Origin of the sequence: Streptomyces sp. NPDC001922, from assembly GCF_042891165.1 — a bacterium.
GTDB lineage: Bacteria > Actinomycetota > Actinomycetes > Streptomycetales > Streptomycetaceae > Streptomyces.
Genome location: NZ_JBIASV010000015.1, coordinates 55792 through 113462, shown reverse-complemented (window position 1 = coordinate 113462; position 57671 = coordinate 55792). Strand labels below are relative to the sequence as shown.

Annotated in this window: 38 protein-coding genes and 3 pseudogenes (2 of these 41 only partly in view); 22 read left to right on the top strand and 19 right to left on the bottom strand. The window is 73.8% G+C overall.

Features of this window, described 5'->3' with window-relative positions; genetic code table 11:
- Positions 1-203: the 3' portion of a peptidase inhibitor family I36 protein gene (locus tag ACFYYR_RS26440; RefSeq protein WP_388858444.1), read on the top strand. Its footprint begins 190 nt before the window's first position; the window shows 203 of its 393 coding nt (coding positions 191-393); its start codon lies beyond the left edge, outside the window; its stop codon occupies positions 201-203.
- A 212-nt stretch (positions 204-415) separates the two neighbouring features.
- Here the strand turns inward: ACFYYR_RS26440 and ACFYYR_RS26435 are convergent, their stop codons facing one another.
- Positions 416-787, bottom strand: a complete 372-nt coding sequence (locus ACFYYR_RS26435; RefSeq protein ID WP_388858441.1) for a winged helix-turn-helix transcriptional regulator — start codon at positions 785-787, stop codon at positions 416-418.
- Positions 788-883: 96 nt separating this feature from the next.
- Between ACFYYR_RS26435 and ACFYYR_RS26430 the strand changes: the two genes are divergently transcribed.
- Together ACFYYR_RS26430 and ACFYYR_RS26425 are read left to right on the top strand one after the other, a co-directional pair.
- On the top strand, positions 884-1765 hold the full coding sequence (locus tag ACFYYR_RS26430; protein WP_388858438.1) for an NAD(P)-dependent oxidoreductase: 882 nt from the start codon (positions 884-886) through the stop codon (positions 1763-1765).
- A gap of 359 nt (positions 1766-2124) precedes the next feature.
- Positions 2125-2994: a putative RNA methyltransferase gene (locus ACFYYR_RS26425; protein ID WP_388858738.1), complete on the top strand. Its 870-nt coding sequence runs from the start codon at positions 2125-2127 to the stop codon at positions 2992-2994.
- A gap of 60 nt (positions 2995-3054) precedes the next feature.
- Here the strand turns inward: ACFYYR_RS26425 and ACFYYR_RS26420 are convergent, their stop codons facing one another.
- Both ACFYYR_RS26420 and ACFYYR_RS26415 read right to left on the bottom strand, forming a co-directional pair.
- Positions 3055-3660, bottom strand: a complete 606-nt coding sequence (locus tag ACFYYR_RS26420; protein WP_388858435.1) for a hypothetical protein — start codon at positions 3658-3660, stop codon at positions 3055-3057.
- Positions 3661-3739: 79 nt separating this feature from the next.
- Complete coding sequence (locus ACFYYR_RS26415; protein WP_388858432.1) at positions 3740-4462, bottom strand: response regulator; 723 nt, start codon at positions 4460-4462, stop codon at positions 3740-3742.
- A 323-nt stretch (positions 4463-4785) separates the two neighbouring features.
- On the opposite strand from ACFYYR_RS26415, the gene ACFYYR_RS26410 reads away from it, so the two are divergent.
- From ACFYYR_RS26410 to ACFYYR_RS26375, 8 genes are all read left to right on the top strand, one after another.
- Positions 4786-5757, top strand: coding sequence for a universal stress protein (locus ACFYYR_RS26410; protein ID WP_388858429.1), 972 nt, complete (start codon positions 4786-4788; stop codon positions 5755-5757).
- A gap of 607 nt (positions 5758-6364) precedes the next feature.
- Entirely contained in the window at positions 6365-8296 is a 1932-nt protein-coding gene (locus ACFYYR_RS26405; protein WP_388858426.1) for a RiPP maturation radical SAM C-methyltransferase, read from the top strand.
- On the top strand, positions 8293-9225 hold the full coding sequence (locus ACFYYR_RS26400; protein ID WP_388858423.1) for a TauD/TfdA family dioxygenase: 933 nt from the start codon (positions 8293-8295) through the stop codon (positions 9223-9225). Before ACFYYR_RS26405 ends, ACFYYR_RS26400 begins: the two co-directional genes overlap by 4 nt.
- 22 nt (positions 9226-9247) lie before the next feature.
- Positions 9248-10546, top strand: a complete 1299-nt coding sequence (locus ACFYYR_RS26395) for an MFS transporter (protein WP_388858420.1) — start codon at positions 9248-9250, stop codon at positions 10544-10546.
- Complete coding sequence (locus tag ACFYYR_RS26390; RefSeq protein ID WP_388858417.1) at positions 10524-10736, top strand: MbtH family protein; 213 nt, start codon at positions 10524-10526, stop codon at positions 10734-10736. The genes ACFYYR_RS26395 and ACFYYR_RS26390 overlap by 23 nt, the downstream gene beginning before the upstream one ends.
- A 63-nt stretch (positions 10737-10799) precedes the next feature.
- Positions 10800-14261: an amino acid adenylation domain-containing protein gene (locus ACFYYR_RS26385; RefSeq protein ID WP_388858414.1), complete on the top strand. Its 3462-nt coding sequence runs from the start codon at positions 10800-10802 to the stop codon at positions 14259-14261.
- Positions 14258-21445 (top strand): amino acid adenylation domain-containing protein, encoded by a 7188-nt coding sequence (locus ACFYYR_RS26380; protein ID WP_388858411.1) that lies wholly within the window; start codon positions 14258-14260, stop codon positions 21443-21445. Before ACFYYR_RS26385 ends, ACFYYR_RS26380 begins: the two co-directional genes overlap by 4 nt.
- A complete protein-coding gene (locus ACFYYR_RS26375) occupies positions 21442-25392 on the top strand; it encodes an amino acid adenylation domain-containing protein (RefSeq protein WP_388858408.1) in 3951 nt (1316 codons plus the stop codon). The genes ACFYYR_RS26380 and ACFYYR_RS26375 overlap by 4 nt, the downstream gene beginning before the upstream one ends.
- 187 nt (positions 25393-25579) lie before the next feature.
- Here ACFYYR_RS26375 and ACFYYR_RS26370 read toward each other — a convergent pair whose 3' ends face one another.
- A complete protein-coding gene (locus ACFYYR_RS26370; RefSeq protein WP_388858405.1) occupies positions 25580-26860 on the bottom strand; it encodes an ATP-binding protein in 1281 nt (426 codons plus the stop codon).
- Between the two features lie 532 nt (positions 26861-27392).
- Between ACFYYR_RS26370 and ACFYYR_RS26365 the strand changes: the two genes are divergently transcribed.
- Positions 27393-28592 (top strand): AAA family ATPase, encoded by a 1200-nt coding sequence (locus ACFYYR_RS26365; RefSeq protein WP_388858402.1) that lies wholly within the window; start codon positions 27393-27395, stop codon positions 28590-28592.
- A gap of 79 nt (positions 28593-28671) precedes the next feature.
- On the opposite strand, the gene ACFYYR_RS26360 is transcribed toward ACFYYR_RS26365, so the two are convergent.
- Positions 28672-32118 (bottom strand): hypothetical protein, encoded by a 3447-nt coding sequence (locus tag ACFYYR_RS26360; RefSeq protein ID WP_388858399.1) that lies wholly within the window; start codon positions 32116-32118, stop codon positions 28672-28674.
- 193 nt (positions 32119-32311) lie between these two features.
- Between ACFYYR_RS26360 and ACFYYR_RS26355 the strand changes: the two genes are divergently transcribed.
- Both ACFYYR_RS26355 and ACFYYR_RS26350 read left to right on the top strand, forming a co-directional pair.
- On the top strand, positions 32312-32494 hold the full coding sequence (locus ACFYYR_RS26355) for a hypothetical protein (protein WP_388858396.1): 183 nt from the start codon (positions 32312-32314) through the stop codon (positions 32492-32494).
- Between the two features lie 116 nt (positions 32495-32610).
- Positions 32611-33324: a bleomycin resistance protein gene (locus tag ACFYYR_RS26350; protein ID WP_388858393.1), complete on the top strand. Its 714-nt coding sequence runs from the start codon at positions 32611-32613 to the stop codon at positions 33322-33324.
- Positions 33325-33542: 218 nt separating this feature from the next.
- Here ACFYYR_RS26350 and ACFYYR_RS26345 read toward each other — a convergent pair whose 3' ends face one another.
- Positions 33543-34058, bottom strand: coding sequence for an ATP-binding protein (locus ACFYYR_RS26345; RefSeq protein WP_388858391.1), 516 nt, complete (start codon positions 34056-34058; stop codon positions 33543-33545).
- A gap of 404 nt (positions 34059-34462) precedes the next feature.
- Here ACFYYR_RS26345 and ACFYYR_RS26340 point away from each other — a divergent pair, with 404 nt between their 5' ends.
- The gene (locus ACFYYR_RS26340) at positions 34463-36418 is read left to right on the top strand and encodes a LuxR C-terminal-related transcriptional regulator (RefSeq protein ID WP_388858388.1); all 1956 of its coding nucleotides are present in this window, start codon (positions 34463-34465) and stop codon (positions 36416-36418) included.
- 49 nt (positions 36419-36467) lie between these two features.
- Here ACFYYR_RS26340 and ACFYYR_RS26335 read toward each other — a convergent pair whose 3' ends face one another.
- On the bottom strand, positions 36468-37472 hold the full coding sequence (locus tag ACFYYR_RS26335; RefSeq protein ID WP_388858385.1) for a helix-turn-helix transcriptional regulator: 1005 nt from the start codon (positions 37470-37472) through the stop codon (positions 36468-36470).
- 93 nt (positions 37473-37565) lie between these two features.
- On the opposite strand from ACFYYR_RS26335, the gene ACFYYR_RS26330 reads away from it, so the two are divergent.
- Complete coding sequence (locus ACFYYR_RS26330) at positions 37566-37964, top strand: VOC family protein (RefSeq protein ID WP_388858382.1); 399 nt, start codon at positions 37566-37568, stop codon at positions 37962-37964.
- Between the two features lie 181 nt (positions 37965-38145).
- On the opposite strand, the gene ACFYYR_RS26325 is transcribed toward ACFYYR_RS26330, so the two are convergent.
- Entirely contained in the window at positions 38146-38577 is a 432-nt protein-coding gene (locus ACFYYR_RS26325) for a hypothetical protein (RefSeq protein WP_388858379.1), read from the bottom strand.
- A gap of 13 nt (positions 38578-38590) precedes the next feature.
- On the bottom strand, positions 38591-39277 hold the full coding sequence (locus tag ACFYYR_RS26320) for an alpha/beta fold hydrolase (protein ID WP_388858377.1): 687 nt from the start codon (positions 39275-39277) through the stop codon (positions 38591-38593).
- Positions 39278-39529: 252 nt separating this feature from the next.
- Here ACFYYR_RS26320 and ACFYYR_RS26315 point away from each other — a divergent pair, with 252 nt between their 5' ends.
- Positions 39530-41854, top strand: a complete 2325-nt coding sequence (locus tag ACFYYR_RS26315; protein WP_388858374.1) for an ATP-binding protein — start codon at positions 39530-39532, stop codon at positions 41852-41854.
- A 194-nt stretch (positions 41855-42048) separates the two neighbouring features.
- A complete protein-coding gene (locus ACFYYR_RS26310; protein WP_388858371.1) occupies positions 42049-43116 on the top strand; it encodes a TAXI family TRAP transporter solute-binding subunit in 1068 nt (355 codons plus the stop codon).
- 34 nt (positions 43117-43150) lie between these two features.
- Here the strand turns inward: ACFYYR_RS26310 and ACFYYR_RS26305 are convergent, their stop codons facing one another.
- The 3 genes from ACFYYR_RS26305 to ACFYYR_RS26295 all read right to left on the bottom strand — a co-directional run bounded on the left by ACFYYR_RS26305 (position 43151) and on the right by ACFYYR_RS26295 (position 46680).
- Positions 43151-44533: an ATP-binding protein gene (locus tag ACFYYR_RS26305; RefSeq protein WP_388858368.1), complete on the bottom strand. Its 1383-nt coding sequence runs from the start codon at positions 44531-44533 to the stop codon at positions 43151-43153.
- Entirely contained in the window at positions 44530-45219 is a 690-nt protein-coding gene (locus tag ACFYYR_RS26300; protein WP_388858365.1) for a response regulator transcription factor, read from the bottom strand. The genes ACFYYR_RS26305 and ACFYYR_RS26300 overlap by 4 nt, the downstream gene beginning before the upstream one ends.
- 138 nt (positions 45220-45357) lie before the next feature.
- Positions 45358-46680: an MFS transporter gene (locus tag ACFYYR_RS26295; protein ID WP_388858735.1), complete on the bottom strand. Its 1323-nt coding sequence runs from the start codon at positions 46678-46680 to the stop codon at positions 45358-45360.
- A gap of 439 nt (positions 46681-47119) precedes the next feature.
- On the opposite strand from ACFYYR_RS26295, the gene ACFYYR_RS26290 reads away from it, so the two are divergent.
- The gene (locus ACFYYR_RS26290; RefSeq protein WP_388858362.1) at positions 47120-47482 is read left to right on the top strand and encodes a hypothetical protein; all 363 of its coding nucleotides are present in this window, start codon (positions 47120-47122) and stop codon (positions 47480-47482) included.
- Positions 47483-47624: 142 nt separating this feature from the next.
- Here the strand turns inward: ACFYYR_RS26290 and ACFYYR_RS26285 are convergent, their stop codons facing one another.
- The 4 genes from ACFYYR_RS26285 to ACFYYR_RS26270 are packed head-to-tail and all read right to left on the bottom strand — an operon-like array spanning position 47625 to position 52697.
- Positions 47625-49760 (bottom strand): ATP-binding protein, encoded by a 2136-nt coding sequence (locus ACFYYR_RS26285; RefSeq protein ID WP_388858359.1) that lies wholly within the window; start codon positions 49758-49760, stop codon positions 47625-47627.
- Complete coding sequence (locus ACFYYR_RS26280) at positions 49757-51226, bottom strand: glycosyltransferase family 2 protein (RefSeq protein WP_388858356.1); 1470 nt, start codon at positions 51224-51226, stop codon at positions 49757-49759. The genes ACFYYR_RS26285 and ACFYYR_RS26280 overlap by 4 nt, the downstream gene beginning before the upstream one ends.
- Entirely contained in the window at positions 51223-52326 is a 1104-nt protein-coding gene (locus tag ACFYYR_RS26275; protein WP_388858354.1) for a HEAT repeat domain-containing protein, read from the bottom strand. Before ACFYYR_RS26275 ends, ACFYYR_RS26280 begins: the two co-directional genes overlap by 4 nt.
- A complete protein-coding gene (locus tag ACFYYR_RS26270; RefSeq protein ID WP_388858351.1) occupies positions 52323-52697 on the bottom strand; it encodes a response regulator transcription factor in 375 nt (124 codons plus the stop codon). The genes ACFYYR_RS26275 and ACFYYR_RS26270 overlap by 4 nt, the downstream gene beginning before the upstream one ends.
- 276 nt (positions 52698-52973) lie before the next feature.
- Between ACFYYR_RS26270 and ACFYYR_RS26265 the strand changes: the two are divergent.
- Both ACFYYR_RS26265 and ACFYYR_RS26260 read left to right on the top strand, forming a co-directional pair.
- A pseudogene (locus tag ACFYYR_RS26265) lies at positions 52974-53768 on the top strand (SDR family NAD(P)-dependent oxidoreductase); the annotation flags it as partial.
- 209 nt (positions 53769-53977) lie between these two features.
- Positions 53978-54454, top strand: coding sequence for a hypothetical protein (locus ACFYYR_RS26260; RefSeq protein WP_388858348.1), 477 nt, complete (start codon positions 53978-53980; stop codon positions 54452-54454).
- A gap of 299 nt (positions 54455-54753) precedes the next feature.
- Here the strand turns inward: ACFYYR_RS26260 and ACFYYR_RS26255 are convergent.
- Positions 54754-55275, bottom strand: a pseudogene (locus tag ACFYYR_RS26255) (cation:proton antiporter); the annotation flags it as partial.
- Between ACFYYR_RS26255 and ACFYYR_RS26250 the strand changes: the two are divergent.
- Positions 55240-55407, top strand: a pseudogene (locus ACFYYR_RS26250) (response regulator transcription factor); the annotation flags it as partial. The pseudogenes ACFYYR_RS26255 and ACFYYR_RS26250 overlap by 36 nt on opposite strands.
- Positions 55408-55528: 121 nt before the next feature.
- Here the strand turns inward: ACFYYR_RS26250 and ACFYYR_RS26245 are convergent.
- Both ACFYYR_RS26245 and ACFYYR_RS26240 read right to left on the bottom strand, forming a co-directional pair.
- On the bottom strand, positions 55529-56671 hold the full coding sequence (locus ACFYYR_RS26245; protein ID WP_388858345.1) for a Rieske 2Fe-2S domain-containing protein: 1143 nt from the start codon (positions 56669-56671) through the stop codon (positions 55529-55531).
- 398 nt (positions 56672-57069) lie between these two features.
- Positions 57070-57671 carry the 3' portion of an MFS transporter gene (locus tag ACFYYR_RS26240; protein ID WP_388858342.1) on the bottom strand. 829 nt of this gene lie beyond the right edge of the window, so only the last 602 of its 1431 coding nucleotides appear in the window; its start codon lies beyond the right edge, outside the window; its stop codon occupies positions 57070-57072.

Below are 57671 nucleotides of genomic sequence, written 5' to 3'. Positions count from 1 at the left end.
CACGCTTCCACGACAAGCCCATCAACGACCACACCTACTCCGTCATCAACAACTCCGGCCGCACTGCCCGGATCTACCGGAACAGCCTGTACGGCGGCTCCCACACCTGCATCCGCCCCGGCGGCCGGATCGCCGATCTGCAGGGCTACTCCGTCGGCCGCTGGGGCTCGTCCATGCGCATCAACGACAACAACTGCGGCTAGATCCCGTCGCCCAGGGGCGGATCTCGGTCGTGGGCTTCGAACCGGACCGACTGCCGTGCGTGCCACGCGGCCGAGTGCGGGACGGGTCGCCCGAGACGCGACAGGCGGTGGCCACGAGATGCGACAAGCCCGCTGTCCGTCAGAGATGACCGTGTCCGCCACGAGGTGACCGTGCCGGTCGCCGTCCTCCATGAGTGACGGTGACCGGCGCTTCACATGGTCCCGCCCGCCCTCCTTCCCGCCCGTTGCGGAGTCGGCCGCTCGCGCCCCCAGGCGGCCAACGGCTGGAGAGCGTCGTTGAGGCGCGTGCCGTCCTCGGTCAGCGAGTACTCGACGCGGGGCGGCACCTCGTCGTAGGAGACACGGTGCACGACGCCGTCCGCTTCCATCTCGCGCAGGTGGGAGGCGAGTACCTTCTCGGTGATTCCCGGGAGCAATCGGCGCAGCTCGCCGAAGCGGCGGCCGGGGTGCTCGTGGAGCGCCCAGAGGATCAGTACCTTCCACTTGCCACCGATCACCTCCATCGCGGTGTCGATCCCGCAGGCGTGTCCGTCCGGTGCGCCCGGCCGGTTCAGTGTCGTCATGCCTCCCCCTTCTGAGCTGCTCGCTCACCCCGGGGTAACCACCCACTCCGAAGTGCGTACTTGATCACCGCCGGGCCTGTGGCCAGCCTAATCGGCATGACACGGAACACTGCTGACAAGACCTCCATCACCCTGCTGGGCCTCGGCGCGATGGGCACCGCGCTCGCCCGCACCTGGCTTGCCGCCGGCCACCCGCTCACCGTCTGGAACCGCACCCCGGCCCGCGCCGCGGCCCTCGCGGCCGAGGGCGCGAGAGCCGCGGACAGCGCCGCCGAGGCAGTCGCGGCCAACACCCTGGTCGTGGTCTGTCTGCTGGACGACGCCTCGGTCGACGAGACGCTGGCCGGCGTTGATCCGGCCGGCCGGGATCTGGTCAACCTGACCACCAGCACCCCTGCCCAAGCCCGCGCCCGCGCTGAGTGGGCCCGTGAACGCGGCGCCCGCTACCTGGACGGCGGGATCATGGCGGTCCCGCCGATGATCGGTGTCCCGGAGGCCGGCGGCTACGTCTTCTACAGCGGCTCGCGGGAGCTGTTCGAGCAGCACCAGGAGACGCTGGGCACCCCGGCCGGCACCACCTACGTCGGCCGGGACGCGGGCTTCGCGGCCCTGTACGACGTGGCCCTGCTGAGCGCCATGTACGGAATGTTCGCCGGAGCCGCGCACGCCTACGCCCTGGTCCGCAGGGAGGACATCGATCCGACGTCGCTCGCCCCGCTGCTCGCCGACTGGCTCGTCGCGATGGCCCCGTCGGTTCACCAGACCGCCGACCGGCTGCGGAGCGGCGACTACACCAAGGGGGTCGCCTCCCCTCTCGCCATGCAGGTGGCCGGAGCGCAGACCCTCCTGAGCACCGCTGAGCAGCAGGGTGTCGGTCCGGAACTGCTCAGCCCCTACTTCGAGCTGATGCGCCGCCGCCTGGCCGAGGGCAGCGGCGAGGAGGACCTGACGGGCGTGATCGACCTGCTGGTGCACTGACCGGCCGCTCGCCCCCACAGACGGCGTGCCGGTCGCAACCGTCGATGAGCGGCCGCGACCGGGGCTTCCCCAACACGCCCCGGATCCAAGCCTCTTGACTGCTGTGCGACGTGCGTCCCTCGGCCACACCTCGTAGAGTCGGGGCATGGCATTCACGAGCGTTCCGCACTACTGCTTCCTGTGATCGGGAGGCCCTGAGGGCGATGCCGGTCGGCATCGCCCTCCTCGGTGTGCCTGCCACGTGAACCCCGTCCCCGGTCCCGCCCCTGGTGGACCGGACGCCCCGTCCCCTCCCCGGACGCGGCCTTCCGGGCGCGTGTGCCGGCACGGTCCTTCCTTCACCGTTGCCAGGAGTGCTGATCTCCGTGTTGCTTCCCCCTGCCGTCGAACCCTTCCTCGCCCTGCTGCGCTGTCCTCCGTGCGGCGCCCGCCTCCGCCATGGCTCCGGCGCGCTGCGCTGCCCGGCGGGTCACACCTTCGACATCGCCCGCCACGGCTATGTGAGCCTGCTGACGGGCACCCGTGCCACCAGCGGCGACGACGCGGCCATGGCCCGAGCCCGGGACCGGTTCCTGGCCACCGGCAGGTACGGGCCCATCCGCCGGGTCGTGGCTCGGCTGGCCGCCGACGCCGTGCCCGGGCAGGGCACCGTCGTGGACGTCGGGTGCGGCACGGGCTACTACCTGGCCGACGTGCTCGACCGGCTGCCCGGTGCCCGCGGTCTGGGGCTGGACACCTCGGTGCGCGCCCTCCGCACGGCGGCCCGGGCCCACACCCGGGCGGCCGCGGCGACCTGGGACGTCTTCCGCCCCTTCCCGCTGGCCGACGGGGTGGCCGATGTCGTGCTGGACGTGTTCGCCCCGCGCAACCCGTCCGAGTTCCACCGGGTGCTGCGCCCCGGCGGCCGGCTGGTCGTGGTGCGTCCCACCGGGCGGCACCTGACCGAACTGTGCGGATGCCTCCCGGGAATGGTCGCGATCGACCCGGCCAAGGAGCAGCGCCTGCACCACGCGCTGGCCCCGTTCTTCGAGGCCGCCGGTACCGAACACGTCGAGTACGTCACGTCCTTGACGGCGCCGGAGGCCCTCGACCTGGTGGGAATGACGCCGAGCGCGCGCCACCTGAACCGTGCGGACCCGGTCGGAGACGGTCCCCTTCCCGACCGGGTGACCGTCTCCGTACTGGCCACCGCCTACCGGCCCCGGGGGCCGGTCGCACGCGCCGGCTGACCGACGAGTGGTGGGCACGCCGGGCGCCCCGCTGCCCGGTGCAGCGCATCCGGGGCCGGCTCAGGGGTGGTAGCGCCGGGACCACTGCGGTTCGAACGCCTCCCACTCGTGCTCCCACCGGGCGTACCGTCTGCGGTCGAGGAGCCGGCGCATCACGGCCCGGGCGCCGAACCCCCAGGCGGTCACCAGCCCCGCCGTGAGGAAGCCCGCCGCCCAACCGGTGGCCACCGCCGCCTTTTCGGGCATGGGCGCCGTGGTGACCGTTCCGGTGCGGTCGACCCAGATCCGCACGGTGGAGCCCTTGGCCGTGCCGGGCGCGACCGCGGCCGTCCCGGACCGCTGCGCCCCGTTCCCCTCGGCCCAGCGCACCGGGGCCCGGCTGGTTCCGTCGGTGTCGGTCTGCGCCATGACCTCCGCGTCCGCGGTCAGCCGGGCCTGCACCCGGTGCCGCTCCGCCGCCTGCGCCCGCACGGTGTGCATCTCGGACTCGTAGGCGACCCGGCCGACCCCCAGGGAGGCGGTCGGCACCCCCGCGAAGAGCAGGGCGACGAGTGCGGCGGAGCACCACGCTTCGATCCGGTCGGCCCTGCGCACCAGGGGATTCCTGCCGTTCGCGGGCTCGGAGCGGTGGGGGTCGCTCCCGCCGTCCGGGTCTCGCACCGCCATGGCCGGCCCTCCCTGCCGTGCGGCCGAGTCCGTGCGGTCCCGGCCTCGCTTCCAGGATCCGACGGCGGTCCGCACCCGGTCATGGGGCCGAAGGTCCCGGTCCGCCGACGGGCGGCCCCCGGTGGTCCGGCTGTCCGGCCGCGCCGGCCTGCGTGGCGATGACGGCGGCCTGGACCCGTCGCTCCACCCCGAGCTTCGCCAGCAGGCGGGAGATGCGGTTCTTGACCGTCTTCTCCGCCAGGCAGAGCCGCTCCCCGATCTGCCGGTTGGTGAGCCCCTCGCCGATGAGGGCGAGAATGTCGCGCTCGCGACGCGTCAGGCCGGTCAGCACCTCCGGCTCCCGGGGTGCCGGTTCCCGCAGGCGCGCCAGGAGTCGGGCCGCTGTGCCGGGATCGAGCGTCGACCGGCCCGAGGCGACGGTCCGGACCGCGGAGACCAGGCCGGATCCCTCGATCCGCTTCAGCACATACCCGGCCGCGCCAGCCATGACCGAGTCGAGCAGGGCCTCCTCGTCGTCGAAGGAGGTGAGCATCAGACAGGCCAGGTCCGGCAGGCGCGAGCGCAGTTCCCGGCAGACGCTCACGCCGTCCCCGTCCGGGAGCCGGACGTCCAGCACGGCGACGGACGGGCGCAGCGCCGGTACGCGCACCAGGGCCCGCTCGGCGGTCGGAGCCTCGCCCACGACCCGGATGTCCGGTTCGTCGTCGAGCAGGTCCTGAAGCCCGCGCCGTACGACCTCGTGATCGTCGAGCAGGAACACCGTGATCGGGGTGTCCGGGCCGGTACGCGGGGTCCGTGTCATCCGCCGCTCCTTGTCGTCTGCGGTATTCCGAGCTCCGGAATTCCGGGACGCGATATTCCGGGGTGGGCGCCCTCCAGGGCGCGCGAACGAGCGCGTCAGCCGCTCGCACACCCCCGGAGGCGCCGCGCCCCCTCAGGGTGCCATCGCACGGGCCCGTTCACCGGTCGGCGGTGCCCGTGCAGGCCGGGAGGCATCTCCTGTTTCCGGTCGTTCAGGCCTCACCGCCGGGCCCGGTGGCCGCTGACAGCTCTCGCATGGCGGAGCGCGGACAGCGGTGGTGTCCTGGAACTACCGGCCCGGCACGCCGGGAGAAGGAACGGGCGGTGACCGGCTCCCACCCCCGGATGCCGGGGCGGGCCACCGGAGCGGTGGCCGGTGCGTGCGGTGGCCCGGGGACGGCCGAGAGAGAGGCGAGCGCGGTGGTACACCCGGTGGTCGTGGGGGTCGACGGCTCCGACCCCGGTTGGCGGGCTGCGGACTGGGCCGCGGACGAAGCCGCCCGGCACGGACTCCCGCTGAGGGTCGTTCACGCCTCCTGGTGGGAGCGGTACGACACCTTCATCCCGTCCACCAGCGTCGACCGGGCGGAGGCCCGGATCGCCGCGGCCGATCTCGTGGCAGCGGCCGAGCAGCGACTGACGCTCCGGCAGCCGGGCCTCACGGTGTCCGGCGCGGTCCTGGCCATGGACCCGGTCAAGGCCCTGGTCGAGGAGGGGCGGTCCGCCCACGCGGTGGTCGTCGGCAGCCGCGGACTCGGCACCCTGGCCGAGATGCTGCTGGGGTCGGTGGGCCTCGGGCTGGCCGGCCAGGCGACCTGTCCCGTACTGGTGGTACGCGGGCGGGAGGAGAACGAGACCGGCCGGTTCCGCCGCGTCGTCCTGGGCGTGAGCCGGGGCAACGTGGACTCCCACGCCACCGCGTTCGCCTTCCAGGAGGCGGCGGCGCGGGACGCGGAGCTGGTGGCGGTGCACGCCTGGCGGCGGTCCGAGGAGCGCTCGGGCGCCGGAGGCACGGGCGAGTCGGGCGCGGAAACGCTGCTCGACTCGGCGCTGCACCGTGCAGCGCCCGCGCAGGAACAGGTGCCGGTGGTGCGGGAGTCCGTGGAGGGCTCGCCCCGGCACGTCCTGCTGAAGGCAGCCGAATCCGCCGACCTGCTCGTGGTGGGCGCGCGCAGGCGCCGCGGTCTGTTCGGGCTGGAACTCGGCCTGGTCAACCATGCCGTGCTGCACCACGCGACGTGTCCCGTCGCGCTCGTGCCCCGGAACGACGAACCCCACGACCGGCCGACGGAGTAGCCCGCACCGGGGCCCGGCTCACGGCCGAGGGGCGCCCGGGACCGCCCCGGAGCTCCGGGGCACTGCGACGGAGCTCCGGGGCGATGCGACGGACCGACTTCGGTCCCCGGGGCACCGATCCGGGAACCGCGCGGTGCGGAGCCGGGGAATCCGTCACCCCGGCTCCGGGGCACGGCACCCCGGGAACCCGTGGAACACCAGAATCCGGAGCCCTGAATTCCGTCATGAAACGTGGAGCCCGGTGACTCCAAGCGGTGAACCGGAATCCGGAGTCATGGCATCCGAATTCCCCGGGACGCTCCGCGGAGGGCCTGAATCGGATGTCTCCGGGGAGCCGGAGTCGCTCGCTGGTCATCCGCAAGACCGCCTCGGGGTAACGGCTTGTTCGTATCCGCCTGTTCGAGGGGGACGCGATGGCGTGCGCCCGGTGCGGAGGCAGCGGCGGAAGGTGGATGACCTGCTTCGTCGTCATTCGGAGTGAACAACTCTGGAGCGTTGAAGTCCCTCGGGATTCCTCCTGTTCGATCGGCTGAAACGCGTATTGCTGCGGTCACTGCGGGTGGCGCAGGCTGGAGTTGTCGATCACTTCGCAACGGGGGAGAGCCGCGTGCTGGATATCGCGTTGGTGAATATGCCGTTCGCCGACTGGAATCGGCCCTCATTCGCCCTGAGCCAGCTGTCCACGCTGGTGAGGAACAGATTCCACGCCCGCGCCGAGGCCCGGGTGCTGTATCTCAACCAGGACATGGCGGAATTCTTCGGCGCGCCCCTGTACGAAGCGCTGTCCGTGAGCCATGACCATGTCGACACCGGGGTCGGCGACTGGCTGTTCCGGCAGATCGCCTTCCCCGAAGCGCCGGACACCACGGCCGAGTACTTCCAGCGCTACTACCGGGGCGCACGCTGGAATGCCTTCCGGGAGCAGATCATCGAGCGGCGCGATGAACTGCCCGTGTTCTGTGCGGAATTGATCGACCGGCACCAGCTGGACCAGGCCGATGTCGTCGGCTTCAGCTCCATGTTCGCGCAGCATGTGCCGAGTCTCGCCCTGGCGCGGCTGATCAAGGAACGCGGCACCGGAACCGTCACCGTACTCGGCGGCGCGAACTGTGAGGCCCCCATGGGCGCGGTGATCGCCGAGCAGGTGCCCGCCGTGGACTATGTGTTCTCCGGGCCCGCGCTGGACACCTTCCCGGCCTTCGTGGAGACCTTGATCGACGGCGCTCCGGAGGCCGCGGACGGCATCCCGGGCATCGTCTCGCGGCGCAATTGCCACGATCCGCGGTTCCGGAAGGCCCTCGGCACCGACCACGACATCGACGACGTCATTCTGCCGGACTACGACAGCTTTCTGCGCTCCCTCCAGGAGCATCCGGAGCTGCGCCGGACCGGCACGAGCGAGCCCATGTTGTTCTTCGAGACATCGCGGGGCTGCTGGTGGGGCCAGCGTTCGCACTGTACTTTCTGCGGGCTCAACGGGGAGAGCATGGCGTACCGGTCCATGGCCCCGGACCTGGCCGTCCGGCAGTTCCAGTGGCTGTTCGGCTTCGCACCCGAGTACACCCGGCTGTTCTGCACCGACAACGTGATGCCCCGCAACTACGCCCGGGACGTCTTCCCCCGGCTCGACCCGCCTCCGGGCACCTCCGTCTTCTACGAGGTGAAGCTGCCGCTGAGCCGCCAGGACCTGGGCCGGATGACGGCCGCGGGCGTGACCGTGGTGCAGCCCGGCATCGAAGCCCTCGCCTCCTCGACGCTGAAGCTCATGGGCAAGGGCACCACCGCCTTCCAGAACCTCCAGTTCCTCAAGAACTGCGACGAGTTCGGCATCACCCCCGAGTGGAACCTCCTCATCGGCTTTCCCGGCGAGGACCCCGAGGTCTACCGCAAGTACGTCCGTGAGCTGCGGAGCCTGACCCATCTGGTGCCGCCGCACGGGGTCTACATGGTGCGCTTCGACCGGTTCAGCCCGTACTTCAAGCGCCGGGAGGACTACGGCCTCGACCTCGCGCCGGTCGACTACTACGAGCTCACCTACCCGTTCGACGACACCGCGCTGGCCGACCTCGCGTACTTCTTCGCCGACCGGAACCTGGCGCCGTACATGCTCAACGCGGTGGAGTGGCACGACGAGCTGAGCCGGCTCGTCGCCGACTGGCGCGAGGCCTGGTACGGCAGCGGCGGGATGCGGCGGGAGCTGCGCCTGGTCACCACCGAGGACGGCGGGTCCGCCGTCCGTGACTCGCGGTCCGACGCGCCCGCCGTCCACCCGGTGGACCCGACGACGGCGCTGCTGCTTCGCCGGCTCTCCTCTCCGTGCAGGCCGGAGCAGCTGGCGGGGGACTGGGCCGACGGTCCGGACGACTTCCACCGGCGCATCGCCTGGCTCACCGAGCGGCAGTTCCTCTTCGAGGAGAACGGGCGGGTGCTCAGCCTGGTGCTGACCGACGGTGAGGACGGACCGGACCCGTCCGGCACCGAGCACTCCACGGCGGGCACCCGACCGCTGCTCCCGCTGCTGGAGGCGACCGGACGGTGACCACGACACCCCTGTTCCCCCAGCTCGTCGAGGGCGACGGAGCCCCCGCTGCGGAATATGCCCGGGTCGGCCGGGCGGACCTGCGGACGGCCCTGCGCCGACGCGGTGCGCTGCTGCTCCGCGGCTTCGACGTCGGCGGTCCCGACGGATTCGCGGACGTGGTCCGGGCGCTGTCCGACGAACCACTCGCCTACACCGAGCGCTCCTCACCGCGCAGCGTGATCAAGGGCCGGGTCTACACCTCGACCGACTACCCGCCGCAGGAGGAGATCTTCCTGCACAACGAGAACGCGTACCAGGCGGCCTGGCCCCTGACGCTGTTCTTCCACTGCGTCCGGCCGCCGCTGACCGAGGGCGCCACACCGCTGGCCGACACCCGCCGGGTACTGGCCGCCCTCGACGACTCGGTCCGGGAGGAGTTCGTCCGGCGCGGCTGGTCCGTCGTCCGCAACTACCGCGCGGATCTCGGCCTGACCTGGGCCGAGGCGTTCGGCACCGACAGCCGCACCGAGGTCGACCGGTACTGCGCGCGCAACGGCATCGAGACCCGCTGGTTCGACGGCGGCCGGCTGCGCACCCGCGCGGTGCGGCAGGCCGTGCACCGGCACCCGGTGACCGGTGAGTCCGTGTGGTTCAACCACGCCACCGTCTTCCATGTCACCACCCTTCCGGAGAGCGCCCGGCTGGGACTGCTGGAGATGGTGGGGGAGGAGAATCTGCCGAGCCAGACCTACTACGGCGACGGCGGCGCCATTCCCCAGGACGTGACGGACCATCTCCGGGCGTGCTTCCGCGAGGCCTCGACACGCTTCGACTACCGTGCGGACGATGTGCTCGTCGTCGACAACATGCTCGTCGCACACGGGCGTGAACCGTTCACCGGGCCCCGCCGGATAGCGGTGGCCATGGCCGAGCCGTACCCAGGCTGAGAGAACGAGAGAGCTCCCGCACATGGCTGCACGCTCGCTCCGGTCCGACCGCAACTTCACCGTCTTCTGGGCCGTCCAGGGCCTCTCCGAACTGGGCAACGCCTTCTCCCTGGTGGCCGTGCCGCTGCTGGTACTGCACGCCACCGGCTCCGCGGCGCGGATGGGGCTGCTCACCGCCATCGCCGGCGTCGGCCTGATCCTCACCGGGCTGGTGGGCGGTGCCCTGGTCGACCGGTTCGACCGGCGGCGGATGCTGATGCTCTGTGACGCGGCCCGCTTCCTCCTCTACGGCACGATCCCCGTCGTCTGGGCCGTCGACCCGCAGATCTGGCTGCTGTACGTGGTGATGGGGTTCGCCTCCGTCTTCGAGATGCTCTTCAAGATCACTTATGTCACGGCGGTCGCCAACCTCGTCGACCGGGACCTGATCGTGGAGGCCAACGGCCGGCTGGAAGCCACCAACGCGGTCGCGAACATCGCCGGCCCCGCTCTGGCCGGGGCCGTGGCGGGCCTGTTCGGCCCCACCGCCGCCATCGCCATCAACGCCGGAAGCTTCGGCATCTCGCTGCTCGGTCTGGCCTTCATCCGGCTCCGTCCGGGAGCCGGGGACCCCGGGCGGCCCGCCGAAGGAGAAGCCCCCCGCCGCGCCGCCCTGCACGATCTGCGCACCGGCTTCCGCACCGGCGTGGTGTTCCTGTGGCGCACCCCGGTCCTGCGGGCCCTGACCGTACTGCTGACGGTCACGACCTTCCTCGTCCTCGGCATGACCGACGTCTTCATCTACCACCTGCGCCACGGCCTGGGGCAGGACGACGAGGTCGTCGGCTACGTCCTGGCCCTGGCCGGACTCGGCACCCTGCTGGCCGCCGCGGCCACCGGCTACCTCCGCCGCACCCTGGGCTTCGGCCCCTGCTGGACGGGGGCCTTCGCGCTGGCCGCCTGCGCCGTCCTGGTGCTCGGGCTTGTCGACAACGTGGCCGTGGCGGCCGTGATGGTCTTCCTCTACTCCGCCGGCATCACCCTCGCCGGGGTGTGCTCCATGTCGCTGCGACAGCAGATCACCCCGGACCGGCTGCTCGGCCGCGTCACCTCCGCCTTCTGGACCGTCCACAGCAGCCTCGCCCCCCTCGGCGCGGCTCTACTGACCGCCCTGGTCGGCCGGTACGGAGCGCGCGGGCCGCTGATCGGAGTGGCGGCGACGTTCCTGACCGTCGTCCTGATCGCGCTGTTCACCCCCATCCGCCTGCGCCACCCCGAGCGGACATCCGCCCCGCCCGTCCCCAGAGAGGAGTGCCGCGATGCACCCGAGGTCCGACAGTGACGAGGAGCTGTACAAGGTCGTGGTCAACCACGAGGAGCAGTACACGATCTGGCCCGTCGGCCGGGAGAACCCGCTCGGCTGGACCGACACCGGACACTCCGGCCCCAAGGACGACTGCCTGGAGCACATCGGCAGCGTCTGGACGGACATGCGGCCGCTCAGCCTGCGCCGCCGGATGACACAGCAGTAACCCGAACCCGACCCGAACTCGACTCCGCCACCGCTCCACCCGGCACCATCAGGGAAGGAAATCGTGCACGACGATCCGGAACCCCTGTCCTTCGGCCAGGAACGGCTGTGGTACCTGGAGCAGATCGCCCCGGGCAACCGTGTCCACCACCTCTCCTCCGCCACCCGCATCGACGGACCGCTGGACACCGGCCGTCTCGAAGCAGCCCTCCACCGGTGCGCCGGCCGGCACCGGCTGCTCCGCACCGGCTTCGCCGCCCACGACGGCGGGCCCCGGGCAGCGGCGCACCCCGCGCGCCGGGCCCGCCTCCCCCTCACCGTCGCCGACCTGCGGGAAGCCGGGCCCGGCACGGCACGTCGAACGGCGCCGGACGAACGCGTCCGGCGAGCCGTCGACGAGGAGGCCGCGCGCCCCTTCCTCCTCGACCGGCCGCCGCTGCTCCGGGCCGCCCTGTGGCGCACCGGTGGGAGTCAGCACGTACTGCAGCTCACCGCGCACCGCATCATCGCCGACCGTGCCACCCTCACCCTGCTGGAACACGAACTCGCCCGCACCTGCCGGCTGCCGGACGCAGCCCTGCCGGAGCCCGTGCCGTACGCCCGCCGGGCCGCCGCGGAACGCCGCTCGCCGGCCGATGCCCTCGCCGCGTGGGAGCGCCGGCTGACGGGTCTGCAGCCGCTCGACCTCCCCACCGACCGGGCCCGGCCACAGAGCCGCAGCCACCGGGGCGCCAGTCACCGGATACGGATCGAGCCCCGGCTCGCCGAGCGCCTCCGGGACCTCGGCCGCGAGACGGACACCGGCCTGGGCACCGTTCTCACCGCGGCGTTCACCGTGCTGCTCGGCCGCTGGGCCGGTCAGGACGACGTGACCGTGGGCACCACCGTCGACCGGCGTGCCTCCCGCACCGCACGGGACGCCCTCGGCCCCTATGACGACCTGCTCGTGCTGCGGACCGACGTGTCCGGGCGGCCCGCCTTCCGGGAGGCCGTCCGCCGGACCGCACGGGCCCGGGCCGAGGCGGAACGGCTCGGGGACGTCCCGTTCGGCCGGCTGGCCGGACGGCAGGCCGCCGAACGGGACCTGAGCCGGCACCCCCTCTGCCAGGCCGTGCTCGACCTCTCCGGCACGCACGGCACGGCAGGGACGGGGTTCACCGCGGACGGCCTCACCACCTGCCCGTTCCCGGTGGCCGACAACACCGCGCCCTACGACCTGCTCTGCACCGTCAGCGGCGAGCACACCGTCAGCGGAGCCTCCGCCGGCGGCGAGCGCACCGGCGGCGCGAACGGCGTCACCGGCGAGGAGACCGTCACCGGCCGGGAAGCCGTCATGCGCCCGGTCACCGTGACCGGCCCGGACGCGGAACCGCACACCGAAGCGCACACCGAACCGGTCACCGTCACCGGCGAAGGCACGCACGGCGGGCCCACCGGCGCCGGTGCCCGGGAGCCCGGCCTGACCGCGGAGTTCCGGTACGCCACGGACCTGTGGCAGCCGGAGTCGGTCGCGCGGATGGCCGAGGCATGGCACACCCTGCTCACCGCCATGGCCGCCGAGCCGGATCGCCGCACCGGGGACGTCCCGCTCCTGTCGCCCGGGGACCGTGCCCGTATCGAGGGCTGGAACGCGACCGAACGCGACCTGCCCGCACCGGCGACCGTCGACGGCCTCTTCCGCCTCCGGGCCGCCCGGGCCCCGGACAGTCCGGCGCTGATCGACCGCACCGGGCGGTGGACGTACGCCGAGCTGGACCGGAGGTCCACCCGGATCGCCCGGGCGCTGATCGCCGCCGGTGTCCGGCCGGACACCCCGGTCGGGCTGTTTCTGGAGCGCTCCGCCGACCTGGTGGCGGGCATGCTGGGGGTGCTCAAGGCGGGCGGCGCCCACCACGTCCTCGACCCGGGACACCCCGAGGAACGGCTGCGGTTCCTGACACAGGACGTACGCAGCGGCGCCGTGCTGACCCGCGGCGACCCGCCCGGGTGGCTGCGCGCGAGTGGCGTGCCCGTCGTCCGGCTCGCCGACACCGAGACGTACGGCACCGAGCCCCTGGAGCCGCGGAGCGACCCCGACTCGCTCGTGTGCGTCGTCCACACCTCCGGCTCGACCGGACCGCCCAAGGGCGTGGGGGTACCGCACCGGGCCGTCGTCCGGCTCGTCACCCGGACCGACTACGTCTCGATCCGGCCCGACGACACCGTGCTGCACCTCGGCGACCCCGCATTCGACATCACCGCCTTCGAGGTGTGGGGCGCGCTGTGCAACGGCGCCCGAGTCGCCGTCCTACCCGGCGACGAACCGCTCGGCCCCGAGGAAGTCGTCGCCGCGCTGCGGGACTTCGAGCCGAGTGTCATGTCGTTGACCGGCACCCTGTTCAACCGGGTGGTGGACATCGACCCCACGGTCTTCGCCGGCCTGCGGGACCTCTTCGTGGTCGGGGAGGTGATGGACCCGCACCGCACCCGCCGGGTGCTGCGGAGCGGCGGACCACCCGACCGTCTGCACAACGGCTACGGCCCCAGTGAGAACACCACCTTCTCCACCACCCACCGGGCGGACCTGCTCCCGGACGACGCACCGGCCGTGCCCATCGGCTCGGCGATCACCAATACGACCCTGCATGTGCTGGATCCGGAGCTGCGGCCGGTGCCGCCGGGAGTGACCGGCGAGCTGTACGTCGGTGGCGCCGGACTCGCCCGGGGCTATCTGGGCCGGCCCGGCGCGACGGCGGAACGTTTCCTGCCGGACCCGTTCGCCGCCCGGCCCGGCAGCCGGATGTACCGCACGGGAGACCTGGTCCGGCGACGGCCCGACGGGACGCTGGACTTCCTCGGCCGCGCCGACCAGCAGATGAAGATCCGCGGCTACCGGATCGAGCCGGGCGAGATCGAGGCAGCCCTGCTGGACGACCCGGACGTCCGAGAATGCACGGTGCGGCCCGTGGAGGTCGGTGACGACCGGCGGCTCGCCGCGTACCTCGTACCGGCGCCCGGCCGTACCCCGTCCACCGCCCGGCTGCTGGGACGACTGCGCCGCAGCCTGCCGCCCCAGTCGTTGCCCAACCATGTGGTGCTGCTCGACGCACTGCCCACCACCTCCAGCGGCAAGCTCGACGTCCGGGCGCTGCCGCCGGTCGGGGCCGGGGCGGAGCCGCTGGGCGAGGCCGGGCCCGTGCCGCCCGGCAGCGCGCTGGAGCGGGAGCTGTGGACCCTCTGGGCCGAGGTGCTGGACGTGCGCGGCTTCGGCGTGCACGACAGTTTCTTCCTCATCGGCGGGCACTCGCTGCTCGCCTCCGGGCTGATGACCGCCGTCCGCGAGAGATTCGGTGTCGCACTGCCGCTGCGGACACTGTTCGACACCCCCACGATCGCCGGACTCGCGGCCGAGATCGAACGGAGCCGATGGACCGGGCGCGGGACGCCCACCGAGGAACAGAACGAACTGGATGATCTGGTGGCCGAGTTGGAGCGCCGCTCCGATGCCCGGAGCACCGGCGGACGAGCGGGGGGAACCGCGCGATGAACGCGATGCACAGCACCGGAACCGATCACCCGGCCGCCGGTCGGGACATGGCCGACGACCCGACCCTGCGCCGGATCGACGCCCTGCCGGCCGACCGGCGCGCTCTGGTGCGGCAGCGGCTGTGGGAGCGGGGCCGGCCCACCGGCCTTCCGGCACTCGACGACACCGGCGAGGCACCGGCCTCCTTCACTCAGCGCCGCATGGCCTTCCTGCACGAACTCGACCCGGACGGCCCCGCCTACAACAGCCCCGCCGCCTGCCGGCTCACCGGGGACCTGGACCACCGGGCGCTCGAGGACGCCCTGAACGACCTCCTGCAGCGGCAGGCCGCGCTGCGCACCGTCCTGCCGAACCGCGAGGGACGGACCGTCCAGCGCGTGCTGCCGCACCTGCACCGCCCGCTCCCCGTCACCGATCTGACCGGGCTGTCGCCGGAAGCGGGCCTCGCCGAGGCCGAGCGGCTCGGGCGGGAGGACGCCGCGGCACCGTTCGACCTCCGGACGGGCCCGCTGCTGCGCTTCCGGCTGCTCCGGCTCGCCGACCGGGACGCGATCCTGCTGCTCACCTTCCACCACGCGGTCGTCGACGGCTGGTCGCTGAGTGTCATCACCCGGGAACTGGGGGCGGCCTACGCCGCCCGGCTCGACGGGCGCCCTGCCGACCTGCCCGAACTCACCGTGGAGTACGCCGAGTACGCCCGCTGGCAGCAGGACTGGGCCGACGGGCCCGAAGCGCGGCACCAACTGGACCACTGGGAGCGGCGCCTGGCAGGCGCCCCCGACCCGATGCCGCTTCCCGCCGACCGCCCACGGCCGGAGGCCCCCGGCCACCGGGCCACGTCCACCACTTTCACCCTGCCGCGCGAGCTGCGCGACGGCCTCGAACGGCTCGCGGGGGAGAACGGCGCGACGCTCTTCATGGTGCTGCTCGCCGCCTTCCAGATCGTCCTCGCCCGCTACGGAGGCCAGGGCGACGTCGTCGTCGGCACCCCCGTGGCGAACCGCCGCTACCGCGGCTTCCACGACCTCGTCGGGTTCTTCGCCAACTCGGTCGCCCTGCGCTCCCACGTCCGGCCCGGCCTGCGGTTCACCGATTTCCTCGCCGAGGTGCGGACCACCTGCCTGGAGGCCTACGAGAACCAGGACGTCCCGCTGGACCTCGTCGCGCAGCGACTGCACCCGGACCGCCGGCCCGGGCGCAACCCGCTGTACCAGGTCAACTTCACGCTCCACAACACCCCGGAACCGGTCACCGGGATGCCCGGGGTCACCGTCACCCCGCTGGACCTCGACCACGACGGCGCCCGGTTCGACCTGGACCTGAACATCTGGGAGACCGCGGACGGTCTGGACTGCCGCCTGATCCACGCCGACGATCTGTTCGACCCGGCCACCGGAGAGCGGATCGCCCGTTCGCTGCGCCTCCTCGCCGCGGCGGCCTGCGCCGACCCCACCGCCGACGTGACCGCCCTGCCGCTGCTCACCGAGGACGAGGCGGACCGGCTGCTGCACCACGGGAATCCGGCCGGCACCTCCCGCCCGGACCTCCCGCGGGTGGAGGCGCTCGTCGCCGAACGGGCGGCCGCGACGCCCGCCGCGGTCGCCGTGTCCGCGCCCGGCCGCCCCGATCTGACCTACCGTGACCTCGACCGCCGGGCCAACGCCCTGGCCCACCGGCTCACCGCGCTCGGCGCGGGCCCGGGGTCGGTGGTCGGCGTACTGCTGCCGCGGACCCCGGACGCGGTGATCACGCTGCTGGGAGTGCTGAAGAGCGGCGCCGCCTATGTGGTGCTCGACCCGGCGCACCCGGCCGCCCGGCTGGAGTATCTGCTGCGGGACAGCGGAGCGGCACTGCTGGTCAGCGATCCGGCGCTGTCCGGGCCGGCGGAACGGGCGGGCATCCCGGCCATCAGGCCCGACGGCGCACCGTGCACCGGGACCGCCGCGCCGGTCGCGGATGCCGAAGCGGCCGCCCCGCCGGCCACCGACGCCGGTCCCGACGACCTCATGTACCTGATGTACACCTCGGGATCGACCGGCGGGCCCAAGGGCGCCATGCTCTCCCACCGCCAGGTCGCCAACTACCTCCTGTGGGCGGCGGAGACCTTCGGCGCGGGTGGTGACGGCGGCGTGCCCGTGCACTCCTCGCTCGCCTTCGACCTGACGGTGACCAGCCTGTTCGCCCCGCTGATCAGCGGTGGCCGGCTGGTCTTCCTCGACGAGGACGGCGCCCCGGGCGAGGCCCTCACCGCCTGCGCCGGGTCCGCCGAGGGCCTCGACTTCGTGAAGCTCACCCCGTCGCATCTGCGCTTGCTGGCGGACTCCGGCGCCCCAGGCCGGTCACCGGCCTGGGCCCGCACCCTCGTCGTCGGCGGCGAGGAACTGCGCGAGGAACTCCTCGCACCCTGGCGCCGGGGACCGTCGCCGGTGCGGATCATCAACGAGTACGGGCCCACGGAGACGGCCGTCGCCTGCGCCGCCCACGAGAGCACCGTCCCGTCCGGAGGGTTCGGGCGGGTCCCCATCGGCGCTCCGGTGCGCAACGTCCGGCTCCATGTCCTGGACGAGGGAATGCGGCCGGTCCCCGTCGGCGCCCCGGGCGAGCTGTACGTCGGCGGGGCCGGGGTCTGCCACGGCTACTGGAACCGCCCCGGGCGGACGGCGGAATGCTTCGTCCCCGATCCCTTCGGCAACGAGCCGGGCGCCCGCCTGTACCGGACCGGGGACCGGGTCCGCCGGCTGGCCGACGGCAGCCTGGAATACCTGGGCCGGTTCGACGACCAGCTGAAGATCAGGGGGCACCGGGTGGAGCCCGGCGAGGTCGCCGCCGCCCTGACCGACGACCCCGAAGTCCGGGAGGCCGCCGTCGCCGTCGACGCCCGCACGCCCGGCGCGGAACGGCTGGTCGCCTTCGTCAGCCCGCACGTCACCGGGGCCGGCGCGGACCCGGAGGCCGAGCAGGACCGGATCGACCGCTGGCGGACCCTCTACGACACCACCTACGGCGCCCCGGACCGGACGACCGACCCGTCCTTCGCACTGGTCGGCTGGGACAGCAGCTACACCGGCCGGCCCATCGACCCGGCCGGTATGCGGGAGTGGCTGGACGGCACGACCGGACGGATCCTCCGCCTGCGGCCCCGCCGCGTCCTGGAGATCGGCTGCGGCACGGGCCTGATCCTCTCCCGGGTCGCCCCGCACTGCGACCACTACCTCGGCGCCGATCTGTCCTCGGAGGTCGTCGACCATCTGCGGGAGACCGCCGACGGCGAACTCCGGGACAGGGTGCGGCTGCTGGCTGCGCCCGCGCACCGGTCGGTGCCCGAGGGCGAGACGTTCGACACCGTCGTCCTCAACTCCGTCGTCCAGTACTTCCCCTCACTGGACTACCTCTTCACCGTTCTCGGACAGGCACTGGACGCCGTCACACCCGGCGGGCACGTGTTCATCGGCGATGTGCGCAACCTGGCTCTGCTGGAGGCGTTCCACACCTCGGTGCGGGCCCACCGCTCCGCTCCGGGGACACCCGACGCCGTCCTGCGGGCGGAGATCCGGCGGCACCTCGAGACCGAGAACGAACTCTGCCTGGACCCGCGGCTCTTTCGCGATCTGCCGGCCCGCTGGGACCGCGTCACCGGCGTCCGGGTGCTCCCCAAGCGCGGACGGTCCGACAACGAACTGACCCGCTACCGCTACGACGTCGTCATCGAGGTCGAGGGGGAGCGGGTCCCGGACGAGCCGCGGTGGCGCGAGTGGCCCGCGGAGGCCCGGGACCTCACCGCCCTCGAAACCCTGCTGGCCGACGAGCGGCCCGAGCAGGTCGCGCTGCGCGGGGTGCCGCACGCCCGGCTCGCCGCCGATCTGCGGCTGATGCACCGGCTCGCCGGAACCGGAGCACCTGCCGGAGCCCCGGCGTCTGCCGGAACGACAGCCACCGATGGCTCCGGACCGGACCTGCGGACCGGGAGCGGAATCCCGACCCCGGCCGGAGCCGATGCCACCCCCGGCAGCGGCCCCGCCACCGGCCCCGCGCCCGGCAGCGGCCCGTACACCGACGACCGGGAGACCGACGGCGCGGCGGCCGTGCCCGATCCCGAGGCCTTCTGGGAGCTCGGCGACCGCCACCCCTACGAGGTGGAGCTGAGCTGGGCGGAGGGCCGCCCCGACGGCTCCTTCGACGTCGTCCTGCACCGGAAGGGAGCCGTGGCGCCCGGCACCCCGGAGGGGACCCGCACCACCTCCGGTGCTCCGGCCCGGAGCACCGGCCCCGCCGCTGCCGTGCCCTGGAGCCGGTACGCCAACGAGCCGCTGTGGCATCCGGCAGCCCTCGCCCTGCTGCCGGACATCGAATCGCGGCTGCGCGAGCGGCTGCCGGACCCCATGATGCCGTCCCGCATCCTGCCGCTGCGTCGCATACCGCTCACCACCAACGGCAAGGTCGACCGCGCCGCCCTCGCCGCCCTGCTGGAGATGCCCGAGGACCCGGCCCGGGACGAGGGCGGCAGCGGGGACGGCGCGCACGAGGAACTCACCCCAACCGAACGGCGTATGGCCGCCGTGTGGAGCGAACTCCTGGGCCGCGACGGCATCCGGGCCTCCGACGACTTCTTCGACCTCGGCGGCCACTCCCTCCTCACCTTCCGGCTGGTCTTCCGGCTGCGCGAGGAGTTCGGGGTGGAAGTGCCCGTCCGGGCGCCGTTCGACGCCTCCACACTCGGCGCGCTGGCCGCCCTCGTCGACGCTCTGACGACCGAGAAGGAGACCCCGCAGCTCCCGCCGCTGGTCCCGGTGGAACGGACCGGCCCGGTCCCCGCCTCGTTCGCCCAGGAACGCCTCTGGTTCCTGCACCAGCTCGACCCCGGCACCTCCCAGTACAACTTCCCGGTCTTCCTGCGGCTGACCGGTGAACTCGACACCGGGCTGCTGCGGCGCGCCCTGGAGGAGATCGTGCGCCGGCACGAGGTGCTCCGCACCGTGATCGTCGCCGAGGACGGACGCGCCTTCCAGTCGGTCCGGCCACCGGGCCCGCTGCCGCTGCCGCTGACCGACCTCACCGGACACCCCGAGGACGACAGGGAGGCGGAGGCGGCACGGCTCGCCCGGGAGCAGTACCGGGAACCCTTCGACCCGGGCGCCGGACCCGTCCTCCGGACATCCCTCCTCCGCCTCGCGGACAGCGACCACGTCCTGCTGCTGACCACACATCACCTCAGCATGGACGGTTGGTCGGCCGGTCTCCTCCTCGACGAACTCGCCGAGCTCTACCGCGCCCTCCGCGAGGACCGCCCCCACCGGCTGCCCGACCTGCCGGTCCAGTACGCCGACTTCGCCGTCTGGCAGCGCGGACTGGCCGAGGCCGGCCACTACGACCGGCTCGCCGACCACTGGCTGCGCCGCCTCGACGGCATCCTGGACCTGCCCGGACTGCCACTGGACCGGCCGCGCCCGGCGGCCCCCGCACACCGGGGCAGGGGCCTGTGGTTCCGGATTCCGGCCGGGACGGCGGACCGGATCCGGACGCTGTGCCGGGAGGAGGACAGCACGCTGTTCATGGCCCTGCTCACCGCCCTCTACGCGACGATGAGCCGTCGGACCGGGGAGACCGACCTGGTCGTCGGCTCCGATGTGGCCAACCGGTCGGACACCCGCTCCGAAGGGCTGATCGGCTTCTTCGTCAATCAGATCGTGCTCCGCGCCGACGTCGGCGGCGACCCGACCTGGCGGGAACTGCTGCGCCGGACCCGAGCGCTCGCCCTGGACGCCTACGCCCATCAGGACCTGCCGTTCGAAGAGGTCGTGAAGGCCGTGAGTCCGCCCCGGACCCGTAACCAGAGCCCCCTCTTCCAGATCAAGTTCGTCCTCAACAACACCCCGGGGGGTGCGTCCGGAATCCCCGGCCTGACCGTCCGTCCCTTCACCGTCGACCTCATCGACACCAGCCGCTTCGACATCACCCTCGTCCTGGAGGACGACGCGGCGGACCCGGGCGGTCTGGCCGGCCATCTCAACTACGACGCCGACCTGTTCGACGCCGGCACCGTGGAGCAGCTGCGCGACCAGTACCTGGCCCTGGTCGCCGCCATGGCGGCCGATCCCGGGACCGGCTTCGGCCGGGTTCCGCTCCCGGCTCCCGCCGCCGGCACCGGCGCCCGCGGCCGCCCGCGGCTCCGGAGCGGGCCCGGCTCCCTCCGCCGGACCGCCCCCACCAAGGTCACCCTGACGCCCGGCGACGCCGTCGTCCGGGAGCCGCTGCGGGACGGGGCCGGCCTGCCGATGGTGGTCCGTCCGGCCCGCGACGACGTGGACCTGACCGGCTGGGCCGCCGCCCACCGGGCGGAGCTCGACGCCGACCTCCACCGCCACGGCGTGCTGCTGTTCCGCGGGTTCGGTGTGACCGGACCGGAGGAACTGGAAGGCTTCGCCTCGGCCCTCACGGACGACCTCTTCGGGGAGAACGGCGAACACCCGCGCGCCGCACTCGGCGGCAACGTGTACACCCCGGTCTTCTTCCCGCCCGAGGAGAAGCTGCTCTGGCACAACGAGAACTCCTTCAACGACGAGGGACCCGCCCGCATCTGGTTCTGCTGCCGTCGCCCCGCCGCCTCGGGCGGTGAGACACCGGTGGTCGACAGCCGCGTCGTCCACCGGCGGATCGATCCGGAGCTGCGCGAGGAGTTCACCCGGAAGCAGGTGATGTACATCCGCACGTACGGCACCGGGCTGGGACTCGACTGGCGGGAGGTGTTCCGCACCGACAGCCGGGCGGAGGTGGAATCCCGCTGCGCCCGGCAGGGCATCGGCTTCACCTGGCAGGGCGACCGGCTGCGGACCACGGCCGTCCGCCCCGCCGTCGTCCGCCACCCGGTGACCGGCGAGTGGTCCTGGTTCAACCAGGCCCAGCACTGGCACACCGCCTGCCTCGGGGCGGACGTACGCGCCTCGCTGCTGTCCACCGTGGCGCCGGACGAGCTGCCCCGCGACTGCCGCTTCGGCGACGGCACCCCGATCCCCGACGACGCCATGGCCCGGATCTGCGATGTCTATCAGGACCTGGAGGTCGCCTTCCCGTGGCAGCGCGGCGATGTGATGCTGCTGGACAACATCCTCACCGCACACGCCCGCAACCCGTTCCGCGGCGACCGTGAACTGCTCGTCGCCATGGGTGACATGGTGAGGTTCCGGTGACCGCCCCGGTGGAGGGGTACCGGCTGTCGTTCCAGCAGCAGTCGCTGTGGCGGCCCGGCGGCCCCGCCGCACCGGGCCTCCGGTCCCAGGTGCTCGTCACGGTCGACGGAGATCTCGACCGGGGCCGGCTGACGGCCGCGCTGGAGACGGTCGTCGCCCGGCACGAGATCCTCCGTTCGACCTACTGGCAGGTGCCCGGGGTCCGCACCGCCCTGCTCGTCGTGCACGACGCGGCGGGCCTGCGCCCCCACGCGACGGAGACGGACCTCCGGGACATGGACGAGGAGACACAGCGGCACCGGATCCGGGCAACGGCCCGGGCGCAGTGGGCCCTGCCGTACGGGGAGTCCGGCGGACCGGTGGTGCGCACGGTGCTCCTCCGCCTCGGCCCCCGGCGGCATGCCCTGCTCCTCACCACGACGGCACTCGCCGCCGACAGCCGCACCCTGCATCTGCTGGCCGATGAACTCGCCGACGCCTACGCGGGGCGGCCGGCCGTCCCGGGCGCCCCCCTCCAGTACACCCAGTACGCCGAGTGGCAGCACCAGGTCGCCGAGGAGAGCGGTACGGCAGCGCCGACCACGGCTGCGACGGACCGCGGCGCGGGACCGCCCGAACTGCCCTTCCCGCTGGGCCGCTCCCGCCGCGGCGCCGCCCGGCCGGAGCGGAACACCGTCACGCTGCCGCTCCCGGACGCCACCGTCGCGGCGGTGCACGCCTGCGCCGCATGGCGCGGCATCCGGCCGGACGCAGTGCTGCTCGCCTGCTGGCAGGCCCTGGCGGCAAGGGTCACGGGGGAGACCGGGTTCACCGTCGGCACCGAACTGACCGGACGCGACCACGAGGAGACGACCGACGGCCTCGGACCCTACGCGCGGTGGACCGGAATCCGCGCCCGACTGGGCGGCGACCCGGCACTGGACACCCTCGCCGCCCGCGCCGAACGCGCCCTGACCGATGCCGAGAAGACTCCGGAGTCCGCCGCCGACGCCGGTACCGACGGACGGGACGGGTGGGACGTCTCCTTCGCCTGCCGGCCGCAGCCGCGGCCCGGGACGGCCGACGGCATCACCTTCACCGTCGCCCGCGCCGACGTCACGGACGACGGCGCCTCGCTGCAACTGGAGTGCCTGCTCGGGCCGTCGGGGGCGCTGGCCCGCTGGCACCACCGGCCGGACCGGTTCGACGAGGCCTATGTGCGCTGCCTCGCCCAGCAGTACACCACCCTGCTCGACGGGCTCCTCACCGACCCGGCTGCCCCGGTGAGCACGGTCGGGCTGCTCGATCCGGGCACCCGGGACCGGCTGCTGCGCCGAGCCGCGGGCCCGGTCACCCCCGCGGACGGTGACGGCCCGGACAGCCGGGTGCTCCACCGGCTCGTCGAACAGCAGGCCGCCCGCACCCCGGACGCCGTCGCCGTCCGGGCCCCGAACGGCACACTCACCTACCGCGAACTGACCGCCCGGGCGGACCGGTGGGCCCGGGTGCTGCGTGCCCGCGGCACCGGCCCCGGAACGCGGGTGGCGGTCGCCGCCGGACACGACGCGCACTTGCTCGTGGGACTGCTCGCGGTGCTCACCACCGGCGCCTGCTACGTCCCCCTCGACCCCGGCCTCCCGCCCCGTCGCGCCCGCGACCTGCTGGACCGGGCCGGCTGCCGGATCCTCCTCACCGCAGGCGAACCCGGGCCGACGCACGGCGCCCTCGGCCCCGGGGTCGAGCACCTCGATCTCGCCGCCCCCGGAACGGAGCCGGCGGCTGACGACGGTCCGCGGCCACACGCCCCGGTGCATCCGGAACATCTCGCCTACATCATGTTCACCTCCGGCTCCACCGGGACGCCCAAGGGCGTGATGGTCCCGCACCGGGCCATCTGTCACTACCTGCGGTGGGCCGCCCGCACCTATTCCGGCGACGGGGGCGACGGCGCGCTGGCGCACTCGTCGATCGCCTTCGACCTGACGGTCACCAGTCTGTTCCTGCCGTTGGTCACCGGGCGGACGGTCCATCTCGACCCGGCCTGGCGCGACACCCTCGCCCTCTCCGCGGAGCTCGGCCGCCGTTCCGGCCTCGACCTTGTGAAACTGACGCCGTCCCATCTCCAGGTCGTCAATCACGCCCTCACACCGGAGGACATGCCCGGCACCGCGCGGAACCTCGTCATCGGGGGAGAGGCCCTCATCGGGGAGGCGGTCCGTCCTTGGCTCACCCATGCGCCCGGCACCCGCGTCGTCAACGAGTACGGACCGACCGAAGCCGCCGTCGGCTGTTGCGCGTACGAGCTGGGTCCGGACGACGTGCATGGCCCCGTCCCCATCGGCCGGCCGGCCGATGGCACCGAGATCCACGTGCTGGACGAGTCGCTCGAACCGGTCGCGACCGGCGTCCCGGGCGAGCTGTGCATCGGCGGGGACGGGCTGGCCCTCGGCTACCTGGACAACCCGGCCGCCACCGCCGAACGCTTCGTACCGCACCCCTTCTCGACGGAGCCCGGCCGTCGCCTCTACCGCACCGGCGACCTCGCCTGCCACGGCCCCGACGGCCTGCTGCACTGGCTCGGACGCGCGGACGACCAGGTCAAGATCCGCGGTGTCCGGGTGGAGCCCGAGGAGATCCGGACGGCCCTGCTCGAACACCCCGCCGTACGGGACGTGGCCGTCGTCAAGGCCACGGACGACGACCGCGGCGACCATCTGGCCGCCCATGTGGTCGTCGGCCCGGGGCCCGACACGTCCCCGGAGCGCCTCCGGGCGTTCCTCGCCGAGCGTCTCCCCGCGCACCTCGTCCCGGATACCTGGAACCGGCTGACGGCCATTCCCCTCACCGCGAACGGCAAGGTCGACCGGTCCGCGCTGCCGGCCGCGGCCTCCGCCGGCCGGCCGGGCGACGCCTCCGGCGCGCCGGGCGAGTCCCCGGACCGGCCGGGGGACCCGGTGGAACGGGCGATCGCCGAGATCTTCACCGATCTCCTCGGCGCCGGACCCGTGCGACCGGCGGACGACTTCTTCGACCTCGGCGGTCACTCCCTGCTCGCGGTCCGCCTGATGGCCCGGGTCAACGCCGCGTTCCGCTCCGGGATTCCGGTGTCCGCGCTGTTCTCCGAACCCCGGCCCGGTCACTCCGGCAGCCCGGCCACCCCCGCCCATCTGGCCCGTCTGGTCAAGGAGGGAACCGTACTGCGCCCCGAGGACAGCCTGGTCCCGCTGCGCTCCCGCGGTGACGGCACCCCGCTGTTCTGCATCCATCCGGCGGGCGGCGACATCGCCGGCTACCGTGATCTGGCCGCTGCCGACGGCGCGTTGCGCCGGCCCCTGTACGCCCTCCAGGCGCCGGTGACGAAGAGCGGGGAACCCGACCGGAGCATCGGCCGGCTGGCCTCCCACTACCTCGCGGCGATCCGTTCGGTGCAACCGGCCGGACCGTACCTGCTGCTCGGCTGGTCCATGGGAGGCGTCGTCGCCTTCGAAATGGCCCGGCTCCTCGCGGACCGGGGCGAGCGGACGGCCATGCTCGTCCTCGTGGAGAGCTACCTCGCCGGCCAGGTACCCGATGAGGACGAGGACGTCGTCCGGGCCCGGTTCGCCGAACAGCTCCTCCACCCGGGAGGCGACCTCACCGCGCTCCAGGACAGCGAACGGACCGAACTCGACCGTCGGCTCCGCGCCAACCGGGCGCACGTGCGGGCGGTCCGCGCGTACCGCCCGGAGGGACGCCACCCGGGACCGGTCACCCTGGTGCAGGCGGCCGAGCAGGACCCGGAACTGCGCCGGGCGGCGGTCGCGGCCTGGCGCGAGGTGTGCGACCCGGTGGGGCCGCACGTGGTGGCGGGCGGACACTTCACCCTGCTGCGGCCGCCGTCGGTGGACACGCTCGGCCGGCTCATCGAGGACGCCGTGACGCGAGGAACGGACGCGCCCTCCCGGGAGCGTGCGGTGCCCGGGTCCTGAGCCGGCCCGGAGGTTCGCTCGGTGCGGCCGAGGGCGCGGGACCGGAGCACCGCCTCCGGAAGCGGCTGTGCCGAGCTCCCGCCCCGTCCCCGCGGTCCGGTCCGAGAACACCGGCACCGGGCTCCGGAACGTGCCCCGCCCTGCCCGTTCCGGAGCCCGGTGCCACCGCGGCCCCGGCCGGCGTCCGTCACATGCGCACGTACTGCTCGATGTCCTCGCCGAACTCGGTCAGCGCCGCCTCGGTGAGGGTGGGCCGGGTCTCCGCGATGGCGGCCAGGAAGTCCTCGGTGCCGGCGGGCGCGCCCGCCCGGCCGAGGAATTCGCGTTCGAACGCCGCGTGAGCGCCCTTGCTCGCGGCGAACTCGATGTCGGCGGGCGTGAACATCTCGCTGGCCTCGACCAGCCGGTGAAGGTCGATGCCGTCCGCCGCGGGCCCCAGATAGCGCTGCCAGATCGCCGCTCGCGCCACAGGGTCCGGGGGACCGACGGGGATGACGTAGTCGAACCGTCCGTGGCGCAGGAACGCGGGATCCAGGGAGCGCACCGAGTTGGTGGCGCAGATCAGCAGCCGGTCGTCGTGCTCCCGGAATCCCGGGATCAGCTTCAGCAGCTCATTGGTGACCCCGTGGCCGGGGTCGACGGCCAGGCCGGACCGGACGCCCGCGATCTCCTCCACCTCGTCGATGAAGAGCAGGACGGTCTCCAGTTCGGCGAGGTCGGCGAACGCGTCGCGGAGCGAGGCGGCGAGCCCTCCCGCGGTGCCCGAGGCGAGCCGGGAGGGAAAGAGCTCCACGAACGGCCACGCCAGCCGGGAGGCGACGGCCTTCGCGAAACTGGTCTTCCCGGTGCCCGGCGGACCGAAGAGGATGACCGCCTTCGGGGGCCGCACCCCGTACCGGTCGGCCAGCGCGGGTTCCGCCAGCGGCAGCACGATCCGCCGCTCGATGGCCTCCTTCTCCCGCTCCATGCCGGCGAGCGCGTCCCACAGTCCGGGGAGCAGCACCCGCCCGCCGAGCTCCGCGAGGAGCCCCGCGTCGCTGGCGCCGAGATGCTCGACCTTCTCGTAGAGCACGAGTCCGGGCCGGGGCCGGTAACCGGAGTTCTCCAGGGCCGAGGTCCCGGTGACCCCCGGCTCCAGCAGCGCGCCGATCCGGCGCACGCCCTGGGCCCGCAGCCGCCGCTCGAGTTCGGCGATCAGGGAACTGCCGATCCCGCGGTTGCGCCACATACCGGCCAGCGCCACCAGCGTGATCCAGGCCCGCTCGCCGTGGGCCTGGGCCACGGCCATGCCCACCACGTCGTCGCCCACCACGGCGACCACGGCGGGCGCCCCCGACCGGGCGGCGATCATGACCTCGGAGACCGGGAAGACGGGAGCAGCGCCGTCCGCCGGCCGGTCCTGGTCCCAGATCTGGATGGCACGGTCCAGATCGTCGTCGCGGAAGTCCCGCAGTCGCCACGTCGGCATGATCACCCCTGGCCGAGGCCGCTGCCGCCCCGGCCGCCGCACGCCGCCCCTCGGGCACCGCATGCCGCGCCCGCCGAGGCGCACCTGCCCTGCCCATTCTCCGTGCCGGACGGCCCGCCGTCGAACGGACGGGCGCTTGCGCGGGCGCTGCGGCCGGGCCGCCGCAGGTCGCGTCCCGGGCGGGAGCCGCCCGGCGGCGGGGCAGGCGCTCACGGCCTGGTCGGCGCACGGGGTCCGGGGCCGATTGAAGGAGACGACGTGTCCCTCACCTCCCAGGGAGGGCCGGCATGCCCGATCCCTTCGGTTCGGCCCGCCGGCGGGCACCGCGTCGGCCTCCGGGCGCTGCGGCGCGGACGTCCGGTCAACCCCCACGGCTCCGCTCGCGTCTGAGGGCTCGAGACACCAGCCGGCCGCACCATGGAGGGGAGCCCCGGCCGGTCACCGCCCGCCGCCGGTGCGCAACCGGGCAGCGGGCCGGTCGGCCCGCTGCCCCGCGCCCCTCCACTCCGACCTCGGAGGAAGTACCGCACGAATGATCACGACACTGGCCGTCGAGAACTACCGCTCGCTGCGCAAACTGATCGTCCCCCTCGGCCGGCTCACCGTGGTGACCGGCGCCAACGGCACCGGCAAGTCCAGCCTCTACCGTTCCCTGCGCCTGCTGGCCGACTCCGCACGCGGCGGAGCCGTCGCCGCCCTGGCCCGCGAGGGCGGCCTGCCCTCCACCCTGTGGGCGGGGCCCGAGAGCGTCAGCCGGGCGGTACGCGCGGGCGAGGCACCCCTGACGGGCACGCTCCGCACCGAACCCGTCAGCCTCCGCCTGGGCTTCGCCGGGGACGAGTTCGGCTACGCCGTCGACTTCGGTCACCCCATTCCCTCCGCCGGGACCCCCAAGGTGCCGTCGCTGTTCAACCTCGACCCGGAGATCAAACGCGAGGCCACCTGGGCCGGACCGGTGCTGCGCCCCGCCGCGCTCCTGTCCGACCGGTCCGGGCCCGCGGTGAAGACCCGTACGGCCGACGGAAGCTGGCACCGCAGCACCGGTGTGCTGCGCCCCCACGACTCGATGCTCAGTGAGCTCGCCGATCCGCAGCTGGCGCCGGACCTCCTCACCCTGCGCGAGCACATCCGCTCCTGGCGCTTCTACGACCATGTGCGCACCGACGCCGACGCACCGGCCCGCTCCACCCGCATCGGCACCCGCACCCCCGTGCTCTCGGCCGACGGCTCCGACCTGCCGGCGGCACTCCAGACGATCCGGGAGACCGGCGACGAGGAGGCCCTGGCCGAGGCCGTCGACGCGGCCTTCCCGGGCAGCCGGATCGAGATCACCCCGAGCGACGGCCGCTTCGGCCTCCAGCTGCACCAGCCCGGCCTGCTGCGACCACTGGGCGCCGCGGAGCTCTCCGACGGCACCCTGCGCTACCTGCTGTGGGCCGCGGCGCTGCTCACGCCCCGTCCGCCCGCCCTGATGGTGCTCAACGAGCCGGAGACCAGCCTGCACCCGGACCTCCTCGAGCCCCTGGCCGACCTGATCCTCACGGCGAGCCGGGACACCCAGACGGTCGTCGTGACCCACGCCGGACCGCTGGCGACGGCACTGACCGCCGGGGCCGCACGGCACCGGGTGGAGCTGCAGAACATCGAACTCGTCAAGGAGTTCGGCCGCACCGAGGTCGCGGGCCGCGAGAGCATCCTGGACGAACCGCTGTGGCACTGGCCGAAACGCTGACGAACGCCGGCCGGGCCCGCGGCCGAGCGGCGGCCCGGCCGGTTCTCCGCGCCGGATCCCGCGCTGTCGGGCCGCCGGTTCAGGGTTCCCGCGGGAGACCTCGGTGCGGGCTCGCGGGTTCCGGCGCGGTGGCCCGGCGGGGAGGCCGGACCTCCCAGGGCTCGGCCGGGGTACCGTCCGCCTCCCACCCGTAACGGAGCAGCCGGCGCGCGTCGGCGGACCGCCCCGCGTCCCGCAGCAGGGCGACGGCCTGCTTCAGGGCATAGCCGTAGCCGTCGCCGCGGTCCGCGTACTGCTGCCAGGCGGTGAGCGCGTCGTCGGTACGGCCCGCCGCCGTGTACAGGCACGCGATCAGGACGGAGTGATCGACCCCACGGCACGTGCGCAGATACGCGACCGCGTCGTCGGTCCGCCGGGTCCTCCCCAGCACTTCCGTCAGCTGGTCTTGCGCATACCAGCCCCCTTCACCGACGACCTTCAGCAGCTCCCGCTCCAACGCGTCGGTGCGGCCCGTCCTGTCCAGCAGGGCGGTCATCTCGTTCCAGGCCTGGCGATAGCCCTGCTCGTCGAGTCGGGCGTACCAGGTGAGCGCTGCGTCGCTCCAGCCGGCGTCGGCGGCGAGACCCGCGGTGCGGAACACCGTCGACGGATCGTCGGAGCCGGCCCGCTCGCGGAGCCACTGGCCCACCTGGCGCACATCCTCGGCGTCCCCGCAGTGCACGGCCCGCGGGCCGCTGTCCCCGCGGTCGGTCAGACACCGCCGGACGTCCTCATAGCGGTCGGCGACATCGATGAGCACCGCGGCATGAACCATGGCATTCGCATCGCCCGATGCCGCGGCCTTGTCCCAGTCGCTCAGCAGATCGCGCAGGGCCGCGTCCGAATCCGCCGGCCCCGACCCGAGGAGACCGGCCATCCCACCGAGCAGGCCGATGCAGTCGCGCACCATCAGCAGGGCCACGCCCGCGTAGCCCTGTGCCTGCAACAGCCCGGCCAACCGGCGCAGGGAACGGGCGCCGCCCGGTTGTGTCGCCGATCCGGCCGACGGCGACGCCAGCCAGCTGAGCGCCTCGTCCCCGCGTCCCCTGCCGTGCAGCATGCTCACGGCGCGGTCCAGCGCGGCGCAGTCACCGTCGTCCGCCCGCTCCTTCAGCCAGGCGAGAGCCTCCTCCACGCGCCCGTCGGCCGTCAGCAGTTCGGCGACCTCGACAGCCGTGGTGTCGTTCACGGCCCGGTGGCTGAGCGCGTACGCCTTCAGCCACTCCACGGCCTCGTCGGCGGGCCGCAGGGCGACCCACTGCCGGACCGTCTCCGGCAAGGCCATGGTGTCGCCCCGTTCGGCGAGGCCGCGCAGCCAGCCGATCGCCTCGTCCGCCCGCCCGGCGTCGATCAGCAGTTCCGCCGCCGTGCGCAGCCAGGCCTCGCGGGCCGGTGCCTCCCAGTCGTCGTCCTCGACGAGGCGCTGCCACACGCGGATTGCTTCCTCCGTACGGCCCTGCTCCTGCAACAGCCCGGCCAGACCGCACACTTCCGAGATGCCGCCCGTGTGTCTGTCCCGCAGCCAGGCGAGGGCTTCGTCGCTGCGTCCCTCGCGCACCAGCACGTTCATGATCCCGCGGGAGGTGTAGCCGTGGGTCACCTGCTCGGCCCTCTCCCACCAGACGCGGGCCTCCTCCCGGCCGGAGCCCCGCAGGAAGTGGGCGGCCCGGACCGGGGCCTCGCCGTCGCCCGCGGCCGTGGCGGCCTCCCACCAGGTCAGTGCCTCGTCGGCGCGGCCCTCCCGGGCGGCCACGGCACCGACGAGCGCCATGGCCCGGGGGTCCCCCGCGTCGGCCGCACACCGCCACCACGGCACCGCCTCGTCCCGGCGGCCGGCCCTCTCCAGCAGACGCGCCAGCTGCGCCATCGCGTCACGGTCACCGGCGTCGGCGGCACGGTGCAGAAGCACGGCCGCGCACCGGTACCGGCCCCGCCGCTCCGCCGCCTCGGCGAGGGCACGGAGATCGCTGCCGGCGGTGAGATGGTCCGCGGCGGCATCCCAGAAGCCGGCCGGCGGGCACTCGGCGGCGCGGGTGCGCTCGCCGTGCTGCCGGAGGTAGTCGGCCGGCCGCACCACACCGGGGATCGCGCCCATGCCGGAAGCGGGCGCCACGTCCTGCAGTGCACTGGTCACGTCCCTGATCACCGTGCGGGCGTAGTCGAGACCGCCGGTGAACCAGTGGTCGGGACTGCCCTCGCAGGTGACGGCGGCGGCGCGCCGGCGCTCGGTGAGATAGCCGAAGGCCGCGGCCTCCAGGAAGGCGTACGGCAGCGGGGCTGCCGCCCCCAGGCGTGACGCGTCCAGAGCCACCGTGATCAGGGCCTTGCCGTAGACGCCAGGAGTACCGGACGGACTCTCGTAGTGCTCCACCAGCTGCGCGGCGGCGGTGAGTTCCTGCGTCACCTCGGAGCTGCCGCCCCGCAGGGCCGCCGCCAGCGCCGGGTCGTGCCCGGCCGCCGCCCGGACCGCGTCCAGACCGTCGGCGAACGTGTCGGGAACAGGGGCGTTGTACGCCTGCTCCAGCAGGATCCGGGTGTGCCGGTGCGGGTCGCTCAGGTCCCCCTTCCGGGGGGCCGTGGTGAGGTCCCGGTAGCGGTCCGGCCACAGGGTGGCGATCACGATGAGCGGACCGTCACCGTCCAGCCGGCGCAGCAGTCCGGCGGCGACGGCCTCCCCGGCCGGACCGGTCAGGTAGTCCTGCGCCTCGTCCAGCCACACCACGGTCCCCGGATCCACGGCGTCGGCGGCCAGCGCCGCCAGCAGCCCGTCCCCGTCGGCGGGACACAGCATCGCGAACTCCTCCGGCACCGCGGCCCGGAGCGCCTCGAACGCGGTCCGGGTCTTGCCCGTGCAGGATCCGCCGCGCACCACCACCAGCAGCGGCGGCGCCCCGTGCGCCACGGCCCGCGTCAGCCGTTCGCGCAGGCGGAGATCGTGGGGGCGGGGCACATAGTGCGGCAGCACGAACTCGGAAGCCGCGTCCGTGCCGGAGAGCCCGGTGATCGCCCGGTGCACCCCCAGCCGCTGCGCGCCCCACGACCGCAGCGGGCGCGGCCGGTCGGGCAACGCGGCCCGGAGGGCCTGCCGTTCCTCCCGCTCGACGGCCGCGAGCGCCTGCCCCCGCACAGCGGCGTCCGGGGAGGCCGGCGCCGCCCGGCGGTCCTGCTCGGCCTTCCAGCCGGCCTCCCAGCGCTCCAGGGCCAGCAACTCGGCGACCGTCTCCTCCGAGGGCCCGTCCGGATCCGCCTGCGTGGCGAGGACGCCCTGGCGGCGGGCCTCCTCGCGGATCTCCCCGATGACGGTCAGCAGCGTGCTCTCCGACTGCGGACAGTGCGCACCGCGCAGCCATGACCCCACGGTGTTCCTGCTCTTGACGTCGGTGAGCAGACGGGTCAGTGCGCTGTCGGTCGGCCGGCCGCCCAACCGGGTGCGCTTCAGCGTGCCGACGCGTCGTAAGTCCTCGTAGATGTCGGGCGTTCTGCCCATCTGCCGCCCCCAGCGTGCCCGGATGATGTCCTGCTGTCCGGACCGGACACGGCCGGACACGGCGAGCGTAGGCCTTCCACCAGCCGCCGGGCACAGCAAGTGCCCAATCTGTTGCGGACTGTTGCAGGACGGGGCGCAGGACGATCAGTCTCGCCGCAGTCGGCCCCGCTCGGGGCCCGTCCGAGGAGGACCCATGACCGGTCTTCACCTGCTGGCCCTGCTGCTGGCGTTCTCCGTCGCCGTGCACATCGGCTCCGTCGCCGCCTTCGTCGCCTGGCGCGGCGGCGCCTCACCGGCCGGCGCGGTCGCGATCGGCGGCAGCGCGGTCGGCGGCGCGTGCGCGCTGTACCTCGCGGCTGTCGGTGCCTATCACTAGGGCGAGGATCGAGTCCTCACGGTCTCCGTGCGCCGGTCACCAGGAGGAATCCGCCGTCGCGTCGGCAGCGTCGGAAACCCCGAAGGACTTCCGGAGCCGACCACTAAGGTGTGGCCATGGGCGAGAAGACGATTCCGATCCTGCCGTGCCAGGCACTCCAGCCCGTTCTCACCTTCTACTCGGCTCTCGGGTTCGAGGTGACCTTCCAGCAGAAGAGCCCCAATCCCTACGCCGTCGTGCAGCGCGGCGGCATCGAGCTCCAGTTCTTCGGGCTGAAGCAGTACGACCCGGCCGCGTCGGTCAGCACCTGTTACGTCATGACCGACGATGTCGACGGGCTGTACCAGGTGTTCCGCGCCGGACTCAAGGACACGTACGGGAGGATCCCCACCCGGGGACTCCCGCGCATCGGACCGCTCAAGGACATGTCGTACGGCGTGCGGCAGTTCCTGATCACCGATCCCGGGGGCAACTGCCTCCGCATCGGACAGCCGACCGACGAGGACCAGCACCACCGGCCCGCCCCTCAGGAGACGTTCGCCCGGGCGCTGCACCATGCGTCCCTGCTCGCCGACTCGAAGGGCGACCCGGCAGGCGCGGCGAAGGTCATCGACCGTGTGCTGCGCCTGGAGGACGAACGGCCGACTCCTCTGCAACTGCTGCAACTTCTGGTCCTCCGGGCGGATGCCGCCGGGCGGCTGGGGGACGAGGAGACCGCGGCGACCGCCTGCGCCGAGGCCGCGAAGGTCCGGCTCACCGCCGAAGAACGGAGTTCGGCCCGGGCCGATCTGGCGCGGTTGGCGGACCTGCGGACCGCCGGCGGGCCGTGAGAGTGCGGTGTCCGTCCTCAGCCCCGGCCCGTGATCCGATCCGCTACGGGTGAGGCGCACGGCGACGCGCCGCGGACCGGGGCCTGGTGCAACCGCGCTCCGGGGGAGGGGGCGATCGGCCCTCGGGCCCTCACGCGGAAGGCGCGGAGTCACCGGTAGGGCTGCGTGGCGCACCCCGTTCTCGGCGGTGCCCTGGCGGACGGGTACCCCCAGGGCGGTCAAGCGGGCCGGTCCACCGCGGGTACGCGCGCCCAGTGGGTGGTGCCCTTCCGGTGACGGCGGGTGCCGTGTGCGGTGGCGAGGGTGTCGACGATGGCCAGGCCGCGGCCGTGCTCGTCCTGGGCGCAGGAAGCCGCCCAGGCCCCCTGCTGCGCGGCCGGGCCGCCGTCGGTGATGCCGACCCACACCCGCCGCCCCGTGTGTTCGAGCAGCACATTCAAGGCCAGCGGCGGCCGTGCGTGCTCGACCGCGTTGGTCACCAGCTCGGACACCACCAGCAGGACCGAGGCGGCCGCGTCCTCGGCGACCTGCCAGCGGCGCAGCACGGACCCGACGATCTGGCGGGCGTGCCGGACCGCCTCCGGACGGTGTGCGAGCCGACACGACGTGTGGTGGTCGGTGAGCGGCACGCCCGCGGGGCTGCTGGGCGGGCCGTCCTGCTCCCGGCACGGCCGGCCGCGGTGCCGCGCGTCGGCCGCCGGAGCGCATGCGAGCGATGGGTGGGTGTTCTTCATGGTCGTCTGCCGGAGGTGAGGGCGTCAGGGAACGGACAACACCTCCACCCTGCACAGCGCCCGTGCCGGGCGGAGCCCGGAACATACCCGAACCACTACCCGGGTACGCACTACCCGCTTCCCGCTCCGCACGTCCTCCGCCGACGTGGATCCGGCCGTCGGTACGTAGCCCCCGGAGCAAGGCCCCCAGTACGCGCCCCCACTCCCGCACACGAGGCCGTCGGTCACCGGCCCCGGACGGACATCCGCACGGCACCGGCTCCGCCCCCGGACAGGCATCAGCACGGTCACCGGCCATCGGGCAACCCCGTGGGTACCGCGCGCCCAGGTATCCCTCCGGGTGGTTCTCCCCTCACAGGATCCGGGGCCGGCGCACATGATCGGTCACATGGCCCTGCCCGCCAGTGCCGCGCGCCACCGAGAGGCCCCGGCGCCTCGCGCACCGGCGAGGACCGCAGCCGTACCCGGCCCTCCCGTGCAGCCCGACCACCCACGGAGATCCCATCAACACGCCCGCTTCGCACGACGGTTCCGGCCCGCACTACCGGGCCGCCCGGATCCTGCACGATCAGGACGGCCCTCTGGAGGAGGTCGCCGGACATCTGCTCGCGACCGAGCCCGCCGGCAGGGTGTGGGTGGCCGGCGCCCTCCGGGCCGCCGCGCGCCTGGCCGCGGCACGCGGCGACGCCGAGGCCGCCGTCACGTACCTGCGGCGCGCGCTGGAGGAACTGCCCGCGGCGGGGCGGGGCGTGCTCCTCGCCGAACTGGGCCGCGCCGAGGCACCGGCTCATCCGGCGGCGGCGGTCCGTCACCTGTGTGCCGCGCTCGACGAGCTCACCACCCCGGTGGCCCGGCTGGACGTGGTGCCCGTACTGGCCGACGCCCTGGCGCGGGGGCAGCGCGGCTGCCAGGCGGGGGAGCTCCTCGAACGCGAGGCCCGGCTGCTGGCCACCACCGGTCCCTCGTGCGACGACGCCTCGTTCGGCCTGCGCCTGCAGCGTGTGCTCATCGAACTGGACGACCTGGAGAAGCGGCCATGGATGACCGACAGGCTGGCCGGGCTGACGGCCGACGCGGACCACGGCCCCGGCCACCGACGGGCGGTCCGGGCGGTCCGCGCGGCACTGGCGGTCGGCCGCCCCGCCGACGCGGCGGCCGTGGCCGAGGACGCCCGTGACGCGCTGGACCCGTCGCCGCCCCGGGACCACACGTTCGCCGCCGCGACCGGACTGGCCGTCCTCGCCCTCGTCTGGTGCGACCGGCCGGCGGAGACGACGGACTTCCTCGACCGCCTGGCGGAACGGACCCAGTGGCACGACTGCGCTCCGGCGCGGACGCTGCTGGCGATGGGCCGCTGCGAGGTGGCCCACCGGACCGGCCGCCTCCAGCCCGCCCTCGACGCGGGACGCCACTGGCTCGACCTGACCTCGGCCGTCCGCGGCAACGCCATGGTGCCCCTGGCGGTCGCCGGGGTGCTGCGCGCACTGGTGGAGACGGGACAACGGGAGGAGGCCGAGGCGCTGCTGCTCGGCGCCGGTCCCGAGCGGTACGGCGCCTCCTGGCAGTGGGCACACCTGCTGGAGGCACGGGCGCGGCTGCGCCTGGCGCACGGCGACCTCCCCGGGGCCCTGGAGGACCTGCTGGAGTGCGGCCGCCGCCAGATCGCCTGGCAGCGCGACAACCCGGCCGTCCTGGCGTGGCGGTCGCTCGCCGCCGTCACCCACCTCGCCCTGGGCAGCCCCGGGCAGGCCGCGCGCCTGGCGCACCAGGAACACGAGCAGGCCCAGGACTGGGGCACCCCTCGCACCCTCGGCGTCAGCCTGCGCGCCGTCGGTGTGACCGCCGGCGGCCGTCAGGGCCTGAAGCCCCTGGCGGACTCCGTCGGGCTGCTCGAGGAAGCCGGAGCCACCCTCGAACTGGCGCGGTCGCTGGTCGAGTACGCCACGTTGCGCTGCGAGGCCGGGCACGCCCGGCTGGCCCGCGAACTGGCGCTGCGCGGACTGGTCCTCGCCCGGCAGTGCGGGGCCGTCGGCCTCGCCGCCCTGGCCCGCGAGCGGCTGCGGACCTTCGGCGCCCGGCCCCGCAGGACGCATGAGGCCGGGGTGCAGGCGCTGACCGGCAGCGAACGCCGTGTCGCGCTGCTCGCCGCCCGCGGGCTCACCAACCGGGAGATCGCCGAGATCCTGTTCATCACCCGACGGACCGTCGAGAACCACCTGACCAGCGGTTTCCGCAAGCTCGGCATCAGCGGCCGACGCGAGTTGGCGCCGCTGCTCGACGCGGCGTCCCCGCTCGACGCGGCGTCCCCGCTCGACGCGGCGTCCCCGCTCGGCGACGGGCCCGACACCGAGGGGCCGTGACCCGGAACCTGTGACGGGACTTCAGGCCGGGGAGCACGTCGACGGCCTCCTACGGATGAGGTGGGCTTCGCCGGGCGAAGGTCGCGAGCCGTTCGGCAAAGGCCTCGACGAGGCCGTGGAGCTCGTCCGGGCCGTCGATGACGAAGGGGCGGTCCAGCGAGGCGAGTACGGCAGGCAGCCAGTCGAGCCGCTCCACCCGCAGTTCGACACGGCGCCAGCCCTCGGCCCCCGGGTCTGTGCTGCGCGGGGGCGGCAGTTCCGTCACGATCGCGACGCCGGGGGGCAGCCGGGTGTGGATCTGCTCGGCCGTTCCCCGGATGCGCAGGGTCACCTCATGCCGGTACGGAACCGTGGCGAGCCCTGTCAGGACGCGCTCGGCCGGATCGATCCCGACGGGTGGTTCGAACGAGCCGGGCAGGATCCTCACACCGGTGATGCGGTCGAGTCGGAAGGTCCGGTCCTCACCTGCCGAGAGATCCGCAGCCGTGACGTACCACCTGCCCGCGTGGGCGACGACCCCGTACGGGTGCAGGGTGCGCTCGCTGCGTCGGCCGTCGCCGGCGGTGTACCGCATCGAGACCGGCCGGTGATGGTGCACCGCGTCGGCCATCGGGAGGAGGACCGCAGGTTCCGGGGCCGCTGCTGTCCGGCCGGGCGGATCCGTGAAGGCGAGCGAGCCGAGCACGGCGTCGAGCCTGCGGCGCAGACGCTCGGGCAGCACGCGCCGGATCTTGGCCGCCGCCGTCTCACGCGCCGTATCCGCGGTCGCCGTCGGGCCCGATCGCCGACCCGCGACCAGGCCGAGCAGCACAGCGAGCGCTTCGTCGTCGCTCAGCATGAGCGGAGGCATGCGGTAGCCGGGGGCGAGCCGGTAGCCACCGTAGCGGCCGCGCACCGACTCGACGGGCACGTCGAGGTCGACGAGTTGCTGTGCGTAGCGCCGTACCGTGCGCTCGTCGACGTTCAACCGATCGGCGAGTTCGGACACGGTCCGGATGCCTCCCGACTGCAGAAGCTCCAGCAGGGTGAGGACGCGAGCGAGGGGGCGGGGCATACCCGGAAGTCTCCCGCACATACCGGGCGGGTTCCGCCCGGTATAGGTCGTAGCGTGCGGTCACCAGCACCGGCCGGCCAGAGGGGAAAACCCATGAACTTCGTCTCCATCCGCATCATCACCGGCGACGTCGCCCGCCTCGTCGACTTCTACGAGCGCGCCACCGAGGTGTCCGCCACCTGGGCCAACCAGGACTTCGCCGAGCTCAGGACCACCTCGGCCACCCTCGCGATCGGCAGCACCCGCACGGTCCCTCTGTTCGCGCCCGGTTCCGCCCGCGCGGCCGACAACCGAAGTGTCATCCTCGAATTCCTCGTCGACGACGTCGACAGCGTGTACAAGAACCTGAGCGGCTTCGTGGAGGACTTCGTCAACGAACCCACCACGATGCCCTGGGGAAACCGCGCGCTCCTGTTCCGCGACCCCGACGGCAACCTCGTCAACTTCTTCACCCCTGTCACGCCGGCCGCCGTCGAGAAGTTCGCCCGCTGAGCACAGCGCGGGAGCCGGGAGCCGCCGGCGGGCCGGCGCCACAGGCGCCGGCCCGCCAGAAGGCCGAGCGGGGGACCACAGGCCTGCCCCGTCCGGCACCGGGCGGGGCCACGGATGCTGCCCCGCCCGGCAACGAACGCGTCAACATCCGTGGCACCACCGCCCGTCGGGACGCGTCGCGCTATCCGGCCCGCTTCAGCCCCACGTACTGCATCGCCCCGAACACCACCACGGCGATGCCGATGAAGCCGACATAGGCGTTGCCGAGCAGGGTGACGGGGAACCACGCCGGTCCGGCCGCGATGATCGCCGCACAGCCCACCGCCCACACGATGTTGAGGAGGACGGCGCTGACGGCGACCGGCCGGATCACGTCCGGGCGGGTGCCCGCGTACCAGAGCCCGGCGGCGTAGACCGCCAGGAACGCGCCCTGGGCCCAGTGCAGCCACGTGGGCAGTCCGAGCAGCGGGTCCAGCATCCCCGCGCCCAGCAGGCTGAGCGCCGCGACGAGACCGGACACCGTGCCGTCCAGCTTCAGGGAGAACCGCAGCAGTCCGTCGTCGCCGCGCTGCCGAACGTGCCGGTACGGGGCGGCGGTTGATTCGTGCACCATGTGACTGTTCCTCTCAGGCCGTGCCGACCGCGGCACGAATGATGAGCTCGGCGACGTTCCCGGGGCGGGACAGCGGCGCGGCGTGACTGGACGGCACCGACGCGACGGCCGCCCCCATGCGTGCGGCCATGAAGCGCTGGGCCGCCGGCGGCAGGGCCCGGTCCTCCTCCGCGACCAGGTACCAGGAGCGGATCGCGCGCCACGCCGGCTCACCCGACGGGGACTCCAGGCAGCTCAGGGCGGACGGCTTCTGGACCGCGGCCAGCACGTTCGCGCGCACCGCCGGCACATCGGCGGCGAACACCTCCCGGAAGCGGCTCCGGTCCACCTCGGACAGCCCGTCGTCGTACGGCCGGACCACCTCGCCCACCGTCGCCCCGAACCCCTGCAGGATCTGGAAGCCGCTCTCGCCCTTCTCCGGGGCGAACGCCGCCACATACACCAGGGCCGAGACGTTCGCCGCGTCCACCACCGCATTGCTGATCACTGTTCCGCCGTAGGACCAGCCCACCAGGACCACGGGCCCCGGCAGGCCGTCGAGCACCCGCCGGGTGGCGGCCACGTCGTCCTCCAGAGAGGTCAGGGGCAACTGCACCGCGGTCACCCGGTGACCGGCGTCGTGCAGGAACGGAATGACCTCGCTCCAGCCGGACCCGTCGGACCACAACCCATGCACCAGCACCACATCCGACACGGACATCGACTCCTCATGTCTCCGAACGGCGCCCCGCTCTCCCGGCCCTCGACGGCCCGCTCGCGGGATGCCGGGGTGCCCGCCGCCGTGCCGGGGGAGCACGGCGGCGGGCCAGGAGAGGAGGCCCTCCTTACGAGGAACCAGACTGCCGAGCCGGCGGGCGGCGGGAATCACGGAGACTCCGTGATATTTGGCCCCGCCCCCAGGCGCCCGGAGGAGCGGATTGCCCGGCTCCGGGCAGGCGTCTACGGTGTGGGCATGGGCGGCCATGTCCGGGGAGCCGGCACGCTGCCGGCAGAGATGACGCATTTCATCGGGCGTCGGCACGAGCTGTCCCAGGCCAGAGCGCTGCTGTCGCGCGGGCGGCTGGTGACCCTGACCGGGCCGGGCGGGATCGGAAAGACCCGGCTGGCGCTGCGGGTCGCCGCCGACGCACAGCGTTCCTTCCCCGGCGGGGTGTGGCTGGTGGAACTGGCCGCACTGGACGACGGCAGCCGGCTGGCCCAGACCGTCGCGTCCCACCTGCGGCTCGGCAACGAAGCCGGCGGCGACCCCCTGACCCGGCTCGTGGAACACGTGGCCGGTGAACGGATGCTGCTGGTGCTGGACAACTGCGAGCATGTGCTCGACGCCGGCGCCGCCCTGACAGCCACTCTGCTGAAAGCCGCCCCGGAGCTCCAGGTGCTGGCGACGAGCCGGCAGGCGCTGGGGGTGTCCGGGGAGCACGTGTACCCGGTGCCGTCGATGGTGCTCTCCGAGGACGCGCTGTCCCCCGGACTCTGCGACGCGGTGGCGCTGTTCGCCGACCGGGCGACCGCGATGCGCCCCGACTTCCTCCTCACCGCCGAGAACGCCGCGGTGATCCACGAGATCTGCCACCGGCTCGACGGGGTGCCCCTGGCCATCGAGTTGGCGGCCGCCCGGCTGCGCGCCCTGTCCCCGTCCGAGATCCTGCTGCGCCTCGACGACCGGTTCACCCTGCTCACCACCGGGTCCCGCGCCGCACTGCCGCGTCAGCGGACGCTGCGCGCGGCGATCGACTGGAGCCACGACCTGTGCACGGACGAGGAACGCCTCATGTGGGCGCGGCTGTCGGTGTTCCCGGACGCCTTCGACCTGTGGGCGGCCGAACAGGTCTGTGCCGGGGACGGCATCGCCCGGGACGCCGTCCTCGACCTCGTCGTCGGCCTGGTGGACAAGTCCGTCCTCGCCCACGAGGAACGCGGCGCCCGGATGCGGTACTGGCTGCCGGACACCCTGCGCCGGTACGGGCGCGAGCGGCTGGCCGCGTCCGGCGAGGAGCACACCCTGCGCGAACGGCACCGCGACCACTACCGGGCGATCGCCGAGGAGGCCGAGGCCACCTGGTTCGGCCCCGGCCAGCTCGCCTGGTTCACCCGGCTGCGGGCCGAACACCCCAACTTCCGGGCCGCCCTGGAGTTCAGCCTCGGCGAACCCGGCGGAGCCCGGGCGGCGCTCGGCCTCGCCGCCTCCCTGTGGATCCACCGGCTCGGCTTCGGGTCCTTCCACGAGGGCCGCCAGTGGCTGGAGCGGGCCCTCGCCGCCGGCCCCGAGCCGGGCCCGGAGCGCGCCAAGGCACTCTTCGTCGACGGGCTGCTGGCCGTCCTGCAGGGAGACATCGACGCTGCCGACGCCCGGGTGGCGGAGTGCCGCGCCCTCGGCGCCCCCCTGGGCGAGGACCCGGACCTGGTCCGCGCCACGGTGAACCTCGACGGCCTGGTGGCCCTCTTCCGGGGCGACTTCCCCCGCGCCGAACGGCTGCTGGAGGACGCCCTCGAACGGCACCGGGCGGCCGACGACGCCGGCAACGCCGCGGTCACCTGCTTCATGCTCACCACCGTCTGCGCCAACACCGACGACCCCGCCGGCACCGCCCACGCCGAGGAGTGCCTGGCACTGTGCGAGGCCCACGAGGCGCAGTGGTCGCGCACCCATGCGCTGTGGGTCCTGGGACTGGACCACTACCGGCGCGGTGGGCACCAGCGGGCCGGGACCCTGGTCCGGCACGCGCTGCGGGACAAACCGCTCTCCCACGACCAGTGGGGCGTGGCCCAGTGCCTGGAGGTCCTGGGCTGGTGCGCGGCCGCGGCGGGCCGGAGCGAACGGGCCGCGACGCTGCTGGGCGCGGCCGACGCGACCTGGCGGGTCGCCGGGTCCGCGCTCACCGGGCTCGGCCATCTGCAGGCCGGCCACCAGGAGTGCGAGACGGCCCTGCGCGCCGAGCTGGGCGACACCGCGTACACCGCAGCCGTCCGGGCCGGCGCACGGCTCACCCTGGAACAGTCCGTCTCCTACGCCGTGGAGGAGTCCCCGGCCCCCGCTCCGCCGCCCGCGAGCGAGGCGTCGGCGCCGCTGACCCGCCGGGAGCGCGAGGTCGCGGGGCTGGTCGCGGAGGGCATGACCAACAAGGAGATCGCCGCCGAGCTGACGATCTCCCGGCGCACCGCCGAGGGCCACGTCGAGCACATCCTCACCAAGCTCGGCTTCACCTCGCGCGCCCAGATCGCCGCCTGGGCGGCGAGGAACCACGACCCCGGAGCCCGGGAGGACACCCCGGCCTGACCTCCCGTTCCCCGGGCACGCCGCGCGCCGGACACGTTGGTGCGCCGAGCACGCCGCGCGCCGGGCAGGCCGCGCATGCCCCGTGACCGCCCGTCGCGGCGGGGCCCACCGGGCCCTGCCGACCACCGACAGTGGCGAGTGAGCCCCGTTCCCGCTCATGGCCCCGGCCCGGGACCCGCGGTTACACTCCCGCCGTGACCAGCGCAGACGGGCCCGCTCCCGGGAGCCGCGCGGCCGACCGGACCCCGGAGCCCGCCGCCCCGGCTCGGGCAGGGGCCGCGCGGCCGGCCGGCGCCGGGCCGCGTGGCGAGCCCGGCCGCCGCAGCGTGCTGGGGGCCGGCGTCGGCGGCCTCGCCGCCGTCCTGGCCGGGTGCTCGTCGGAGTCCGGACCGGTACGGCGGCTGCGGATGGCCACCGGGCCGAAGGGCGGGCCGTACCACGCCTTCGGGCAGGCGCTGGCCGAAGCGCTCTCCGCGAGCGGGCAGCGGCTGGAGGTCGTCCCCGTGGGCACCGCGGCGAGCGTCGACAACCTGCGCCGGCTGGACCAGGGCTCGGTGGAGCTGGCGCTGGCCATGGCGGATGTGGCCGCCGACGCGGTGCACGGTGAGGCGGATTTCTCGCGCCCGGTCCCGGTCCGGGCGCTGGCCCGGGTGTACGTGAACTACACGCACCTCGTCGTCCCCGCCCGCGGCCCGGTCCGCACCGTCCAGGACCTCGCCGGGCGGCCGGTCGCCGCCGGGGCGCCGGGCTCCGGCGTCCAGGTGCTGGCGCGGCGGCTGCTGCGGATGACCGGGCTGACCGGGGACCGGTCGGTGCGGACGCGTCCGCTCGGCCTCGCCGAGTCCGTGCGGGCGCTGCGCGAGGGCACGGTCGACGCGCTGATCTGGTCCGGCGGCGTGCCGACGCCCGCGCTGTCGGAGCTCGCCCGCACCCTTCCGCTGCGCTTCCTGCCGCTGGACGGCTTCGTCCGCCCGCTGCGCGAGCGCCACGGCGCCGTGTACTCGGCCGTCACCCTCCCGGCCGGGGCGTACGGGATGCGGGCGCCCGTGGGCACCATCGGCGTCGGCAACTACCTGCTGGCCCGGGCCGATGTGCCCGAGCGCGCCGCGCGGGACCTGCTCCGGCTGGTCTTCGACCGGCGGCGCGATCTGCTGCGCGAGGTGACGGCGGGCGCCCGGCTGGAGCCCCGCTTCGCCGTCTCCACCGGAGACGTGCCGCTCCACCCGGGCGCGGTCGCCCACTACCGGGCCGCCTACGGCTGACCGGCGGAGCGCCCCGGCGGCCGGAACGCGGCGCTCACCCCGGCGCGCCCGCCGGCAGCGACAGCTCCACGGCGAGACCCCGCGGCGTGTTGTGGCCGACGGAGAGCTGCCCGCCGCTGAGCGTCGCGATCTCGTCGGCGATGGCCAGCCCCAGCCCGCTGCCGGGCGTGTTCTGGTGCTGGGCGCCCCGGACGAAACGCCGCAGCAGGGTGGGCAGTTGCTCCTCGGACACCCCGGGGCCGTCGTCGGCGACCCGTACGACGACCCGGCCGTCCCGGAGCGCGGCCGCCACCTCGACGCGGCCGCCGGACGGGACGAACTTGGCGGCGTTGTCCAGCAGCGCGTCCAGGACCCGGCCCACCGCGTCGGGCAGGGTCCGCCCCCGCAGACCGTCGCCGACGTCGGCCGCCAGGTCGATGCCGGACGTGCGGAACACCGGGCCCCACGCGGTCACGCGCTCCCGCACCGCCGACGACAGGTCCTGGTCGGCGAGTTCGGCGGTGCCGGACTCCACCCGGGCCAGCGCGAGCAGTCCGTCCAGCAGATCCCCCAGCCGCTCCGCCTCGTCGAGGGCGCGGGAGAACTCGGCCGGGCCCGGCCCGGGCCGCAGGTGCGGTTCGATGTTCTCCAGCTGGAGCACCAGGGTGGCCAGGGGGTTGCGCAGCTGGTGGGAGGCGTCGGCGACGAAGTCCCGCTGCCGGCCGATGGACTCGGCCACCGCTTCCGCCATGCTGTTGAAGTGCTCCCGCAGCCGGCGCAGTTCCGGCGGCCCGGTGTGGGAGGCGGCCCGCGCCTGCAGACTGCCGGCGGCCAGCCCCTCCACGGCCCGGTCCAGATCGCGCACCGGGCGCAGCAGCCACCGGGTGATGCCCGCCGCGACCAGGGCCGCCGTGGTGAACGCGGCGATCGCGCCCACCCCGATGAGCGCGGAGCGGACGGTCACGTCCCGGCGCGCGGCGTCGGTGGGGACGGCCAGCACCACGGCGCCGCTCACCCGTTCGTCGTGGCCCACCGGCTCGGCCAGCACCACGGTGGACGGCCCCCAGGGCCGGATCGTGGGCAGCTCAGCCGTGGGGCGGCCGGTCAGGGCCTGCCGCCGGACGTCCACCGCCGAGGCGGCGAGGGCCGCCGCGGTGCCCGCCCCGGCCCGGGCCAGCGGGTCGCCCGCCGAGTCCACGACCAGCACCCCGGCCCCGTACAGCTCGGCGTACCGGTCGATCTCGGCGGACAGCTCGGCCCGGTCGGCCCGGGTGCGCACCCGGTCGGCGAGATCGGCGAACCGTGCCGCGTCCGCCCGCCGCTGGAGCAGCAGATGCTCGGTCCGGCTCCGCGCGAGGGTGTCGGCCAGGGGCACGGACAGCAGCAGCACCGCTGCTCCCATGAGCACGATCAGCACGGCGAGCAGCCGGCGCCTCACGGGCCGCCGTCCGGGCCCACGGAGCCGAGCTGGTAGCCGAACCCGCGGACCGTGCGGATCAGCTCCGACCGGCCCGTCTTGGCGCGGATCCCCGCCACGTGCACGTCCAGGGAGCGCGAGGCGGTCAGGAACACGTCACCCCAGATGCGGTCCAGGATCTCCTCCCGGGAGTGCACCTCGCCCGGCCGGGCGGCCAGGAAGGCCAGCACGTCGTACTCCCGGCGGGTCAGCCGCACCTCCGCCCCCGCGACCGTGACGGTACGGGCCGCCGGATCGATCTCGACGTCCCCCGTGCGGACCCGTCCCGGGCTCTGTGCACCGCCGCCCGCGGGGAGGTCCGTGCGGCGGCGCACGGCGTCGATGCGGGCCATCAGCTCGGCCGTCCGGAAGGGCTTCACCACGTAGTCGTCCGCGCCGGCGCGGAGCCCCTGCACGATGTCGCGCTCCTCGCACCGCGCGGTGACCACGATGACGGGAGCGTCGCAGACGGTGCGCATCCGCCGCAGCAGTTCGAGCCCGTCCAGGTCCGGCAGCCCCAGATCGAGCAGCACGAACTCGGCCTCGTGCGCGTGCTGGAGCGCGTCCGAGGCACGGCCGACCCTGCGGACGGAGTGGCCGCGCTGAGCGAGGGCCGTGCCGAGGGCGTGGGCCATGCGGTCGTCGTCCTCGACCAGCAGTGCGTGCATCCGGGCTTACCTCTGTGACCTGGGACAGTGTGCCTTCTGGCATATCCCATCCGCCGGTTTTGCGGAAGAGGCGACCGGCAGGCCGGGGCACGGACGGCACCGTGCTCCCCGGCCTGCCGGTCGCGGCTGTGGGGAGGGTCAGACCTTGGCCTCCACCGGCGGGCCCGGCCGGTCGGCCGGCCCGGTCGACTCCGCCGGGACGGAGGAGGCCTCGGACCGGCTGAGCGTGGCGTGGCGGGTCTCCGGCATCAGCACATAGGTGACCAGGGAGACCAGCGCGCACCCGGAGACGTACCAGAAGAACATCGTCTCCATGCCCGCGTCCTTGAACCACAGCGCCACGTACTCCGCCGTGCCGCCGAAGAGCGCGTTGGCGATCGAGTAGGGCAGCGCCACGCCCAGGGCGCGCACGCCGGTGGGGAACAGTTCGGCCTTCACGGCGGCGTTGATGGACGTGTAGCCGGTGACGATCACCAGGGCGATCAGCGACAGCCCCAGCGCCGACCAGTACGACGACGCCGACCGCAGCGCGGTCATGAGCGGGTAGGTGCCGACGGTGCAGCCGACGGCGAAGGTGATCAGCAGCGGGCGGCGGCCGATCCGGTCCGACAGCGCTCCCGCGAAGGGCTGGAGCACGGCGAAGACCGTCAGCGAGGTGAAGCTCACCAGCGTCGCGGTGGACTTCTCCATGCCCGCGCTGCCGATCAGGTACTTGGTGAGGTAGGTGGTGTACGTGTAGTAGGCCACCGTGCCACCCAGAGTGAGCGCCATGACCAGGAACGCCTGGCGGCGGTGCTGCCACAGGACCTTCAGCGTGCCGCGGTCGCGGGCGTCGCCCCCGTCGCCGGACGCCTCGGTGAACGCCTCGGTCTCCTGCAGCCGGCGCCGCAGCCAGAAGACCACCACGGCGAAGAGCGCCCCCAGCACGAACGGGATCCGCCAGCCCCAGCCCTCCAGCTGGTCCTTGCTGAGGGTGTGCTGCATGGTGATCAGGATGCCCAGGCCGAGCAGCTGGCCGGTGGTCATCGACACGTACTGCATGGACGAGCCCAGCCCCCGGCGGCCGCGGCCCGACGCCTCGGTCAGGTAGGTGGCGCTCGCGGCGTACTCGCCGCCGATGCTCATGCCCTGCAGCAGCCGCGCCACCAGCAGGACCAGCGCGCCGAAGTAGCCGGCCTGGTCGTAGGTGGGGGCGACGGCGATGAGCAGGGCGGCCGCCGACATCATGGCGACCGTGAGGGTGAGCGCGCTCTTCCGGCCGTGGCGGTCCGCGGCACGTCCGAGGATCCAGCCTCCGACCGGCCGCATCAGGAAGCCGACCGCGAAGATCCCCGCGGTGTTCATGAGTTGGGTGGTGGGGTTGTCACCGGGGAAGAACGAGTCGGCGAAGTAGATCGCGAAGGTAGCGTAGACGAACCAGTCGTACCACTCGACGAGGTTGCCGAGCGACCCGCCGATCAGGGCGAGTCGTCGCTTCGCGCGCTCGCCGCCGGGCGGTGTTCTGTGCACGTTGGCGGACGGTGACATGGCGGCTCCCGATGAGAAGACCCCTGGTCGACGGGGTGATGATGTGCCCAGAGCATGCGCGCGCCACCGTGCCGGAACAAGGTTCGGCCGCCAGATCTAACATCCCGCTAAGAATGCGGACGCCACGCCGCGGCCCCTCCTGCGGACAGCGCCGCGGCCCCGTCCCTGTCCTCCGGACGTTGTGCACAGCGCTGCCGCTGCCGCCATGACGGGCCCGCCGTGCCGCCTCCTACCGTGAATCCGGAGCAGGGAATCCGGCATCGGCTCCGGCCCGGCCGGGCAGCCGCCCAGCGCACCAACGGGCCGGTATATGAGGTGACATGACGCGGGACCCACTGCGAGGATCGCGCCATGAACACCCACCGAAAGGCTGATGCCGCGTAACCGGCCGGGGCAGGTGCGCGCCCGACAGCGCCCACGGACCCCGCTCACCCGGCGGCCCGTCATCGCCGGCCTCTCCTCGGCGGCGCTCGCCGAGGTCGCCAGGGTCGAGCACAGCAGGAACCACCTCTGGGCCGGCGTCACCGCCGACGCACTCGCGATGTGGGGCGCATTCGTGCGGCGCCCGTACCACCGGCTCTGGACCCCGCACGAGGACGGCGCCTGCGGCATCTGGGAGTGCTGCGGAAACCCTTACGAGGCACGCGAGTTCCTGGAATCCGTGATCCTCGGCATGTATCGGCGGCGGGCTCGCGAACTGCGGGCCGTCGTCGACCGGCTCGACACCTTGTACTGAGCGCCCGGAACGGACCGCCGAACGGCCGCCGTGGAGCCGGTGCCTGTTCGCTTGCCCTGACGCGTCGTCGGAAACGGCCGGACGGGCACGGCGGAACGGGCCACGGCCCGGCCACCGCCTTCCCCTCGCCGGCCCGGCCCGGTCAGCGTTCCTGCACGGCCGCCTCCCGCTCGTGCTCCTCCGCGGCGAGCGGCAGCCGCACGGTGACCGTGGTGCCCTCGCCCTCCCGCGAGTCGATGCTGAGGTCGCCCCCGTGGTTGACGACGATGGTCCGCACGATGGTCAGACCCAGCCCGGTCCCCGGGACCGCGAGCCCCGACGCGTTGGACGCCCGGAAGAACCGGGTGAACAGGTGCTTCTGCTCCGACTCCGGGATCCCGATGCCCGTGTCCTGGACGATCAGGTCCACGTCCGGCCCCGTCCGGACCGCCCGGACCGTCACCGTGCCGCCGCGCGGCGTGAACTTCACCGCGTTGGACATCAGATTCATCAGCATGCGGTCCAGCTGGTCCGGGTCGGCATTCGCGGTCAGCGGCTCCAGCGCACACGCGGACCGCAACTCGACGTCCTTGTCCTGCGCCTGGGGGCGCATCGCGTCGGTGACGGCCTCCACGATGCCGCACACATCCACCACCTGCTTGATCCCCCGGTAGGTGCCCGCCTCGATGCGGGAGAGGGTCAGCAGGTCCTCGATCATCGTCCGCAGCCGGACGGTGTTGCGCTCCACCACGTCCAGCGCGCGGCGCTGCGGCTCGGCCAGCTCTCCGGTGTCCTCGTCCAGCAACAGCTCCACATACCCGGCGATGCTGGTCAGCGGAGTGCGGAGCTCATGGGAGACGGTCGACAGGAAGTCGGACTTGGCCTTGTCCAGCGCGCGCAGCTCCTCCACGAGGCGGCCCTCCTGGGCGTACAGCCGGGCGTGCTGCAGGGCCCGGCCCAGGTCGGTCGCCACCGACTCCAGGGTGTCGATCTCGACATCGTCCCAGCCGGCGTCCGGACCGCTGCGCAGCAGGATCAGACACCCCGTCACATCCGAGCCGGAACGGAACGGCGACACGGCGACGGAACGGGCACCGAGCTCGGCCATGGCACCGCGGACCTCGGCGGGGAAGCCGTCCGTCCCGTAGATGCCCGGAGCGCCCGGCACCGGCCGCTGCTCGGCGAGGTAGGGCCGGACGTCGTCGATCCGGAACGTCGCGCCGCTGCCGGTGGACGGCGGGATGGCGTCGTGCGGGACGCGAGGCAGCCGGCGCACTTCCTCCTCCGGCACGAAACCGTGCTCGGCGCTCCATCCCTGGACCACCGGAACGTCCTCGGTGTCGTTCTCGGCGAGGAGCAGCAGCACGTGCTCGGCCCGCATGCCCGGGCCGAGGGCGCTGACCCCCTCGCGGAGCACGGCCCCGGCCTCGAGATGGGAACGGACACGCCGCCCGGCGTCCCGCGCCACACCGGCCAGCCGCGCCCGCTCCGCCTCCAGACCGCGCAGCCGGTCGCCCTCGTCGGCCAGCGCGTTCACCGAGTGCGCCAGATCCCGGATCTCGGCGGGCCGCGACACCGGCGCGCGGGCGTCGTGCTGCCCCGCCGTGAGCCGGGCCAGCGTCGCCCGCACCCGCTCCAGGGGATGGGTGAGCCAGCGTGTGGTGCGCACCGCCGCGACCAGCGCGAGGACCACCGTCGCGGCGACAAGGCCCCCGGTGGCGGCGGCGGTGACCCGGACGGTGCTCCGCGTGCGGTTCCGCAGCACGGCGAGCTCGTCCAGCAGCCGGTCGTCGAGATCGCCGTTCGTCCTCCGGAAGACCCAGAACGACGTGCCCAGCCGGCCCGCCAGGTCCAGGGCCTGCGGACTGCCCGGCCGCAGCCGCTCACCCGGCGCGGCCTGCCGCAGATACCGGTCGGCCTGCTGCTCCTGCAGGTCGAGAAGGTGCTCGGTGTCCGGCACGTCGTACCGCCGGGCCTCCCGGAACTGCCCCGGCAGGGCTGCCCGTTGCTGCCGGTACGACCGGAGTTCGGCGGGATTCCCCACCAGGAGGTAGTTGCGCAGGGAGCGCTGGGTGTCGCCCAGGGTGGTGCGCAGCTGGACGTTGGCGTTCTGCAGCGGCCCGACGTGCTGGGTGAGGTCGACGACCGTACGGTCCTGGTACCAGGCCGTGAACAGCGAACCGGCACCGACCACCACCAGCAGAAAGATCACCAGACCGAAGGCTCCGCCCAGCCGGCGGGCCACGGTCACCGGCCGCTCCGATCGCGGAACCCCGTCGTTGTCGCCGGACCGTGTCACCGCGCGTCCTCCTTCCGTGCGGGCGCCGAGGCGAACCCCTGCCGCGGCATGGCGCCCCAGACCTGACGCGTACCGCGCAGCGCGTCCCAGATCCCCCGCAGCTGGGCGACCGCGAGGAACTGGCGGTAGCCCAGGTTCTCGGCGACGGCCGCGACGAGCAGCTGGCCGATGTCCCGCCAGCCCGCGAAGCGGTGGAAGGCGTACTCCTCCGCGGCCACCGCGACCAGACTGACCAGCACGGCGTAGGCGTACGTCAGCAGCAGGAAGCGCCACAGGAACGACGGGTCGACCGCCCCGAAGGCCACGCTGAGCGGCACCAGGACGAGACCGAGCACCTCGACCACCGGCGCGAGCAGTTCGAACAGGACGTAGAACGGCAGCGCCAGCAGCCCGACGCGCCCGTAGCGGGGATTGCCGATCATGCGCCGGTGCTTGAGCAGGATCTCGGTCAGCCCCCGGTGCCAGCGCCGCCGCTGACGTGCCAGCACCCGGGCGGTCGACGGGGCCTCGCTCCACGACACGGGCTCGCTGACGAAGACGATGCGGTACTCCCGGCGCTGTTCCCGCATCCGCCGGTGCAGCCTGACGACCACTTCGGCGTCCTCGCCGATGCAGTCCGGGTCCATGCCCCCGACGCCGACGACGGCGTCCCGCCGGAACACACCGAAGGCACCGGCGATGACGAGCAGCCCTCCCACCTTCGACCAGCCGGTACGGCCCAGCAGGAAGGCCCGCAGGTACTCGACCGTCTGGATCCGGACCAGCCGCTCCCGGGGCATCCGGACCTCCACGACGCGGCCGGCCATGATGCTGCAGCCGTTGGCGATCCCCACCACACCCCCGCAGGCCACCACCCGCAGCGGATCGTCGAGCAGCGGCTTGGCGGCGGACAGCAGCGCCTCGGCGTCCAGCACCGAGTCCGCGTCGACCATGCACACCAGCGGGTGACGGGCCACATTGAGGCCGACGTTCAGGGCGTCGGCCTTACCGCCGTTCTTCTTCCGCACCACGACCAGCGGATGCGGGCTGACCCGCGGGACCCAGACCGACTCCACCGGGCCGCGCATCGGCACGTCCTCCGGCACCACCCGCGGGACCTCCGCGAGATCGAACGCCTCCTGCAGAGCGTCGAGGGTGCCGTCCGCGGAGCCGTCGTCGACCACCACGATCTCCAGCCGCGGGTAGCGCAGCAGCAGCATCGCCCGCACCGCCTCGCTGATGCCGGCCTCCTCGTTGTAGGCGGGCACGATCAGCGAGACCGGGGTGGTGAAGCGGCTGGTCGCGATCTGGTTGTGGCCGGCGACGGGGGCCCGCCGCAGCAGCCGGGCGAAGTCCAGGGAGGCCAGCAGAATCAGCAGCAGATAGGCGCTGTTGACGATGAAGAAGTACCAGAGGATCCCGGTGTCGGTGACCGACAGCACCCCGCCCAGCGGGCCCGGCACCCCGGCCGCCAGGCCGGCGCTCACCACGCCGTCCCCGCGGCGTCCGACGCGGACTGCGCGGCGGGCAGGGCCGCTTCGGCCAGGACGGCGACGGCGTGCGCGGCGGCCCGCGGCCCGTCGCCGCCCCGGGCGGCCACCTCCAGCTCGTGTCGGCCGGCGGGCCCGAGGCGGTCCAGGGCCGTGGCCGCGGCGGCGGCCACCCGGTGGGCCGGATCCGCGAGGAGGGCGCGCAGCCGGGGCGCGGTGCCGGCGGCGCCCACGCTGCCCAGCGCCTCGGCGGCGGTTGCCCGCAGGACCGTCGGATGGGCGGGGTCCACCGCTTCCAGGAGCGGTTCGAGGCCCCCGGGCGCGCCGATCGTGCCCAGCGCCCGCGCGGCACGCACCCTGACCTCCGGGGACGGGTCGCCGGTGAGGGCGGCGGCGAGAGCGTCCGTCTGCGCCGGCGAGCCGGTGGCGGCCAGCGCCTCGACGGCCACCGCCCGGGCCAGCGCGTCGGAGTGCCGCAGGCCGGCGGCGATCGCCCCCTCGGCATCCGGGCCCAGCCCGACCAGGGCCTCGGTGACCACGGGCGGCGGCACCCGGCGCCGGCCGCTCAGACAGTCCAGCAGGGCGGGCACCGCGCCGGAGTCGCCGAGCCGCCCCAGAGCGCGGGCGGCGGTGGCCCGAAGGTCCGGATCGCGGCTGTGCAGCAGGGGGATCAGGGCCGGGGCCGCCTCCCGGTGGCCGAGGCTGCCGAGCAGTTCGGCGGCCCGGGCCCGGCCGACCGAACCGTGGCGCCGCAGCCGGGCGCGGGCCTGCTCCACCGCGCCGTGCCGCTCGAACACCCCGACCAGCGCGGTGCGCGCCCGCCCGGTCACCTTCCCCAGCAGGGCCGACGCCATCGGTTCGAGCGCCGCCCACCGGCGCCGGTCCAGCCCGGCCAACTGCCGCGCGGCAGCCGTCTCCTCCGCTTCGTCCTCGCAGGTCAACTCGATGAGGAGAATGCGCAGCGGCGCCGTGAGCCGCGCCCGGCGGCGCTCCCGGACCAGCCGGAGGAGCCGTACCCCGACGATGAACAGCCCGAGACCCGCCACCACCGCCAGCATGGCCGCCAGAAAGACCGCCCCGGTGAGGACGGCCGTCATCTGCCGGCTCGGGCGAGCAGCGCCGAGACCCGGCTCGCCAGCTCCCGCGGACTGAACGGCTTCACGATGTAGTCGTCGGCGCCGGCGGCGAACCCGGTCTCCACGTCGCCCTCCTGGGAGCGCGCGGTGAGAAGAATGATCGGCAAGGACGACGTCTCCGGCGCGGACCGCAGCTCCCGGCAGACGTCCAGCCCGGACATGCCGGGCATCCGGATGTCGAGGAGCGCGATGTTCACACCGTCCTCCCGGGCCGCGGCCAGTGCCGACGGCCCGTCCTCCACGGAGACGACCGCATGGCCGGACTGCGTGAGCTTGAAGGTCACGAGGTCGCGGATATCGGCGTCGTCGTCCGCCACCAGGACATTCGCCACGAGTCCTCCTTCACACGGCTCCCAGCAGCAAACGACATCCCGGGCCGTGGACGGTCGGGCGACACGGCCGCGGGCCCCGGTGTGGTCCGTACGGAGCACCGGCGGGGGAGGGGGCGGCACGCAGGGGCGTGGGCGCCGCCGACGGCCGGGGCCCTCCCGGGGTTCGCCACCGGGAGACGGGCACCGCCCCCGGGGCCGGCCCCGTGCCTGGTGGTGACAGCACCAGCGGCAGCGCACCCTCTGCACGGGCCGCCCCGCGCTGACAGGGTGAGCGGCATGACCCGACGAACGTTCCTCATCACCGGCGCGACCCAGGGCCTGGGCCGCGGCATCGCCCTCGACCTCGCCGCCCGGGGCGAGACGGTGCTGCTGCACGGCCGCGACCGCACCCGGCTCGACGCCGTCGCGGCCGAAGTGCGCACCGCCGCCCGGGGCGGGGCCGTTCGCACCGCACTCGCCGATCTGTCCGACCTGGACCAGGTCCACGCGCTGGCCGCCCGGATCCTCGCCGACGAACCCCGGCTCGACGGGCTCGTCCACAACGCCGTGGCGGGCGGCGGTGCCGAACCGCTGCGCCGCGAGCTGAGCCGTCAGGGGTACGAGCTGCGCTTCGCCGTGAACCACCTCGCCCCCTGCGCCCTCACCCGCGGTCTGCTGCCGCTGCTCACCGCCTCGGCCCCCGCCCGAGTGGTCAATGTGGCCTCCGTGGGGCAGGAGGCCGTCGACTTCGACGACGTCATGCTGGACCGGGACTACGAGGGACTGCGCGCCTACTGCCGCAGCAAACTCGCCATGATCATGGCCACCTTCGAGCTGGCCGCCGAACTCGACGGAACCGGTGTCACGGTGAACGCGCTCCACCCCGCGCACCTGATGGACACCGAGGGGGTGCGCGCGTACGGGCTGACGCCGGCCACCACCGTCGACGAAGGGGTGCGGCCCACGGTGCGGCTGCTGCTCGACCCCGGCCTCGCCTCCACCACGGGCCGTTACTTCGACCGGTTCACCGACGCCCGGGCGCACGACCAGGCCTACGACGCGGACGCCCGCCGACGGCTGATGGAGCTGACCGACGCCGCCATCCGGCAGCGGCCCGGTGGGGGATCCGGAACGCCTGCGCCTGGCGGTGACCGCGGCCCCGGAGGGTCGGCCGACCGGCGGACTCCTTCGTCCGATGGCGGCCCGGAAGCAACCTCCGGGCCCGGACCGGAGTCTCACGGGCTGACCCGTACGCGGCCCTGACCAGCTGTTGGCCGCGCTGTCATCGGAGGGGGAGACGCGTGACCGGAGCAGCAGTGGACCGGACCGGACGTCCGAGGGAAGTGGTCGGGGCCTTCCGGCTCTCGCTCCTGGCGATCGCCGTGAACTGGGTGGTCTGGGTGCTGGGCGCCTTCGTCGTACGGCCCACCGGCTTCGACGAGATGCGGCAGGAAGTGGGACGGCAGGACGCCCTCGTGCAACTGGCCGTCTCCGCGGGGGCCTTGCTCGTGATCAGCGGAGTGTGGCTGTTCTGCCTGCTCAGGATGCGCGCCGGACGGAACTGGGCCCGGATCGTGCTGGCCGCGATCGCCGCGCTCAGCGTGCTCTTCGTCCTCAACAGCCTGAGCATGGACGGCTTCGACCGGCTGACCGGCACGTGGCTGATGAACGACGTGCTGCTCTCCGACCTCCCCTCGGGCCTGTTGTTCGCCGCCGCCGCAGCGCTGTTGTTCCTCCCCTCCTCCAACGCCTACTTCGCCGCGGTCCGCGACGCGTGAAAGGCGCCGTTGGCGACGCGGTCGGACGAACGGGTCCACCCAGCCGTGCGGTCGTCGTGCCGAGAGGCAGCGGGTCGAGGGGCAGCGTTGCCGAGGGGCAGGGGACCAGGCGTTGCCGGCTCCGCGGCCGCCCCGGTCGTCGGCGGCCCTATCGTTCCGCCTCGACCTGCTGTGCGGGCGGAACCGATGAGGCGGTCCGGCAGCACTCGCCCACCGCGGCCCCTCGTCCGTCCGGTCCCACCCGTCCGTCCGGCTCCGCGGCCTCCCGCCCGTCCCGCGCCGCCCCCGCGGCCGGGAAGCGAGGGACGGGACCGGTCGCCGGGAAGCCGCGCCTGCGCCGCCCGCAGCGCCCGCGCGACCAGCTGCGCCCGGCCGGCGAACACCGGACCGAGAACGGCCAGCACGAGGACGTACCCGGCGATGAACGGGGAGAGCCGGTCGTCGAGCCCCGCGCCGGCCGCCATCGCCGCGAGGATCAGCGCGAACTCGCCGCGTGCGAGAAGAGTGGTCGCGATGTCCGCGGCGGTCCGGGGCCCGTAGCGGTAGAGCCGGGCGACCAGCAGCCCCGCCGTCACGTTCATCAGCACCGTCAGCCCGACGGCGGCGGCGACCGGTCCGGCCACGGAGACGACGTCCCCGGGGTCGATGGCCAGCCCGAACGCGCAGAAGAAGATCGCCGCGAAGGCGTCGCGCAGGGGGTGCACCAGCTCGCGGATCCGCGGCCCGGAGGAGGTACCGGCGAGGATCAGGCCGACCATGAAGGCGCCGATGGCATCGGCGACCCCGTCAAGCTCGTCGCCGAGGGCCACACCTCCCAGCAGATCGCCGACATGCTCGTCATCAGCGTGAAGACCGTCGAGCGGCACCGGGCCAACCTGCTGGAGAAACTGGGGCTGAAGGACCGGCTGGAGCTCGCCCGGTACGCGATCCGCGTCGGACTGGTCGAACCCTGACCGCCGGCCACCGGCCCGGAGCTGCCCCGGACGTCTCTCCCGGGCCGCCGGAACGACCCGGCGGCGGCAGACAGGCAGACGAACGACACACCGGCGGGGCGCGTCGAGGGCGCTCACAGCATCAGTGCTCAGTGCTCAGTTGCCGGGGAGGCGACGGGGCAGTACCACTGTGCCCGGAGCCGGAGCTCTTGGTGCCGGTGCCGGTGCCTGGGCCCGGCAGCACCTGGCTGCCGACGTTCTGCGGATAGAACTGCCGGGCCCAGTGCCGGAAGGGCCCGATGGGGCCGTCGCCCGGGGCGAGCCGTGGGGGTGAGGTGTACTCCTTGGTGTTCCAGATCGGGAAGTCGGCGGCTGTGAAGTCACAGCTCCACCGGAACATCGGACGGGCCAGCACCCGCGACAGTGCGCGGCCGAGCAGGCGCGCCGCCCGGGGTGACCAGCGGGCGGGCGCCGCCACGGCGAACCGGCTCGCCTGCCGGAACTGCATCCGCCCGGGCGCGATCATGGTCGCCGTCACCAGGGTGCACATCTCCAGGCCGAGCCCCGGTGTACGGACATCCGTGTGGAGAGCGCTGAGCCCGTGCCCGTCGACCTCGATCTCCACCCGGTGCTCGCCCAGCAGCGGGAACCTCTCGGTGACGCGCATCGACACATGGAACCGCACCCCCTCGAAGACGACCGGAGAGGCCAGTTCGGCGTTGGCCCAGCCATGGAGTGCGGCGAAGTGGCCCAGATCCACGGCGTTCTCCATGACCTCCTGGGCATGGCCGGCCATTTCCCAGGTGGCGTGCCGTACGGGCGGACGACCGACCGTGTGCCAGGCCGGGATGTCCCACTGAGGCCGGTCGGCGTCATGATGACGCCAGACGAAGACGGCGTCGTTGACTTCACAAACCGGCAGGTGGACCAGCGAGGCCTTGGGCGGCGAGGCGCCGTACGCGGTCCGCACGCACGATCCGTCCGGGCCGAACGCGAAGCGGTGGAAGGGGCACACCAGGTCGTCCCCCTCGACGTCCCCCAGCCCGAGGTGTGCGCCCAGATGCGGACAGTAGGGCCGTACCGCGCGGATTCCACCGGAGCGCATCCGGTAGAGAACCACGTCCTCGCCCATGAGCGGCCGGGTGAGTACCCTCCCGGGTTTCAGTTCCTCGGAGAAGGCCACCGCGGACCAGCCGCCGGGGTACGGCAGGCGCGGTGTGGACAGCGCATCAGCGGGTGTCGGGCCTTCGGTGATTCCCCGTCGAAACTTACGAGATAATCCCATCGATGTCTCCGTCTCTCCGGCTTTCCGGAGTGGATCCCCAGGTTATCCACGCAGGTCAGGGGAGTGGTCGTCGACAGGAATCCCGATCGAATTCCGACAGGGAAGTGAGCGAGCCGGCAAGGTAAATGAATGCGGGTGAGCGATTACGGAGCGCGTCGACCGGCGTAAAGCCCACGAATGCGCCGCGAGATATTTAGCCCACAACTATTTCCCCCTGGCAGCGCGCAGGCCGTCGTCACAAACCGGCCCGGACACCGCCCGGAACACGCGGCCGGCGGCCGGCCTCGCCGGCCGCCCCGGACCGGCGGCGCCGAGGTCGCGGCCCACTTCCCGTGAGCCGGCCGCCGCGGCTTCCCCCGCCCCGGCCGGACCGGCGGACCGAGGCGGGCGGGCCGGGTTCAGGCGGCGCGACCCGCGAGAGGCAGCAGGCTGCCGAGCGCCGCGATGGCGGCGGCGATGCCGAACGCCGTGGTGAAACCGGCGGACGTGGCCAGCCCTGTCCCGGGGACGGCGAGCGAGGCGATCACCGCCGTCCCGGCCTGACTGCCGATCGCGCCGCCGAACGTGCGGGCCACCGTGTTGACGCTGTTGGCGCTGCCGCTGCGGGCCGGCGGCGTGGCGTGCTGGACCAGCCGGGGCAGCGCCGCCATGGCGAGACCGTGCCCGGTGCTGCACACCAGATAGCAGACCAGTACGTCCACCGGCCCGGCGTGGAACACCGCGAGCAGCAGCCCGCCCGCCGCGGCCAGCCCCAGCCCGAGAGCCAACGGCCCCCGGATGGTGAGGTGGCGCTCCAGCCGGGGAGCCAGCCAACTGGCGGGGAGACTCAGCACCGTTCCCGGCAGGAGAAGGAGCGCCGCCCCCGTGACCGAGGCCCCGAAACCGTGGGCGACACCCGCGGGAGTACTGCTGGAGGCCTCCGGCAGCTGGGCGAGTTCGGGCAGCAGCACATAGATGACGAACTGATTCGCTCCCAGTGCCAGGGCGCCGAGGTGCGCGG

Bases quoted from the DNA above. Each gene is read 5' to 3' on its own strand.
- ACFYYR_RS26435 (WP_388858441.1), bottom strand. From the start codon at position 787: ATGACGACACTGAACCGGCCGGGCGCACCGGACGGACACGCCTGCGGG.
- ACFYYR_RS26430 (WP_388858438.1), top strand. From the start codon at position 884: ATGACACGGAACACTGCTGACAAGACCTCCATCACCCTGCTGGGCCTC.
- ACFYYR_RS26420 (WP_388858435.1), bottom strand. From the start codon at position 3,660: ATGGCGGTGCGAGACCCGGACGGCGGGAGCGACCCCCACCGCTCCGAG.
- ACFYYR_RS26415 (WP_388858432.1), bottom strand. From the start codon at position 4,462: ATGACACGGACCCCGCGTACCGGCCCGGACACCCCGATCACGGTGTTC.
- ACFYYR_RS26395 (WP_388858420.1), top strand. From the start codon at position 9,248: ATGGCTGCACGCTCGCTCCGGTCCGACCGCAACTTCACCGTCTTCTGG.
- ACFYYR_RS26390 (WP_388858417.1), top strand. From the start codon at position 10,524: ATGCACCCGAGGTCCGACAGTGACGAGGAGCTGTACAAGGTCGTGGTC.
- ACFYYR_RS26380 (WP_388858411.1), top strand. From the start codon at position 14,258: ATGAACGCGATGCACAGCACCGGAACCGATCACCCGGCCGCCGGTCGG.
- ACFYYR_RS26370 (WP_388858405.1), bottom strand. From the start codon at position 26,860: ATGCCGACGTGGCGACTGCGGGACTTCCGCGACGACGATCTGGACCGT.
- ACFYYR_RS26365 (WP_388858402.1), top strand. From the start codon at position 27,393: ATGATCACGACACTGGCCGTCGAGAACTACCGCTCGCTGCGCAAACTG.
- ACFYYR_RS26360 (WP_388858399.1), bottom strand. From the start codon at position 32,118: ATGGGCAGAACGCCCGACATCTACGAGGACTTACGACGCGTCGGCACG.
- ACFYYR_RS26355 (WP_388858396.1), top strand. From the start codon at position 32,312: ATGACCGGTCTTCACCTGCTGGCCCTGCTGCTGGCGTTCTCCGTCGCC.
- ACFYYR_RS26350 (WP_388858393.1), top strand. From the start codon at position 32,611: ATGGGCGAGAAGACGATTCCGATCCTGCCGTGCCAGGCACTCCAGCCC.
- ACFYYR_RS26345 (WP_388858391.1), bottom strand. From the start codon at position 34,058: ATGAAGAACACCCACCCATCGCTCGCATGCGCTCCGGCGGCCGACGCG.
- ACFYYR_RS26335 (WP_388858385.1), bottom strand. From the start codon at position 37,472: ATGCCCCGCCCCCTCGCTCGCGTCCTCACCCTGCTGGAGCTTCTGCAG.
- ACFYYR_RS26330 (WP_388858382.1), top strand. From the start codon at position 37,566: ATGAACTTCGTCTCCATCCGCATCATCACCGGCGACGTCGCCCGCCTC.
- ACFYYR_RS26325 (WP_388858379.1), bottom strand. From the start codon at position 38,577: ATGGTGCACGAATCAACCGCCGCCCCGTACCGGCACGTTCGGCAGCGC.
- ACFYYR_RS26320 (WP_388858377.1), bottom strand. From the start codon at position 39,277: ATGTCCGTGTCGGATGTGGTGCTGGTGCATGGGTTGTGGTCCGACGGG.
- ACFYYR_RS26315 (WP_388858374.1), top strand. From the start codon at position 39,530: ATGGGCGGCCATGTCCGGGGAGCCGGCACGCTGCCGGCAGAGATGACG.
- ACFYYR_RS26300 (WP_388858365.1), bottom strand. From the start codon at position 45,219: ATGCACGCACTGCTGGTCGAGGACGACGACCGCATGGCCCACGCCCTC.
- ACFYYR_RS26290 (WP_388858362.1), top strand. From the start codon at position 47,120: ATGCCGCGTAACCGGCCGGGGCAGGTGCGCGCCCGACAGCGCCCACGG.
- ACFYYR_RS26275 (WP_388858354.1), bottom strand. From the start codon at position 52,326: ATGACGGCCGTCCTCACCGGGGCGGTCTTTCTGGCGGCCATGCTGGCG.
- ACFYYR_RS26245 (WP_388858345.1), bottom strand. From the start codon at position 56,671: ATGGGATTATCTCGTAAGTTTCGACGGGGAATCACCGAAGGCCCGACA.